This is a genomic window from Pseudoalteromonas sp. SR43-5, from assembly GCF_014163835.1.
Taxonomy (GTDB): domain Bacteria; phylum Pseudomonadota; class Gammaproteobacteria; order Enterobacterales; family Alteromonadaceae; genus Pseudoalteromonas; species Pseudoalteromonas distincta.
Map to the genome: position 1 here is coordinate 115,344 of NZ_JACJEA010000002.1, position 57,671 is coordinate 173,014.

At 38.0% G+C, this 57,671-nt stretch carries 49 protein-coding genes and 1 pseudogene (2 of these 50 cut by a window edge); 24 read left to right on the forward strand and 26 right to left on the reverse strand.

Annotated features, from left to right (window positions below):
• Both H5090_RS01960 and H5090_RS01965 read right to left on the reverse strand, forming a co-directional pair.
• Positions 1-1,461: the 5' portion of a M28 family metallopeptidase gene (locus H5090_RS01960; protein WP_182694889.1), read on the reverse strand. Its footprint begins 402 nt before the window's first position; the window shows 1,461 of its 1,863 coding nt (coding positions 1-1,461); its start codon is at positions 1,459-1,461; the stop codon falls past the left edge of the window.
• Positions 1,462-1,525: 64 nt separating this feature from the next.
• The gene (locus H5090_RS01965) at positions 1,526-3,712 is read right to left on the reverse strand and encodes a M4 family metallopeptidase (protein WP_182694890.1); all 2,187 of its coding nucleotides are present in this window, start codon (positions 3,710-3,712) and stop codon (positions 1,526-1,528) included.
• A 649-nt stretch (positions 3,713-4,361) separates the two neighbouring features.
• On the opposite strand from H5090_RS01965, the gene H5090_RS01970 reads away from it, so the two are divergent.
• On the forward strand, positions 4,362-5,645 hold the full coding sequence (locus tag H5090_RS01970) for a sodium:proton antiporter (protein ID WP_182672379.1): 1,284 nt from the start codon (positions 4,362-4,364) through the stop codon (positions 5,643-5,645).
• Between the two features lie 283 nt (positions 5,646-5,928).
• Positions 5,929-7,782 carry a cytochrome c/FTR1 family iron permease gene (locus tag H5090_RS01975; RefSeq protein ID WP_182694935.1) on the forward strand — a complete coding sequence of 618 codons (1,854 nt, stop codon included), beginning with the start codon at positions 5,929-5,931 and terminating at the stop codon, positions 7,780-7,782.
• A gap of 114 nt (positions 7,783-7,896) precedes the next feature.
• Here H5090_RS01975 and H5090_RS01980 read toward each other — a convergent pair whose 3' ends face one another.
• Positions 7,897-8,133, reverse strand: a complete 237-nt coding sequence (locus tag H5090_RS01980) for a hypothetical protein (protein WP_002960256.1) — start codon at positions 8,131-8,133, stop codon at positions 7,897-7,899.
• A gap of 419 nt (positions 8,134-8,552) precedes the next feature.
• Between H5090_RS01980 and hisG the strand changes: the two genes are divergently transcribed.
• The 10 genes from hisG (at position 8,553) to H5090_RS02030 (ending at position 16,491) form a co-directional block, all read left to right on the forward strand.
• A complete protein-coding gene (gene hisG, locus H5090_RS01985) occupies positions 8,553-9,452 on the forward strand; it encodes an ATP phosphoribosyltransferase (protein ID WP_002960257.1) in 900 nt (299 codons plus the stop codon).
• A 5-nt stretch (positions 9,453-9,457) separates the two neighbouring features.
• Positions 9,458-10,759: a histidinol dehydrogenase gene (gene hisD / locus H5090_RS01990; RefSeq protein ID WP_182694891.1), complete on the forward strand. Its 1,302-nt coding sequence runs from the start codon at positions 9,458-9,460 to the stop codon at positions 10,757-10,759.
• Positions 10,749-11,858 (forward strand): histidinol-phosphate transaminase, encoded by a 1,110-nt coding sequence (gene hisC, locus H5090_RS01995; RefSeq protein ID WP_182694892.1) that lies wholly within the window; start codon positions 10,749-10,751, stop codon positions 11,856-11,858. Before hisD ends, hisC begins: the two co-directional genes overlap by 11 nt.
• Positions 11,855-12,916: a bifunctional histidinol-phosphatase/imidazoleglycerol-phosphate dehydratase HisB gene (gene hisB, locus H5090_RS02000; protein ID WP_008138596.1), complete on the forward strand. Its 1,062-nt coding sequence runs from the start codon at positions 11,855-11,857 to the stop codon at positions 12,914-12,916. Before hisC ends, hisB begins: the two co-directional genes overlap by 4 nt.
• Positions 12,913-13,503, forward strand: a complete 591-nt coding sequence (hisH, locus tag H5090_RS02005) for an imidazole glycerol phosphate synthase subunit HisH (protein ID WP_002960265.1) — start codon at positions 12,913-12,915, stop codon at positions 13,501-13,503. Before hisB ends, hisH begins: the two co-directional genes overlap by 4 nt.
• 33 nt (positions 13,504-13,536) lie before the next feature.
• Positions 13,537-14,271 carry a 1-(5-phosphoribosyl)-5-[(5-phosphoribosylamino)methylideneamino] imidazole-4-carboxamide isomerase gene (locus tag H5090_RS02010; RefSeq protein WP_002960267.1) on the forward strand — a complete coding sequence of 245 codons (735 nt, stop codon included), beginning with the start codon at positions 13,537-13,539 and terminating at the stop codon, positions 14,269-14,271.
• Complete coding sequence (gene hisF / locus H5090_RS02015) at positions 14,253-15,032, forward strand: imidazole glycerol phosphate synthase subunit HisF (protein WP_002960269.1); 780 nt, start codon at positions 14,253-14,255, stop codon at positions 15,030-15,032. The genes H5090_RS02010 and hisF overlap by 19 nt, the downstream gene beginning before the upstream one ends.
• Positions 15,023-15,637 (forward strand): bifunctional phosphoribosyl-AMP cyclohydrolase/phosphoribosyl-ATP diphosphatase HisIE, encoded by a 615-nt coding sequence (hisIE, locus tag H5090_RS02020; RefSeq protein ID WP_007376299.1) that lies wholly within the window; start codon positions 15,023-15,025, stop codon positions 15,635-15,637. Before hisF ends, hisIE begins: the two co-directional genes overlap by 10 nt.
• Before the next feature lie 108 nt (positions 15,638-15,745).
• Positions 15,746-16,300: a hypothetical protein gene (locus H5090_RS02025; protein WP_024597354.1), complete on the forward strand. Its 555-nt coding sequence runs from the start codon at positions 15,746-15,748 to the stop codon at positions 16,298-16,300.
• A 2-nt stretch (positions 16,301-16,302) separates the two neighbouring features.
• Entirely contained in the window at positions 16,303-16,491 is a 189-nt protein-coding gene (locus H5090_RS02030; RefSeq protein ID WP_002960277.1) for a DUF1289 domain-containing protein, read from the forward strand.
• Between the two features lie 40 nt (positions 16,492-16,531).
• On the opposite strand, the gene H5090_RS02035 is transcribed toward H5090_RS02030, so the two are convergent.
• Complete coding sequence (locus H5090_RS02035) at positions 16,532-17,080, reverse strand: gluconokinase (RefSeq protein WP_182694893.1); 549 nt, start codon at positions 17,078-17,080, stop codon at positions 16,532-16,534.
• Between the two features lie 150 nt (positions 17,081-17,230).
• Here H5090_RS02035 and gntU point away from each other — a divergent pair, with 150 nt between their 5' ends.
• A complete protein-coding gene (gene gntU, locus H5090_RS02040) occupies positions 17,231-18,574 on the forward strand; it encodes a gluconate transporter (RefSeq protein ID WP_004586388.1) in 1,344 nt (447 codons plus the stop codon).
• Positions 18,575-18,669: 95 nt separating this feature from the next.
• On the opposite strand, the gene gntR is transcribed toward gntU, so the two are convergent.
• The 3 genes from gntR to H5090_RS02055 form a co-directional block, all read right to left on the reverse strand.
• The gene (gntR, locus tag H5090_RS02045; RefSeq protein ID WP_182694894.1) at positions 18,670-19,680 is read right to left on the reverse strand and encodes a gluconate operon transcriptional repressor GntR; all 1,011 of its coding nucleotides are present in this window, start codon (positions 19,678-19,680) and stop codon (positions 18,670-18,672) included.
• Between the two features lie 225 nt (positions 19,681-19,905).
• Positions 19,906-21,177 (reverse strand): O-acetylhomoserine aminocarboxypropyltransferase/cysteine synthase family protein, encoded by a 1,272-nt coding sequence (locus H5090_RS02050; RefSeq protein WP_182694895.1) that lies wholly within the window; start codon positions 21,175-21,177, stop codon positions 19,906-19,908.
• 309 nt (positions 21,178-21,486) lie between these two features.
• Positions 21,487-24,006, reverse strand: a complete 2,520-nt coding sequence (locus H5090_RS02055; RefSeq protein ID WP_220490678.1) for a bifunctional diguanylate cyclase/phosphodiesterase — start codon at positions 24,004-24,006, stop codon at positions 21,487-21,489.
• Between the two features lie 204 nt (positions 24,007-24,210).
• Here H5090_RS02055 and H5090_RS02060 point away from each other — a divergent pair, with 204 nt between their 5' ends.
• Both H5090_RS02060 and map read left to right on the forward strand, forming a co-directional pair.
• Positions 24,211-24,417 carry a ParD-like family protein gene (locus H5090_RS02060; RefSeq protein WP_024596935.1) on the forward strand — a complete coding sequence of 69 codons (207 nt, stop codon included), beginning with the start codon at positions 24,211-24,213 and terminating at the stop codon, positions 24,415-24,417.
• On the forward strand, positions 24,410-25,186 hold the full coding sequence (gene map, locus H5090_RS02065) for a type I methionyl aminopeptidase (RefSeq protein ID WP_182694896.1): 777 nt from the start codon (positions 24,410-24,412) through the stop codon (positions 25,184-25,186). Before H5090_RS02060 ends, map begins: the two co-directional genes overlap by 8 nt.
• 105 nt (positions 25,187-25,291) lie before the next feature.
• Here map and H5090_RS02070 read toward each other — a convergent pair whose 3' ends face one another.
• From H5090_RS02070 to H5090_RS02080, 3 genes and pseudogenes are all read right to left on the reverse strand, one after another.
• Positions 25,292-27,463 carry a S46 family peptidase gene (locus H5090_RS02070; protein ID WP_182694897.1) on the reverse strand — a complete coding sequence of 724 codons (2,172 nt, stop codon included), beginning with the start codon at positions 27,461-27,463 and terminating at the stop codon, positions 25,292-25,294.
• Between the two features lie 98 nt (positions 27,464-27,561).
• Positions 27,562-29,606, reverse strand: a pseudogene (locus H5090_RS02075) (EAL domain-containing protein).
• Between the two features lie 219 nt (positions 29,607-29,825).
• Positions 29,826-31,613 carry a M61 family metallopeptidase gene (locus tag H5090_RS02080; RefSeq protein ID WP_182694898.1) on the reverse strand — a complete coding sequence of 596 codons (1,788 nt, stop codon included), beginning with the start codon at positions 31,611-31,613 and terminating at the stop codon, positions 29,826-29,828.
• A 204-nt stretch (positions 31,614-31,817) separates the two neighbouring features.
• Here H5090_RS02080 and H5090_RS02085 point away from each other — a divergent pair, with 204 nt between their 5' ends.
• The 6 genes from H5090_RS02085 (at position 31,818) to H5090_RS02110 (ending at position 38,910) form a co-directional block, all read left to right on the forward strand.
• Positions 31,818-33,353 (forward strand): GGDEF domain-containing protein, encoded by a 1,536-nt coding sequence (locus H5090_RS02085; RefSeq protein ID WP_182694899.1) that lies wholly within the window; start codon positions 31,818-31,820, stop codon positions 33,351-33,353.
• Between the two features lie 62 nt (positions 33,354-33,415).
• Entirely contained in the window at positions 33,416-34,759 is a 1,344-nt protein-coding gene (gene ppnN / locus H5090_RS02090; protein WP_024596931.1) for a nucleotide 5'-monophosphate nucleosidase PpnN, read from the forward strand.
• 10 nt (positions 34,760-34,769) lie between these two features.
• A complete protein-coding gene (xni, locus tag H5090_RS02095) occupies positions 34,770-35,543 on the forward strand; it encodes a flap endonuclease Xni (protein WP_182694900.1) in 774 nt (257 codons plus the stop codon).
• Between the two features lie 69 nt (positions 35,544-35,612).
• Positions 35,613-35,996 carry a DUF3192 domain-containing protein gene (locus H5090_RS02100; protein WP_024596929.1) on the forward strand — a complete coding sequence of 128 codons (384 nt, stop codon included), beginning with the start codon at positions 35,613-35,615 and terminating at the stop codon, positions 35,994-35,996.
• Positions 35,997-36,007: 11 nt separating this feature from the next.
• On the forward strand, positions 36,008-37,696 hold the full coding sequence (locus H5090_RS02105; RefSeq protein ID WP_182694901.1) for a hypothetical protein: 1,689 nt from the start codon (positions 36,008-36,010) through the stop codon (positions 37,694-37,696).
• 206 nt (positions 37,697-37,902) lie between these two features.
• A complete protein-coding gene (locus H5090_RS02110) occupies positions 37,903-38,910 on the forward strand; it encodes an isocitrate dehydrogenase (protein WP_002960311.1) in 1,008 nt (335 codons plus the stop codon).
• A gap of 35 nt (positions 38,911-38,945) precedes the next feature.
• Here H5090_RS02110 and H5090_RS02115 read toward each other — a convergent pair whose 3' ends face one another.
• The gene (locus H5090_RS02115; RefSeq protein ID WP_024596927.1) at positions 38,946-41,996 is read right to left on the reverse strand and encodes an immune inhibitor A domain-containing protein; all 3,051 of its coding nucleotides are present in this window, start codon (positions 41,994-41,996) and stop codon (positions 38,946-38,948) included.
• 489 nt (positions 41,997-42,485) lie between these two features.
• On the opposite strand from H5090_RS02115, the gene H5090_RS02120 reads away from it, so the two are divergent.
• Complete coding sequence (locus H5090_RS02120) at positions 42,486-44,210, forward strand: acetolactate synthase 3 large subunit (RefSeq protein WP_024596926.1); 1,725 nt, start codon at positions 42,486-42,488, stop codon at positions 44,208-44,210.
• Entirely contained in the window at positions 44,210-44,707 is a 498-nt protein-coding gene (gene ilvN, locus H5090_RS02125; protein WP_002960314.1) for an acetolactate synthase small subunit, read from the forward strand. The genes H5090_RS02120 and ilvN overlap by 1 nt, the downstream gene beginning before the upstream one ends.
• Before the next feature lie 92 nt (positions 44,708-44,799).
• Here ilvN and H5090_RS02130 read toward each other — a convergent pair whose 3' ends face one another.
• The 15 genes from H5090_RS02130 to H5090_RS02200 form a co-directional block, all read right to left on the reverse strand.
• Entirely contained in the window at positions 44,800-45,075 is a 276-nt protein-coding gene (locus tag H5090_RS02130) for an HU family DNA-binding protein (protein WP_002962474.1), read from the reverse strand.
• A gap of 210 nt (positions 45,076-45,285) precedes the next feature.
• Positions 45,286-45,825, reverse strand: coding sequence for a DUF3833 domain-containing protein (locus H5090_RS02135; RefSeq protein ID WP_024596925.1), 540 nt, complete (start codon positions 45,823-45,825; stop codon positions 45,286-45,288).
• A gap of 1 nt (position 45,826) precedes the next feature.
• Positions 45,827-46,315 carry a chalcone isomerase family protein gene (locus H5090_RS02140; protein ID WP_002962471.1) on the reverse strand — a complete coding sequence of 163 codons (489 nt, stop codon included), beginning with the start codon at positions 46,313-46,315 and terminating at the stop codon, positions 45,827-45,829.
• Positions 46,316-46,368: 53 nt separating this feature from the next.
• Positions 46,369-46,869, reverse strand: a complete 501-nt coding sequence (locus tag H5090_RS02145; RefSeq protein WP_024596924.1) for a DUF2878 domain-containing protein — start codon at positions 46,867-46,869, stop codon at positions 46,369-46,371.
• Positions 46,847-48,109: a cyclopropane-fatty-acyl-phospholipid synthase family protein gene (locus H5090_RS02150; RefSeq protein WP_182694902.1), complete on the reverse strand. Its 1,263-nt coding sequence runs from the start codon at positions 48,107-48,109 to the stop codon at positions 46,847-46,849. The genes H5090_RS02145 and H5090_RS02150 overlap by 23 nt, the downstream gene beginning before the upstream one ends.
• A gap of 37 nt (positions 48,110-48,146) precedes the next feature.
• Positions 48,147-48,884, reverse strand: a complete 738-nt coding sequence (locus H5090_RS02155; protein WP_024596922.1) for a DUF1365 domain-containing protein — start codon at positions 48,882-48,884, stop codon at positions 48,147-48,149.
• The gene (locus tag H5090_RS02160) at positions 48,877-50,133 is read right to left on the reverse strand and encodes an NAD(P)/FAD-dependent oxidoreductase (protein ID WP_182694903.1); all 1,257 of its coding nucleotides are present in this window, start codon (positions 50,131-50,133) and stop codon (positions 48,877-48,879) included. Before H5090_RS02160 ends, H5090_RS02155 begins: the two co-directional genes overlap by 8 nt.
• Entirely contained in the window at positions 50,130-50,840 is a 711-nt protein-coding gene (locus H5090_RS02165; protein ID WP_182694904.1) for an SDR family NAD(P)-dependent oxidoreductase, read from the reverse strand. The genes H5090_RS02160 and H5090_RS02165 overlap by 4 nt, the downstream gene beginning before the upstream one ends.
• Before the next feature lie 2 nt (positions 50,841-50,842).
• Positions 50,843-51,271, reverse strand: a complete 429-nt coding sequence (locus H5090_RS02170; RefSeq protein WP_182694905.1) for a nuclear transport factor 2 family protein — start codon at positions 51,269-51,271, stop codon at positions 50,843-50,845.
• 1 nt (position 51,272) lies between these two features.
• Positions 51,273-52,667, reverse strand: a complete 1,395-nt coding sequence (gene phrB, locus H5090_RS02175; protein ID WP_024606011.1) for a deoxyribodipyrimidine photo-lyase — start codon at positions 52,665-52,667, stop codon at positions 51,273-51,275.
• Complete coding sequence (locus H5090_RS02180; protein ID WP_138490055.1) at positions 52,667-53,620, reverse strand: DUF523 and DUF1722 domain-containing protein; 954 nt, start codon at positions 53,618-53,620, stop codon at positions 52,667-52,669. The genes phrB and H5090_RS02180 overlap by 1 nt, the downstream gene beginning before the upstream one ends.
• 8 nt (positions 53,621-53,628) lie before the next feature.
• Positions 53,629-54,309, reverse strand: a complete 681-nt coding sequence (locus tag H5090_RS02185) for a ChrR family anti-sigma-E factor (RefSeq protein ID WP_182694906.1) — start codon at positions 54,307-54,309, stop codon at positions 53,629-53,631.
• Positions 54,302-54,925 carry a sigma-70 family RNA polymerase sigma factor gene (locus H5090_RS02190; RefSeq protein ID WP_002962457.1) on the reverse strand — a complete coding sequence of 208 codons (624 nt, stop codon included), beginning with the start codon at positions 54,923-54,925 and terminating at the stop codon, positions 54,302-54,304. The genes H5090_RS02185 and H5090_RS02190 overlap by 8 nt, the downstream gene beginning before the upstream one ends.
• A gap of 68 nt (positions 54,926-54,993) precedes the next feature.
• On the reverse strand, positions 54,994-55,572 hold the full coding sequence (locus tag H5090_RS02195) for an LON peptidase substrate-binding domain-containing protein (RefSeq protein ID WP_182694907.1): 579 nt from the start codon (positions 55,570-55,572) through the stop codon (positions 54,994-54,996).
• Between the two features lie 235 nt (positions 55,573-55,807).
• On the reverse strand, positions 55,808-56,080 hold the full coding sequence (locus H5090_RS02200) for a hypothetical protein (protein WP_002962453.1): 273 nt from the start codon (positions 56,078-56,080) through the stop codon (positions 55,808-55,810).
• Between the two features lie 298 nt (positions 56,081-56,378).
• Here H5090_RS02200 and H5090_RS02205 point away from each other — a divergent pair, with 298 nt between their 5' ends.
• On the forward strand, positions 56,379-57,671 hold the 5' portion of the coding sequence (locus H5090_RS02205; RefSeq protein ID WP_182694908.1) for an alkaline phosphatase. Its footprint extends 399 nt past the window's final position; only the first 1,293 of its 1,692 coding nucleotides appear in the window; it begins with the start codon at positions 56,379-56,381; its stop codon lies beyond the right edge, outside the window.

Sequence of the window (57,671 nt, forward strand, 5' to 3'; positions counted from 1 at the left end):
AATATCACAACGTTCATTGCTCGATGATGTTGTACTTTTACAATCAAAATTTTCTAATGTAGGCGCTGTATTAAATTTAACATATAGGTCTGCATCACCACTGCCCCCTGAGGTAGTAAAGTTTAAGTTACTTGCATTATTAGGTACCTGTAGCGTATAGATAAGCTGCGCTTTAGCATCACCTGCAAGGCCAGAAACTGCAACACCATTTTGTAACTCATTATTAGCTGGTGGCACTATATCACCAGCATTTTTTGCCATTTCAGCTAAATAACTCACAGCAAGTTTTGCAAATTTACTAGCGTGGTCAGCATCAAAATTAGCGTCATTCTGTGTATGAATTAACGGATTAATATCAGCCATCCTAGATTCAAATGGCATTGATGCTGCAAAGCCTTGTTGATACCATGATGCATGATCAGAACACCCATACCCACATTGGTCAAAACCATAGGTAATGCTAGGTAAGTAGGTATCAATTAACTGACCTAAAAATTGGTTTTGAGCATTTGTAGTGTAATCAGTCATCATTACAATATCTTCGCTACTGCCATTGTTTCCAGTCATATCAAATTGCACCATGCCGATCACATTTTTTCCTTGTGATTTATAAGATGAAGCAATATCTTTTGAACCTCTTAAACCAACTTCCTCTGCAGCAAAAGCCATTATATGAATTGTTTTTTGCGGTTTATAATCATTTTCAACAATCGATCTTAACACTTCAGATAATACAGCAATCCCCGATGCATTATCATCAGCCCCTGGTGAGCGACCGTTGCTTGGATTTGATTGATTAATTGAGTCTAAATGCCCACCAATAATGACAATTTCATCAGCCTCTTCATCTCCTGCAATAGTAACAATGACCGACGACTGCGCCCAGCTATGAGTAAAGTAATCAACATTTATATCATTACGTGTAGCTGCTAACTGTTGCCAGTAATCTTTTAGCCATTGTGAGGCATCTACCCCAGTTTGAGCCGTGTAATAGCGATTATAAAAGCTACTCATCGAATTAACTGTGTTCGTCAAATTATTTGGACTAATACTATTTATTAATTGCTGAGTTGTTTGCGGATTGTTAATGCTATATGTAGCAGCTAACGCACTTAGATTTTGATTTTGAACGGCAGCTAACTGCTGAGTGTATTCATTAGCCTCGATTAACGAATCATGAGCAACAAACCCTCCACAGCGATGATAATTATCATGCATAAACTCACTTAATTGAATGATATTTCCCTGATCGATTCTCATTAAGTTTACCGAATCCATATTTGTATTCTGTACACTTAATAATTGATCGTTTTGTGTAAATGTTTTTTGAACTTGCTGATAATGTTTTGCAGCAACCGGGTCAATACTAACCCAAATGCTTTCATTATTTTGAGCATATAATGACGACGATGTTAAAAAAGTAAATGCGCATAATAGGGAAGTATAAATAGAAGTTTTCATCAGTATTCCTTGTTATTAAATACAACTTTAAAAGAAAGGGAGCTATTGCTCCCTAAAAGTAGGTTTAATTTGCTGAAATACTAAGCGTTACACCACTTGCAGAGCTATAACCACGTAAGTCTATATACCAAGTGCCCGCTTGAGGAGCATCAAAGGTACAGCTTTCACTATTACCATTTTTATATGGGCGACAAAGGTATGTCCCCGTACTTGATGCTGCTCCATAATTTACATACAAATCAGCATCACCACTTCCACCAGATATAGAAACATCAAGTGATGAATAACCCTCATTTAATGTTTGTGTAAACCGCGTCCACGAACCCGCACCAACACTCACATTAGTTTCAGTTACATTGATAGGAGTAACATCGCCCCCATTACTGCCATCAAAGCTACCCGTTAGAGAAACCCCAGAAATTGCATTCCATGCCTCTACCATCACGTAGTAAGTTCCGCTTTGAACATTACTAATTAAACAGCTCTCAGTACTTGATGAAGTGGTACTTTTACAATCAAAGTTATTTAACGTTGGTTTTGATCCAAATTGTACATAAAGATCAGCATCGCCTGATCCACCATTTGTATTAAACACTAAATTACTTGCTCCAGCAGGAACCTCTAGCGTAAAAAACAATTGCTCTTTAGCTGAGCCACTTATACCAGTACGAGTTACGCCATTAGTTAAAGCTTCATCGTTAGTTGGAGGAGGTGTTGAGCTACACGTGCTACCTGAACTTAAATTAGAGTTTACTCCCACAGCACTTAGCGCTGCTTGTACATCACTTGGGTCATAGTTTAAATCACAAGCTGCATCCATTACGCCATTACCGGCTAAATCCCAATTTGTACTTGCGCTCCAATAAAGCTGATTAGCTCTAGTCATTACAATAAATGCTTTTTTTGTATCCCAACCGGGTGTGGTAGCCAAATTATAAAAAGCTTTATTAAATACACCAGAGCTATGGTGCACATCCATCCCAGAATAATAACTTGATTGGTTATCTATTGAATTACCATCTTGCGTTGGATTATTCATGTAGCGAAGCGCACCATTGCCTTTAAATATGTCTTGGCCGACTAGCCAATCATTAGTGCCTTTCATATAAAATTCGGCCGCTTCACCCGCCATATCAGAAAAGGCTTCATTTAAACCGCCTGATTTTCCGCTGTACACTAAGCCAGAGTTTTGTTCAGTAAATCCATGGCTTACCTCATGAGCAGACACGTCTAGACTAACAAGCGGATAAAACGTATTTTGGCCATCACCAAAGGTCATGGCGCTGCCATCCCAAAATGCATTTTCATAGTTACTACTGTAGTGAACTCGCATTTTTAATTGAAACGTAAGTGGTGGCGTACCGATCCAATCGTTATACATATTAAAAATTACATTTCCAAAATAATGCGCATCATTGAGAGGAGAATAAGCACCATTTATTTCTTTAAATGTATTTTCAGGACAAGTAAAAGAATATGCAGACGTACCACTAGTACCACCGTTGAGGTTTATGGTGCGCACGTTTGTATTGTTCATCGTACAGTTATTGCCTGACTGGGTAACATCTAAACTATCAAAGTCAGTACCATATATGTATTTTCCTGTTTTTAAATTTCCGCCTGGACCTGTAGCATCTGCATGCTGAAGATTGTCAAAGCTAAGTAGCACTTCGCCAGAGTTAGCATCAATAATCTGATAGGGTCTAGAAGGCGATTTACCATAGGTGACATACGACACCTCATAAACCAAGTGCGCTTTGCTTTGCTGATCGACCCAAATAGCCAATCTTGATTTTTCATTATGTTTTTTTAAGCCAATTGTTTTTGCTGCAATACCTACATTTTGGCTTTGGAGCATCGCCTGTTTAGCTGATAATTTAGCACTAACATCGCTTATATCACCTTCAATGTCATACACTGCCGCGCCGTGCGCTTTTTTTAGCATGCCGTTTTTAAATGTTAGGCTTAGTGTATCCCCTATCACGGGTAACCCCTGGTAGGTTTGTTGATACCGGCGAGTCACCTCCCCGTTATTGCTTGTAAACTCTTTTAATACAACTAATTCGTTCCTTACACTCAACCCAATCAATTCTTGAGGACTTGTAGATAATATTGATGCAGAGTTTGATTGCACCATAGTATTTATATCCGGTTGCTGATTTAGGTATTTCTTATTCGCAGCTACTGCATCTGTTGCTTGAACAAAAGTTAAAGCAGCAAAAGTTGCTAATGTGATTTTTGATAAATTCACGTTTACGCTCCGTTAAAATATTTAGTTTGTAGTGGAATTGTATTAACCGGAACCACCTGTACCCGATTAAGGATCAAGCATATGTTACAAATTGAAGATTTAAAAATTAAACATTTAATTTACACGTAAAGTATTAGTTTAAAATTTAAACTAATAAATTACAGTTAGTTACTGATTTAGTGACAAGTAATCAAAATCTCCACTTTACACTTTGTAAACATATATTTACTTAAAATTACATTATCCAGTATTTAAAAAAGGATTAGAAAAAATTGAAGAAGTTTAAAAAATGGCTGGTGAAAACAAAAAATAGAGTTTTATTTTTTGATTAACTGAGAGTGGTAATTAACGCAGTTAAAAACATTTAAGTACGTATTAGAAGGCGCGCTTTCAACAATAGAAAAGGACTATTTAGAGCAATGTTTTATATTGGTTTAGTCAACTACCTGCACCAAGTAACCTAGTATTAAAAAGTGCATTACAAAACGTAACAATAGAAATTATAAATTAACTAAATGTCCTGCAGGACATAATAAATATAGCTAATCAAACCATAAAGACTGTGACACAGATAAAGCACAGGAGTACCATATGCCGCGTTTATACTCCCCTTTTTCGTTTGTCGTTAAAAAAATAGTAAGGTTAGCCAATGAATGCTTGGTATCTCATTTGTTTTCTCTCTGCCATTGCAATTTTTATTGCTTTTGCAAACCAATATATCCTCAAAATGCAAACTACAATTGCCATTACTACAGGCTCAGTTGTTATTTCTTTATTATTGATTATTGCCGTTAAATTATTAGGCGATCAAAATGCGTTAGCCATGACCCAAATTGTTTCCAGTATTAACTTTAACGAGTTATTACTCAAAGGTATGCTCGGATTTTTACTTTATGCTGGCGCATTGGAAATTAACCTTATGGCGCTTCGTAAACAGCGCTGGGAAATAACCGCACTAGTGCTATTTTCTACTATTGCTTCCACTTTTATAGTCGGTTATTTAAGTTTTTATCTATTTGCCTTATTTGGCTTTGATGTACCGTTTATATACTGTTTATTATTTGGCGCGCTTATTAGCCCAACCGACCCTATTGCTGTACTTGCTATTATTAAACAAATGCGAGCGCCAGAAGGAATCTCAGTTCAAGTAGAAGGTGAGTCACTATTTAACGACGGTATTGGTTTAGTAATATTTACGACCATTTTTTCGGTTGCTTTTTATGGCACCGATGCACAATTTGGCGATATAGCAGAACTCTTTTTTGTAGACGCCCTAGGCGGTATTGCGTTTGGTTTGGTTATCGCTTTGGTTGGCCACTTTTTAATTATTAACAGCCGCGATGTAAATATTCGCTTATTGATAACCTTAACTATTCCTACCGCAGGTTTTGCTGCTGCAAATATTTGGGAAATATCAGGCGCACTTGCCATGGTAACGAGCGGCATATTAATGGGTAACATTACTCGTACTAAAGCAACTGAGCGCACGGGGCCTGAAGACACTCGTTACGTAAAAGATTTTTGGCATGCAACCGATAGCTTTTTAAATGCCCTATTGTTTTTAATAATAGGTATGCTAATAGTGACGATGCCAATCACGCTTGGTGAAATTGGCTTAGGCCTACTAATGGTACCTGCAGTATTACTAGCACGCTTTATTAGCGTAGGCGCACCCTTTGTTATCTTTAAACGCTTTAGAAGTTACGATAAACACAGTGTTAAAATTTTAACCTGGGGTGGGCTACGCGGTGGTCTTGCACTGGCAATGGCGGCAGCAATTCCACGCGAGCAAGTTTTTATAGGTGGCTCTGACCTACATAACCTAATCGTGATTGTTACCTACGTTGTGGTTATATTTTCTATTATTGTACAAGGCTTAACTATTTCGCCGCTAATTCAAAGCAGCATTAAATCAGCTGAGCAAGCAAAGTAATAAATGCTTTGTGAGCAATCAACTCAGTAACCAAGTTATTATATAAATCACTTGGTTACTGTTACTCACGTGTTACAAAAACACTTTAAAGTTCTATAAATTGTTATCCTTTTTATTTATCTTCTTTGTTTAAATTAATCCGCTTGAAATGCAAATGAAAACAATTATAATTTTGGCTTTTCCTCTGTAGGGCTTTTCAATGTCCAAAAATAATTCTCACGTGTTTTTAAATTTGGTATCTCTGGGCAAACGACAATTTCATTGTTTTTTTGTGCTTTTTATAATGGCTATGGCAAGCTTTAATGTGTCGGCCTCACCTAATGAGCAAACAAAAATAAAACAAATTGCACAGCTTGCAGAGTATGTAGGTGTAGATTACGTGGCAGCTGTTGGAAATGGTGAAATACTAGACCCCGACGAATATCAAGAAATGACTGAATTTTCGCACGTTATTATTGAGCAAGCTGGACAGCTATCAAGCCAAACCAATGAGTTTGATACAGTAAAGGCACAAGCTAAAGCACTGCATACAGCGATTGCCAATAAAGCGAGTGTTGCCGATGTACGTGCAGCAAGCTCAGCGCTTCGTGAGTCGCTGCTTACCTTTATGCCACAACTATCGTTACCTACATCACTGCTTCCGGTTGAGCAAACTAAAGCGCTTTTTGCTACTAACTGCTCAATGTGTCACGGCCAAAGCGGTCAAGGCGACGGTCCGCTTGCAAAAAATTTATCGCCAGAACCTACCAACTTTACCGATGAAGAACGCGCAACAAACCGCTCATTAATGGGGTTATTTGACGCTGTAAGTAACGGCATTGACGACACGCCTATGGTTGCTTTTACCCAATTTAATGAACAACAACGATGGTCTTTAGCTTTTTATGTAGGTAGCTTGGCATTTAAAGATGTTCAAAAACCACAAAATGTAGAACAAAACATTACCGCTTCGCAGATTGTAAACCTAAACCCTGCACAATTATCGGCAGGTCAAAGTGAAGCACAAGCACATTACGTTAAATGGCTTCGTGGTAATCCAGAGCAATTATTTAGCGCTAACAAAAATCCGATAACAGTTACTCGCACGCAGTTACTTGCAGCGCAAGCTGCGCATGCTAAAGGCAATTACTCACAAGCAAGTGATTTAGCAATTAGCGCATACTTAGATGGCTTTGAGCTTGTTGAAAACAACTTAAATGCCTACGACGAAACACTGCGTAAAAACATCGAAGTACAACTGATGAACCTACGCCAAACATTCAAAAACGAAAAAGATACAGCCGTTGTTGCCGAAAAAGTAAATGCCGCACTAACGCAACTCGCTAAAGCAGATAGCATGCTAAACGAAACCAAGCTAACTGATGGCGCCCTACTTTCAGCGAGTTTAATAATATTACTGCGAGAAGGCTTAGAGGCACTCTTAGTTATAATTGCCCTTATGACTGTGCTTATTAAAACGAAACGTCAAGATGCGCTTAAATACGTACATGTTGGCTGGGTAACCGCACTTATTGCCGGTGGCTTAACATGGGCTGCTGCGCAAACATTAATAGAAATAAGTGGTGCAAGTCGCGAAGTTATGGAAGGTGCAGGTGCATTGTTTGCCGCTGTAATCTTACTGTATGTTGGCGTATGGATGCACAGTAAAACAAGTGCGCAACAATGGCAAAAATATATAAAAGACAATATAGATAAGCGTCTTGAGTCGGGAACACTTTGGGGATTAGCGGGGCTTTCTTTTATTGCCGTGTACCGAGAAGTATTCGAAACCGTATTGTTTTATCAGTCTTTATTAACGCAAAGCTCGCCTGCTCAATATTCATCTATTGCGTCGGGTTTCGCGATAGCTGTAGCAATACTGGCTATTATTACGTGGGTATTAATTAAGTACTCAATTAAATTACCGGTTGCTAAGTTTTTTGCAATTACCACTTACCTATTATTTGCACTCTCGTTTGTGCTTATGGGCAAAGCCGTTATTGCATTACAAGAGGCCGATATAATAGGTATTGCGTCGCTACCAATGAGCTTTGAAATAGCATGGCTTGGTATTAAGTCAACATGGCAAGGTATTGTAGCTCAGGTATGTGTGTTCGCTATATTTAGCTTTTATATATTTAAAAGCAAAAACCAATAGTAATGCCTATCTGCTTAAGAGTTTAAGCTAATTGGCATAAGCAAAATACATAGTAAAAAGGCCCGCAAGGGCCTTTTTAGTTAATTGCTTATGTATTTAGTAAAATTGGTATTATCAAGCCCACGTATCTAAATGGGGGTTTTCGTCATCATCTACGTTAGACTTTTTTTTACTATTTTGATCATCAAGCATATTGAGCTTTTTCTTTTTTTGTAACTCACGCCTTTTTTTATTCTCTAGCTCAACTTTTTCAGCGGCCGATCCACTTTGCACACCCGCAATATGAAAAGCACTTTTTGACTCAACTTCTAGTCTGGTTATTCTTCCTAAATAAGGAATCATGATATCCATCCACACTTCCTTAGTTTACTGTTAAATTATCTAAACGCTTGGTTTGGCTAATAAACAAACAAATATATGCAAAAAATGTACTTCCCTTCTTAATATTATCGACAGTTATAAGATATGCTTTAATTAAGCTAAAAAAAACTTGCCATAATATGGCTGTTTATGTTTTTATGAATGCGAAATTTATTTAAACAGATAACAACTGAACGTTACTATAACAACGAGCAGTTACATAGGATAAAAAATGCGCTTAAACCTGACAACAGTACATCATCACCACCATTCACCGGAATAACCTGTCAGGTCTTTCGCTGAGAGGTTATTCCTAAAAGGAACCTCTGGCGATTCAAAAAACATTGATTCATTTTCGCCCTGAGGTTCCCCTCGGGGTTTTTAGTTTTTAAATTAAAGGAAAATGAATAATGAGTAACACAAATCGTCTACGTATCGCCATCCAAAAAGGCGGCCGCCTATCTAAAGATTGTCAAGATCTATTAAAACAGTTAGGTGTTAAACTTAACCTTCGTGAACAACGCTTAATTGCACACTCAACTAATATGCCAATTGACGTACTACGTGTGCGTGATGACGATATTCCTGGTTTAGTAATGGACGGTGTATGTGATTTAGGTATTGTTGGCGAAAACGTACTAGTAGAAGTTCAAGCAGAACGTGAACGCCAAGGTGTTCCAAGCGAAGTAAACAAACTTTCAAAACTAGATTTTGGTTACTGTCGTCTTGCACTTGCATGGCCACAAGAGCTAGGCGCTCGCGATAAGAGTTGGTTTGAAGGCAAACGTATTGCAACTACCTACCCAGAAATTTTAACTCAGTGGTTAAAGCGCGAAGGCATCAACGCAAGTACAGTAATGCTTACAGGCTCTGTTGAAGTAGCACCACGTGCAGGTTTATCTGATGCAATTTGTGATTTAGTATCTACTGGCGCAACACTTGAAGCTAACGGCTTAATTCAAGGTGATACAATTTTAGAATCAAACGCATGTTTAATTCAAAATAAAGATCTGCAAGACGCTGACAAACTAGCACTAATCAATAAGCTTATGCCGCGCCTACGTGGTGTTAGACAAGCTAAAGAAAGCAAATACATCATGCTACACGCACCAAAAAACAAACTTGATGAAATTTGTGAAATTTTACCTGGTTCTGGTCAACCGACTCTACTTGCCCTTGCGGGTAATGAAGAATACGTAGCACTGCACATGGTAAGCAGCGAAACATTATTTTGGGAAACAATGGAGCAGTTAAAAGCCCTAGGTGCTAACTCTATTTTAGTTATGCCAATTGAAAAAATGATGGAGTAAGTACCATGCTTCGTTGGAATGAGGAATCTTCACAAGTACAAGCAGCGGCGCTAATGCGCCCTGCAGTTTCTGTAAGCGCAAAGGTTGAAGCAATATGCAAAACTATTTTAGCTAATGTAAAAGAGCAAGGCGATGAGGCCTTACTTAGTATGGCCAAAGAGTTTGATAATAGAGCTAACCCACGTTTGCGCGTACCGCTAGATGAAATTAACGCATCTGAGCAAGCACTGAGTGCTGAGCTTAAATACGCAATTGACACCGCTTATGCAAATGTTAAACGTTTTCACGAAGCGCAGTTGCCAAAAGATATTAAATTATCAACCCAACCAGGCGTTGTATGTGAACTGAAATATCAAGCCATCGAAGCAGTCGGTATTTATGTACCCGGTGGCAGTGCTCCGCTGCCATCGTCAGTTATTATGCAAGGTGTATTAGCACAGTTAAGCGGCGCTAAAACCGTTGTACTAGCTACGCCGGTACAAGGTGATAAAGCAATTAACCCTGCTATTTTATATGCAGCTAAGTTATGTGGCATTACTACTTTGATAGAAAGTGGTGGCGCAGGCGCAATTGCAGCAATGGCTTATGGCACCGAATCAATTCCTAAAGTAAACAAAATTTTTGGCCCAGGTAATAGCTTCGTAACAATGGCTAAACAGCTCGTTGCGCAAACTATCCCAGGTATGGCAATTGATATGCCAGCAGGTCCGTCTGAAGTATTAGTTATAGCAGATGAACGTGCAAACCCAGAATTTATAGCCGCCGATTTACTCTCACAAGCAGAGCACGGCGCAGACTCGCAGGTTATTTTATTATGTAACAGCGAAAGTATTATAGAACAAACTCAGCAGGCACTTACACGCCAATTAGCTAATTTGAGCCGCAAAGAAACAGCCGAGCAAGCGCTCGCTAATTCTTCACTTATTTTGGTTGATTCTGTTGAGCAAGCATTTGACGTATCGGCGCAATACGGCCCAGAGCACTTAATTTTACAACTAGGCGATGCAACACCTTACCTAGATAAAGTTAAAAATGCAGGCTCAGTATTTGTAGGTGACTACACACCAGAATCTGCAGGCGATTACGCATCGGGTACTAACCACGTGTTACCAACATATGGTTACAGTGCAACTTACTCGAGTTTAAACTTGCTTGATTTTTTCCGTACATACACAGTGCAAACAATTACTAAAAGTGGTTTAACGCAGCTTTCAAAAGCAATTTTACCACTTGCAGATGCAGAAGGCCTTGATGCCCACGCTAATGCGGTTTCAATTCGTTTAGAGGCAATTAAAAATGAGCAATGAGAGCGCACAAGCGTCTAGCTTATTACCTAAGAATATTGCAGCCCTTGCTGCATACAGCTCTGCAAAAAGTGAAAAGCTAACCGGTACTACGTGGCTAAATGCTAACGAAAGCCCGTATGCTAAAAATCTTGAACTGAGTATTGAGGATTTAAATCGCTACCCCGACCCACAACCGCAACTGGTTATTGACAGGTACGCAGCTTATACAGATCTTGAAAGCGAAAACGTATTAATGACGCGCGGCGCAGATGAAGGCATTGAGCTTTTAGTGCGCACTTACTGTGAGCCAGCTAAAGATAGTATTGCGCTATTTTTACCAACCTACGGTATGTACAAAGTTACCGCCGATACACACAACGTTGGTATTAACGCGCTTACCCAAGAATTATTATTAAGTGGCAGTGCTGACGAAATAGTTGCAGCTGTTGGCAGCTCAAAACTGGTATTTATTTGTAACCCAAATAATCCAACGGGCAGCCTAACACCACTTGATAAAGTAAAAGCGATTGCAACAGCACTTATGGGTAAAGCACTGGTTATTGTTGACGAAGCCTATATAGAGTTTTGCCCAGAGCAAAGCGCCACAAAACTTATTAATGAGTTTAGTAATGTAGTGGTTCTGCGCACGCTTTCTAAAGCCTTTGCGCTTGCAGGGCTCAGAACGGGCTTTACGCTTGCACAAGCAAGCGTTCTTGCGCCAATTCGTAAAGTCATTGCGCCGTATCCGGTATCAGGTGTTGTAGCAAGTATTGCAGCACAAGCAATTGCACCCGATGCAATTACATCAATGCGCCGCCAAGTTACTATTTTAAATAGCTTAAAAGCTAAGTTGGTAGATTGGCTAAACGCCTCCCCTGCTGCATTAAAAATTCTCACTGGTGAAGGTAACTTTGTTACTTTAAAATTAGCCGATAAAAACTACTTTAAAATTGCACTTGAGCAAGGTTTGGTTATGCGCGCTTTTACACTATACGGTGAAGACGACTGGCTACGAATTTCAATTGGTAGTGAACAAGAACTTGAACAAGTAAAAATTTGGTTAGATGGCTTACAAACGCCGGCTACCGCAGCATCTTTAGCAGGAAACGAAGTATCATGAGTAACCCCTATTTATTTATAGACCGCGACGGCACTATTATTGAAGAGCCAATTACCGACAAACAGGTAGATAGCCTTGAAAAGCTAGCATTTTTACCTGGTGTTATTCCTGCGTTATTACAATTACAAGCCGCAGGTTACCGTTTAGTAATGGTGTCTAACCAAGATGGTTTAGGCACAGATAGCTTTCCTACTGCTGATTTTGACATAGCACAAGACAAAATGATGGACATAATGCAAAGCCAAGGCATTAGCTTTGACGAAGTATTAATTTGCCCACACTTTGACGAGCAAAACTGTGATTGCCGTAAACCTAAAACGGGCTTACTTACCGAGCTTATGCGCTCAGGCAAAGTAGACTTAGCGCGCTCTTTTGTTATTGGCGATCGCCAGACCGATATTGGCCTTGCTCAAAACTTATGTTGTGAAGGTATTTTATACGACGGCGATTGGAGTGCGATAGTAACTAAATTGACCACCGCAAACCGCGAAGGTCGTGTTACACGCAACACTAAAGAAACCCAAATTGATGTAGCCATAAACTTAGATCAAACTAAAAATGGCAGTATAGACACCGGACTTGGCTTTTTTGATCACATGCTTGATCAAATTCGCACCCACGCAAACATTGGTTTAAACATTAAAGCTAAAGGCGATTTACACATAGACGAGCACCACCTTGTTGAAGACATTGGTATTGCTCTTGGTGTCGCACTTAAACAAGCGCTTGGCACTAAATCGCAAATTGCACGCTATGGTTTTGCCCTTCCTATGGACGAGTGTAAAGCTGAAGCACAAATTGATTTATCGGGCCGTGCATCATTTGTATTAAACGCTAACTTTAGCCGCGAAAAAGCAGGCGACTTAGACGTACAAATGGTTGAGCACTTTTTCAAAAGCTTGAGTGATAACGCCGCTATTAGCCTTATTTTATCGGTAAGCGACGGTAACTGTCATCACCAAGTAGAAGGTTTATTTAAAGCGTTTTCACGTGCTCTTCGTATGGCCGTAGCACAAGACACGACCCAACAAACAGCCAGCTCTAAGGGATGTTTATGATTGCCATAATTAATACCGGTTGTGCCAATATAAATTCAGTACGCTTTGCGTTTGAACGCTTAGGGCAAACACCAACAGTAATTACTTCACCAGAGCAATTAGCGGGTTTTGAGCGCGCTATATTGCCAGGTGTAGGCCACGCGTCGGTTGCTATGAAACGCCTAGTAGATAACGGCTGGCAACAAGCTATAAATGAATACCAGCGCCCGCTTATGGGCATTTGTTTAGGTATGCAGTTACTGTGCGAAAGCACCGAAGAAGGTAACGTACAGTGCCTAGGTAAAATACCAGGGCAAGTAAAAGCGCTTGATGTAGGCAATTTAACGTCGCCGCATATGGGTTGGAATAACTTAAGCGTTAACAAAGAGCATGCATTAACTAAAGGGCTAACGCTTGATGAGCAAGTGTATTTTGTTCACAGCTTTGCGCACACCGTAAACGACGCCACACTAGTGAGCGGCGAATATGGTCAAACCTTTTCAGCCATTGTTGCTAAAGACAATTACGCAGGCATGCAATTTCACCCAGAGCGCAGCGCAAAAGTTGGCGCACGTTTATTACAAAATTTTGTTGATTGGCAGTTATAAGCTGCCCATTAACTAACAAAAAAGAGATTATTTGTGATTATTCCAGCATTAGACGTATTACAAAATCAAATTGTGCGCTTGTACCAAGGTAAATACGACACAGCACAGTTTTACCCTTTCGAACTTGGCGCGCGTTTAAAAGAATACGCCGACAGCGGCGCAGGTAAACTTCACCTTGTTGATTTAGAAGGTGCACGCGATCCAAGTAAAAAACAGTGGAAACATATTCAAGCTGCGACCAAAGCACTTAACGTACCGTATCAAGTAGGCGGCGGTATTCGCTCAGAGCAAGATGTAAGTGATTGGCTAAAAGCCGGTGCAAACCAAGTTGTTATTGGTTCAATGGCAGTAGAAAAACGCGAACAAGTAAAAGCCTGGATTGAGCAATTTGGCGCAGAGCATTTTGTAATTGCTCTTGATGTAAATAAAACAGCCACGGGCTGGGCACCAGCAACGCACGGTTGGTTAAGTGAATCTGAATTTGGTTTACTTGAGCTGGTAGATTTTTATGTGAGCTTAGGTGTTATCGATTTTTTATGTACGGACATCAGTAAAGATGGCACCATGACGGGCCCATCATTTGAGCTTTACGAAGACCTAACTCGCCACAACAGCACAATTAAAGTGCAAGCCTCAGGGGGCGTAAGCTCACTAGATGACATTAAAAAGCTTAAAGAGCTTGGTGTGGGCGGCGTTATTTTAGGTAAATCATTGCTTGATGGCGCATTTAGCGTTGAGGAGGCACTGGCATGTTATCAAAACGCATAATCCCGTGTTTAGACGTTAAAGACGGCCAAGTAGTTAAAGGCGTTAAGTTTAAAGGCCATGAAATAGTTGGCGATATTTTAACAATGGCTAAAGCCTATAGCGAAGCTGGCGCCGATGAACTGGTTTTTTACGAAATCAGTGCAAGCGTTGAAAAACGCCTACTTGATGTAAACTGGGTAGAGAGCATTGCACGTAATATCGATATTCCATTTTGTGTAGCCGGCGGTATTAAATCAGTGGCTGATGCAGCGCGTGTACTTGAGCGCGGCGCAGACAAAATAAGTATTAACAGCCCTGCTATTGCGCGTCCTGAACTTATTAAAGAATTACACGATGAGTTTGGTAAGCAATGTGTTGTAGTCGGCATTGACAGCTTTTTTGATGAAATTACCGGCGAGTATTTAGTTTACCAATTAACCGGCGATCCTAATGCATCAAGCCGTACGCGCTATAAAACACAAGAATGGGTTAAACGCGTACAAGACCTAGGCGCAGGCGAAATTGTATTAAACTGTATGAACCAAGATGGCGTTCGTAACGGTTACGACAACGAGCAACTAAGTAAAATTCGCGAGCTGTGTGACATTCCTTTAATCGCCTCTGGTGGTGCGGGTAGTATGCAAGATTTTGTAGATGTATTTAAACAAAGCAAAGTAGATGGTGCATTAGCCGCCAGCGTTTTTCATAAAAATGTGATTAACATTGGCGAACTAAAACAATTTTTAACAGATAACCAAGTGGCAGCAAGATTATGCAAGTAACACAACAAAACCAAGCTCAGGTCGATTTCGCTAAAAGTGACATGATCCCTGCTATTATTCAAGATGCCCGCTCTGGTGTTATTTTAATGCAAGGCTTTATGAACAGCGAAGCACTCGCTGTTACGCTTGATACCAATAAGGTAACGTTTTACTCGCGTTCAAAATCGCGTTTATGGACTAAAGGCGAGTCATCAGAAAACTACTTAAACGTAGTATCTGTGCATACAGATTGTGACTACGATTCAATTTTAGTACTTGCCAACCCAGAAGGCCCAACGTGTCACTTAGGCACACAAAGCTGTTTTGGTGATGAAGCAAAACCAAGTTTAAGCTTTTTAGCACAGTTAGAAGATGTGATTGTTGCGCGTAAAAATGACGACCCTGAAAAAAGCTACACAGCGTCATTATTTGCAAAAGACTTAAGCCGTAGTTGTCAAAAAGTAGGTGAAGAAGGCGTAGAAGTTGCCCTTGCCGCTATGAAACACGATAACGATGAGCTAACAAACGAGTCTGCTGATTTAATTTATCACCTGACTGTATTACTACAACGCCAAGGCTTAGCCCTTGAAGATGTAGTTAAATGCTTGCAAGGTCGCCATAAATAGCATTAGTTGTGTCTAACAAAGAGGCTCATATTTATATGGGCTTTTTTATTTTTACAGTAAATCACGTGTGATATAGTGCGTGGCTAAATTAATCGGTTACTGTGAACTATGAAAAACTATATTACCCCTTCTATTGTCGCATTTATTTTAGTCGTCGCGTTTATTTTAGCGGGCTGTACCAGCAAAACTAATCAGACTACAACTACAGCAACCACTACTACAACGAATCAGTCTGTAAAAACCACAGTAACACCCGATGAATGCAGCACCATAAATAACCTAATAAATGGTTATGAGTCTGGTTTTAATTCAATCAAAACAGATAAAGTAAATAACCAGTTTACTAATCAATGGCGTACTAATACTCATATAATTGGAGCAAACTGTACAGTAACTTTAAATAAGTCAGAGCAAGCAAGCTACCAATGCCAAACACCTGTTAAAACACAAACGCAAACAATAAAGTCTCATCAAAAACTGGCTAAGCAATTGCGCCAATGCTTAACCAAAACAGGTTGGTTGGAAAGCCAAAAAGAAACAGCAAGTTCAATTTACAGCACCTTTGTACTTGATACTAAAACCCCTGTCATTACACTTGCTACCAATCAAGAAGGTAATGGGTTTTCTACTCGCTTTGAAATTGCTCCACCGTTAGGACTTTAATAATGCGCCAATTAAATCAAAACAAAAAACCATCTAAATTTAAAACTGATTGCCTAGGAATATGCGAAAGGCGCAGCGGTTACTGCACCGGGTGTGGGCGTACCAACGAAGAAATTTTTGATTGGATAATATTATCTGAAGATGAAAAAAAAGCGATTTTAGAAACACCACGAGCAGACGCTAACTCATAACAAATAAAGCCCCTAAATGTTAAAAGTAACAGTTAATTGATTAACTAAAAACTTTTAACTTGTTGTGGCTATTCATTTTAGTTGCGCTAATACAGCTTTCGACTACTTGCTCAAATGAGTTATTAATATCTATATTTATAACATTGGGCTCATCTTCTTTTGGAACTTCTAGCGCTTCAAATTGGCTTTTGAGTAAATCAACAGGCATAAAATGCCCTTTTCTGTCCTGCATACGGCTTTTAACCAGCTCAAAATCACCAAAAAGATGTAAAAAGGTAATGCCTCTATTTCCATCACATATTTGTTCTCGGTATTTCTTTTTTAATGCTGAGCAGACTATTACCGCGACTTCATTTTTCTTTTCAATGCTAAATGCAGCATCACGTATTCTTTCGAGCCAAGGCACACGATCAGCATCATTTAAAGGCTGCCCAGATGACATCTTTAATATATTAGCCTTGGGATGTAAGTCGTCTCCGTCGATAAATTTAGCGCCAATGCGCTTTGCTAATGCATCACCCACACTTGACTTTCCTGTGCTTGAAACCCCCATTACAATATAAATACGACCTACATTTGTGTTACTCATGTATTTACCCTCGCCTTAATTTAATAATTAATTATCTTCAATGTATATATTATATTGAGTTACGGGTAACATGTTACCCGTAACAAATACGAAAGTGAAGTTAAACACACACTAAACATCATAATTCACACTGAATATAAGTAGGGAAAAATGTCAGATTTATCATTAATACTAACAGCGGTAGGCTCCATATTTTTATTGCTTTTTTTAGTAATGAAAGTACGACTACATGCTGTCGTCTCTTTGATCCTTGTTTCTATGATTGCAGGATTATTCTCAGGAATGAGCCCAGAAATAATTGCCGCTACAATTCAAAAAGGAATGGCCGGAACACTAGGCTTTGTAGCGGTGGTGGTCGCTTTAGGCGCCATGTTTGGCAAAGTAATGGAAGAAACCGGCGCGCTGGATCGCATTGCCCACACACTTTTACACCGTTTTGGAGAAAAAAACGCTAATTGGGCGCTTACCTTTACGGGCTTTATTTGTGCCCTCCCCCTCTTTTTTGATGTAGCCGTTGTACTTTTAATCGGTATTGTTTTTGCTGTGGTACGAAAAGGCGGTGGCAGCGTTGTTAAAATTGGTATTGGGCTACTTGCTGGGATAGCGTCTTGTCAGGCGTTTCTTATTCCTGCGCCAGGGCCGATTTTGGTTGCCTCTCAATTAGGCGCTGACTATGGTTATATGATTTTATTTGGCCTTATTGCTGCCATACCGGCAATGATTATAGGAGGTCCAATTTGGGGCTCTATTATTTCTAAATCTATTCATGTAGAACTCCCACAGCACGAACAAATCGACGATAACCAAAGAGTTGGTAAAGGGACGCCTAGTTTTGGATTAGCATTAGGTTTAATTGCTCTGCCGTTAATTATGATTAGTTTAAATACTATTGGTAGCCGCTTTGTTGAAAAAGACTCTGATTTATATAATTGGTTAGCCTTTATAGGTCATCCATTTACAGCAATTTTAGTTGCCTGCCTAATGGCATTTTATTTGCTCGGTGCAAGGCGCGGTGTCCCTAATGCTAGAATCATGGAAATTTGTGGTAGTGCCTTACAACCTGCAGGAATTATTATTCTTGTCACTGGTGCCGGTGGGGTATTTAAACAAGTATTAGTTGATTCAGGAGTAGGTACTGCACTAGGTAATTACTTAGCTGGCTCAGGATTACCGATTGTAATACTCGCTTTTGTATTATCAGCCGCTGTGCGGGTTATTCAAGGCTCTGCGACAGTAGCTATGCTTACAGCGTGTGGCTTAATTATTCCAATGCTTCAGCCTTTAGGCCTTGATGGAGCGCAGCTTGCCGCTGTCACTATCGCTATTGGTGGGGGCTCTATTGTGCTCTCCCATGTAAACGACTCAGGATTTTGGTTAGCGAGTCGCTATCTCGGTTTGAGCGAAATGCAAACTCTTAAAACGTGGACGGTAATGGAAACTATTATTGGTACTGTTGGCGCACTTGTCGCTATGATTATTTCTCTGTTTTTGTAAAATTACAGTATGTAGAGTTATCATCACACATATAAAAATTACCTGAGCCTTTTGTTATTTAGGCTCAGGTAATTAGGCTCATATAATTAGAGTATTTAAACACTTTCACCTAGATGAACTATATAACCAGTATCAATTACTTGCTTATAATTAATCCTAGCATCCAAATCTGAATTAATCCGGCTCAACAACTCTCTTCCCGCAACATTACCTATCTGATAACGAGGGGTGATCACACTTGCTAATTGAGGCACCATTGCTTGGCCAATATCATGGCCATGAAAACCCACAACCCCCATTTGGCTAGGCACTAAAATGTTGTTTCGCTGGCATTCAAAAATAGCCCCAATTGCTAAATCATCATTAGTACAAAACAAACAGTCAGTATTTGGGTAGTCAGTACGCGCTTTTTGTAAAAGTTCAGCACCTAAACTATAAGATGAAGCTTGATCAGTCATCACACTTTTAGGCGTAAAACCTTTAGCTAACATAGCATCTGAATAACCTTGAAATTTTAGGCGTGTTCGTACATCGAGCCTTGCACCTATATAAACAATATTGCGATAGCCTTTATTTAAAAGTGCCGTCGTCATATCAAAAGCAGCTTTAACATTATCAAAACCAACCGCTTGCTGCATAGGAGAGTGATGAGTATCCATTATTTCAATCACAGGTACGCCTGACGTTTCAATCATTTTTAGCGTTCTGTCTGTGTGTGTGGTTTCTGATAAAATTAAACCATCAACGTGGTACGACAATAAATACTCAACCCGTTTTTCTTCAATTTCAGGGTTGTAACCATAATGGGCCAACATTGTTTGGTATCCTGCAGGCCCTGTCACATCTTCAATCCCTCTTATAACTTGAGCAAACACGTGATTCGTTAACGATGGGACTAGTACACCAATAGAATAGCTTTTAGCATTAGAGAGTAAATCAGGGGCTTTATTTGCAATATAACCTAGCGTATCAATAGCTGCACTAATTTTAGTGCGAGTTGACTCTGATACTTTTTCGGGATTACGTAAATAACGACTCACCGTCATTTTGGTTACACCAACCGCATCGGCAATATCTTGAAGAGAAGAACGTTTGTTTTTTTTCATCACACACAATTAAATAAAATATTACTTGTAACATACCAACTATTGTGAAAAATCACTACTTTTAGCCATTTTTATTTAAGTTAAAATAATAAATATTTAGCCTACCGCCTGTATTTAAACTGTTGCTAAATGATTGGTTAAAAAGGTTTAGAAAACCTAAACCTTTTTAACCAACGATACTGTATTTACAGTAAAGTTGAACAAGCATTTCTAAATAATTTAATTTTAAGCCTTATCGAGCGCTTGGCTTACATCGGCAATTATGTCAGCAATGTTTTCAATACCGACTGACAAACGGATTAAATCGCGACTTACACCCGCATTAGCAAGCTCTTCATCATTTAATTGGCGGTGTGTAGTTGACGCAGGATGGCACGCAAGCGACTTGGCATCGCCAATATTAACTAAGCGTAAAATCATGTTTAGCGCATCAATAAAACGAGTACCCGCTTCTAGGCCACCAGCAATACCAAAGCTTAAAATACCCGATGCTTTACCACTGGTAATTTTTTGGCTCATTTCGTTATACGGGCTTGATTTAAGCCCTGCGTAATTAACCCAAAGCACTTTTGGATGATTTTCTAAATACTCAGCCAAGTGCTGTGCATTCTCGCAGTGGCGATCCATTCTTAAGCCTAAGGTTTCAAGGCCAATTAAAATGTCAGATGCGTTTTTAGGCGCAAGCGCTGCGCCAGTATTTCTAAGTGGCACTACTCTACAACGTCCAATAAATGCAGCTTCAGCAAAAGCTTCGGTATAAACCACATTGTGATACGACGGATCGGGCTCGTTCATCATTGCAAAGCGCGTGGCATTCGCTTTCCAATCAAATTTACCTGAGTCGACAATCATGCCGCCAATAGCAGTACCGTGCCCGTTTATATACTTTGTAAGTGAGTGAACCACTATATCGGCGCCCAGCTCAAATGGGCGGCATAAATACGGCGTAGCCACGGTATTATCAACAATAAGCGGCACACCTTTGCTGTGTGCAATACGTGCTAAACGTTCAATATCAACAATATTACCTGCAGGATTACCAATAGATTCACAAAAAACAGCGCGGGTGTTGTCGTCAATAGCATTCTCGAACGCGGTAAAGTCATCGGCTTTAATCATGCGTGCTTCAATACCTTGCCTAGGTAGTGTATGAGCAAATAAGTTATACGTCCCACCATATACTTGGCTGGTGCTGACAATGTTAGTACCGACTTCACACAAACATTGAATAGCATACGTAGTAGCAGCCATCCCAGAGGCCACGGCTAGCCCGCCAATACCCCCTTCCATTGCAGCAATACGTTGTTCAAGTACGGCATTGGTTGGGTTCATTATGCGGGTGTAAATATTTCCAGGTACTTTTAAATCGAATAAATCAGCGCCATGCTGCGTGTTGTCAAATGTATAAGAAGAAGTGTGATAAATAGGCACGGCTGCCGATTTGGTCGTAGGCTCAGATTCGTAACCATGGTGCAGTGCTAATGACTCTAATTTCATAATTATTTCCTTCAATTAATTTACCACTAACCTAGCACTTCTTGGTTATAAAATGTACATGAAATATATTTAAGGGTGTTAAGGTGATTTGATTTAAGTTAAGGCGGTTAATAGCTATGAGTTCAAGGATTATGTTCTTTTGAACTTTTTAGAAAAACCATATAAAAAAACTTTATATGGCTGTGTTCTTCCATTAGGTAGTAAGTTATTTTAAGGTTATATTTAATGAATTAGTATTAAGCACTAAATAAAACAAGCTTAATCGAAATATGTATTAGAAACTTTAGAGGACAACATAAATTACTAATATTATTTGTATTGTATGGCTCGAATATATTCAATAAGTTGGTCAACAGGAAGCGGCTTTGAGAAAAAGTAACCTTGAATCCTAATACCTTTATATCTAGATAAGTGTGTAATTAGCTTTTCATCTTCTACCCCCTCTACTACCACTTTTTTGCCTAAGTCATAACAAACTTTGATAATGGTATCTAAAAGCTTTCGTTCTTTCGTATCTTTATCCGCTCCAAGAGTAAACTCTCGATCAATTTTAATAATGTTCGCGGGCTGATTAGCAAGATGTGACAAACTTGAAAAACCAGTCCCAAAATCGTCTATAGCAACATTCAAACCTGAATTAATTAATTCAAGTAATGTTTTCTCTATAGATGTCTTTTCTTGAAAGGAGGACTCAGTGACTTCAACAGTGAAATTTTTATATGTGATGTTATTTTGAGTAAGTAAATGGAGTAAGTCGATAGAAAAATTGTCTTTAATAATCTGCTTGGTTGAAAAATTAACTGCTACGGTTATATTTTGCAGTTGCGAATGTTTTTTTATATCGTGAAGGACTTGATTTAAAACTTGTTTACCTACTTGAACTATTTGACCCGTAGTTTCTGCTACAGGGATAAATTTTGCCGGAGAGATCCATTCACCGTTACAACACCACCTAACTAGCGCTTCAACACCTACAATTTGGTTCCCATTCAAGTTATGTATAGGTTGGTAGAACACTTCTAATTCGTTGTTCTTTAGAGCCGTGTGTAAATTATTTCGGATAATAATTTTTTCGCTGTGTTTATCATCCATTATTTGTTGATAAAAGTGTATTTGATTCCCTCCAAGCTCTGTAGATTTTTCAAGGGCTATATTTGCTTGCTGAAGGTTAAGCTTAAAATTAAATAATTCGGGGGTTTGATAAAATACCACTCCAGCACTTGCAGTAAGATTGAAGTCAAATGTGTCTATACAGTACGCTTTAGATAAATCGAGTATTAGAGCCTCAATTTTTTGCTCAAGGATAGCTGGTGTAGTATCTGTAAAATATAAAACAAAGCTATCGTTAATTCCCTTAGAAATTAATACTCGGTTGTCAACATTTATACTTATTCTTTCAGAAGCTTTTTTCAGAATTTTATCACTGATTTCATAACCTAAAGAGTTATGTATCTCTTCATAAAAATCTAGTTTAACTATTACAGTTGCAAAATTACTATATCCTCTAACCGAGCTAAGCTGCAGAAACTCTTCTTCCAAAGCTTTCAATCTCAGTAAACCAGTTAATTCATCATGCTTTGTACTAAACTCTAAGGCTCTTGATGAATCAGCTACCAGTACAAAAATAAATATAAATAGAAACGTAAACCATAATATTAATTGATCAATTATGGTATCAATGTGTATTGCTTCATAGTCATTGATAAAGGTATAGACATTATGTTCAACTAAACCCATCACATTTATTTTTTCAGTGATAAAATGGTTATAACGGCTAGTTAGCTTGTTTAAATCAGACTGAGTTTTATTTTTATAGTCTACTGAAAAGTATACATTTGGAGTTAATTCTAAATATGTATCATACCGACTAAGATATTTTAAATAACTTTTCTCTAATAATAAGTTCATATCTAGTAAATTTAATATATAAAAACGACTTTGATTCGCAAGTTTAACAGGGGCTAAAAACATTAAAATTGGTATATCGGAGTCTAGAGTTAATGAGTTAGCTGCAAATTGGACTTCCTCTATATCTCTTTTAAGCCATAATTTTATTGTAGGTTTTTCTAGCATTCCATTTAAGTAAAAACTGCTAGAAAAATTATCGCCTGAAATATAATTTAATTCATTATCAAGAACTAAAACACCTTTGATTATATTATAATCACTAATGTAATTTTTTGAGTCTATATTAATTAGACGCATAAAATCTTCAAAACTAACTTTTTCTACTCTAGTCTTTATTCTAGCTAAAGCTTTTTTCTGTGAAGCCAAAGAGCGGTTTATCATTGTTTCTAATAAGTGTATTTTTTCTCTTGCATTAGCATCTTGGGTTCTGACTAGATTCAAAGATGACTGATGCCACACAGTTGAACCGATTAATACAACTATAAATACGACTAATTTTATTTTTTTCATTTCATTTATTTTTATATTTTTATGAAAAGCTTTGATAGTAATTGCTGAAAAACAAGTAAACATAAAAATGGCGTACAATGATAAAGTAAATGGCTTGTTATCAAAGCTTCCCAGATCGAAATTACCCTGCATATGAAATAAAAAAGAAAACTGAATAAATAGAAAACACAATGCAGCAACTGTAGCTATTGCGATGCAATACTTCTTTGTATATAGACTTACTTTTTTTATGGTTGCTAAAACGCCTGCAATTAACAGTGAAATTATTGCCGTCGTGGGGCTTATCACCTTCATTAATTCATACCCAGAAAAAGTAGATTCAACCATTCCTAGTGCAAAAATAATACAGTGAAAATACAAAATAGCGCTATATAAAATACTAGTCGCACTTCTTGTCACATTCAATCTCATATCATAACCCATTAAATTTATCAGCTGCCCCAATGCAGTTTAAAAGGATTGCTTATACAATTCAATGCAAACATAAAGCATTACTTATTAATTATTTTTCTTGTGAAGTGGCCGAGAAATACACTTTTGATTGTAAGACCTCCAAGTTGACATCCATGTTTTCATTATATACGATACATGCATAAATCATATACGGTATATATAATGGGAATAGTGAAAATATCAGATGGGCTGCATGAAGAAATTAGAAAATCGAGTAATATCATGTCCAGATCTATCAATTCACAAGCAGAGTTTTGGATTAAAATAGGCATGCTTGCTGAGTTAAATCCGACACTTACCTACCATGAAATAATTAAAAAACAACTCATAAAAGAAAAGCTTACTATTCAGGATCTTTTGCATGAGTAAAGCAACAATAAAGACTGATGCAGAAATTGAGCTCATGAGAGAATCAGGAAAGCTTTTAGCTCAGGTATTTAAAATGCTTGATGATTTTATTTGCGAGGGCATAACTACGTTAGATATAGACACTAAAGTAGAAAGCTATATTACCAATGTGTTACATGCTCGTCCTGCCAGTAAAGGCCAATATGGCTATCGGTATTCATTGAACTCATCTGTTAATGACGTAGTGTGCCATGGTATACCCAATAATATTTATAAATTAAAAAACAAAGATATTTTAAATATTGATATTACCTTAGAGAAAAATGGTTATATCAGTGATTCAAGTAAAATGTATACTTTTGCAGCGACAAGCTCAGAAGCCAAACGATTGGTTAAAACGACTTATGATGCTATGTGGGAAGGTATTAAGGTGGTAAAGCCAAAAGCAACGCTTGGTGATATTGGCTATGCTATTCAAAAGCACGCTGAATCTTCTGGTTATAGTGTAGTACGTGAATATTGCGGTCATGGTATTGGTAAAGAAATGCATGAAGAGCCGCAAGTTTTGCATTATGGTAAACCTCATACAGGGTTAGTGCTTGAAGCAGGTATGACCTTTACTATAGAGCCTATGATCAACCAAGGTTCCAAGAAGGTAAAAACTAAAAAAGATGGATGGACAGTCGTAACAAAAGACAAGAAACTTTCTGCTCAGTGGGAACATACCGTTCTAGTAACAGAAACGGGCTTCGAAGTTTTAACACTTCGCGATGAAGAGAAGCGTGCTTAGCAAAACTAAGTTATGCTACTGACGTATACAAACCGTAACCCATTATGATTAACAAAAAAGGCGCTTCCTTTACGGTAAGCGCCCTTCTCTTATCTCACTAATTACTTATTTTACGATTGTCATTTCGTCTAATAAGTTTTGTGCATTATCTACTTTATCCATTACCCACAGCATGTAGCGTGAATCAACGTGGATTGAGCGATTAAGCTCAGGGTTGTAATCCCAGTCACCAATAATACTTTCGTAAACACCGTCAAACAGTAAACCAACAAGCTCTGCTTTGCCGTTAAGTGTTGGCGAACCTGAGTTACCACCGGTAGTGTCTACATTTGATAAAAAGTTAACGGGTACTGTATTCATGCCACCCGTGTAATCACCGTAAAGCTTGGCTTTAATTTGCTCTTGTAACTTTTTGGGTGCATTAAATGGTTCAACATCGGTGTTTTTAGCTAGTAAACCTTCAAGCGAGGTAAAAGGTGTTGCTACCAAGCCATCTTGAGGTGAGTAGCCACCTACGGTGCCATAGGTTACTCGTAATGTGCTATTGGCATCGGCGTATACAGGTTTGTTTTTAGCTTTGTTAAACGCAATGATTGCGCTCATTAGCTCTGGGCGAGCTGCTTGTAATTTACCTGCAAGTGCTTTTGATTTATCTTCCTCTGCTTTCATTACTTTAAAGATTGCTTTAGCGTACTGCACAAATGGGTCTTGGCTTTGATTTAGCTGGCTAAACGATTGTTCAAATAATGAATTGCGAACAGTGGCATTATCAAGTCTTGACTGTTCATACATGCTATCAAGTAACGCGCTTTGGGTTGCTTTATCAAACCCATTTTGTACTTTAAATACGTTATCAACCTCGCTAAAACGCTCTTCTTTTGGAAGTGCTGCATACAGCTCTAAAAAGTGCAGTAAAATAGCTTTGTCTACTTTGCTATCATAACGGCGCGTCATGCGCTCAAGCCCTGCTTTAATGCGAGGTAAGTCACGTTCTTGATAACCAGATTCACGTTCGCTATTTGGCTTTTGTTTTTCGTAAGCTAGGCGGTATAAACGTCGTGCTGTGCTGATCATTTGTGAGCGATGTACATAACCTAACATTCGGTCGCGTTCACTGTGCTCTTGTGATTGTGCAATTAGCTCAGATAGCTCACCTAATACGCTTCCGTATTGCTCTTTACGCTCACTATCGCTATTGATCCATTGTGTTAACTCTTGCTCAAACTGTTTTTTGCGCTCAAGCATAGTGCCTTTTTTGAAGCTTTCGATCATCGAACCATAGTTTTTAATATAGTTGTTATAACCTGCAATGGTGCTTTCGTAAGCAATACGCGCTTTACTGCCGTCTTCTGAGTTTTCTTCAATAAGCGACACGTATTTTGAGTTATGAACGCGTGCTTTAGGGTAGCTGTCGTTAAATACGTTATCTACCTCTGTTGCTATACGGTAGCGATTAGTACGCCCGGGGTAGCCTGTAACCATTACAAAGTCGCCTTCTTGCACGCCTTTGGCACTTACCTTTAGGTAAGAGTCAGGTACGTAAGGTACGTTGTCTTCGCTGTACTCTGCTGGTTTTCCATCTTTGCCTACATAAGCACGGTAAAAACCAAAGTCGCCTGTGTGGCGCGGCCACATCCAGTTATCTATATCCCCACCGTATTTACCTACGCCCATAGCTGGTGCGTAAGATAAACGTACGTCTTTAATTTCAAGTGACTTAATTAGGTAAAACTCTAAACCACCATGAAACGAATACACGTTACAACGGTAGCTTTCGTCGGCTTCACACTGGGCTACTAGCGCTTTTTCGTTTTTTACTATTGCGTCGTAGCGTGCTTTACCGCTTAGTTCTTCAATACCTTTACTAACTTTGTCAGTCACATTAGTAACTGTTTCTGTGACGTATACGCGTGAACCCGGCGCTGCTGGTAAGTCCTCAGCAGGGCTTTTAGCTAAAAAGCCATTTTCTAATATGTTGTTTTCAGGTGTTGAATTGTATTGCACCGAGCCATAAACACAGTGATGGTTTGACACAACTAAACCCTTAGGTGATACAAACGATGCTGTACAGCCACCCAAGCTAATTACCGCATTCATTGGGAATTCGGTTAATTTAGAAATAGATTCAACATCAATTTCAAGCCCTTTGGCTTTTAAAATTGATTCTAACTCTGGAAGTTGGTGTGGTTGCCACATGCCTTCGTCGGCTATGGCACTACTTGAAAGTGATAAAGAAAATGTGGCTGCTAATGTAGCTACAAGAGGTTTTAAACGCATTATAGAATCCTTTTTATTTGTTTCTATAACAGGTTACTCGTCAGTAGCTAATGAGGTCAATAGCCGTGCAATGAATTGTTACAATCGAGTGTTTGATCTTACTTTTTATCAAAATTCATCGAAAAATCAAGAAACTGTTTTGCTGGTATGGGTCTACTAAAATAGAAGCCTTGCATAAAATCACAGTCTAATTTGTTCAACAAAGTATGCTGCTCTTTTGTTTCTACGCCTCGGCTACCACTGTCAGCCCTAAACTGTGCGACATGGCAATAATTGCCTTTACGAGATTACAATCTTCATTGTTTAGTACAATACCGTCAATAAAACTTCTATCTATTTTAAGTACATTAAACGGATACTCCCTCAAATAACTTAATGATGAATAACCTGTACCAAAGTCATCCATTGATAAGTTAATGCCTAATGCTGTTATTTCAGTCAATATATCAACAACATTAGTGTGGCAACTCATCAATACTCCCTCAGTTATTTCAAGCTCTAAACTTTCGGGATTTACGTTTGCTTCACTCAATGAGTTTTGAATAAAACTGAGCAGCCCTACGTCCCTAAATTGGCGAGGCGATAAATTAACAGCCATGGTGTATTGCTGTGTGCGTTTACAAGTACTTTGCCATGTGTTTAAAAAATCTAATGCTTGGCTAATTACAAACTTGCCAATGGGTACAATTAATCCTGTATTTTCGGCAATAGGTATAAACTCATCGGGTGTTACATTACCTAGCACAGGGTTATGCCAGCGTAATAACGCTTCTGCGCCAATTATGTGTTTATTTTTGGCGTCAAATTGGGGCTGGTAGAATAACTCGAACTCATTACGTTCAAGGGCGCCACGCATCTGCTCTTCTATTACTAGTCGGCGCTGAATAATTACATTCATTTTTTTAGTAAAAAATGAATAAGTATTACGGCCATATGATTTTGCTTGATACATTGCAGTGTCAGCGTTTCGTAATAAATCAGCTACTGTATTACCATTTTCTGGGTATATGGCTACACCAATACTCGCTGTAAGTATGTGTTCTCGGCCCTCAATTTTAAAAGGGGCTCTAAAGTTATTGACCAGTTTTTCAGTAATTTTTAAAGCAGAATGGTGATCAGTTATACCTCGTAGTAATACGATAAACTCATCCCCACCTAGGCGCCCTACCGTGTCGTCTTTTCGCAGTGCCTCTTGTAGCCTTTGCGCTGATTCAATTAAAAGTTTGTCTCCTGTTTCATGACCTAAGGAATCATTTATTTTTTTAAAGTCATCTAAATCCAAAAACAGTACCGCAGCTTTCTCGTTATTTCTTTGTACTTCAATAAGCGATTGCGACAAACGATCAAGTGCTAAAAAACGATTAGGGAGTAAAGTTAGACTATAGTAATACGCTTGATGTCTAATTAGTTCATCTGATTTATGCTGTTCTGTAATATCTCGAATAATAACCATTAACTGGTTATATTCTGTTATTTTATTTATTCTTGCTTCAAAAAAAACGAGCCCATGGGGTAAAGCTAGCTCATATTTAAAGCTCATCATCTGCTCTTTTTCTAATACGAGGCTGATATAGGTTTCAAATTTTTTGGCTACAGCGCGCGGGAGTACATCACCCATTTTTTTACCAATAAATTGCTATGGCTTGGTGTAGAGATCGGTCTCATTACTGGCATGATACTCAATAATAGTTCCATCATTTTCCATCAAGAAAAATAGGTCAGGAATTGCCTCAAAAATAGTTTTTAGCATATCCTCATTAAATGATGCATCTGCTTGTGCCTTTTTAACCTCAGATAAGTCAATATCAATGCAATACATTTGTTTTGTATTATATTGATTTGTAAACATAACATGGCTAGAAAAAACAGATACACTTTCGCCATTTTTACCTTTTAGGGTAATTTCGGATGCTGGAATTTCTATGTCTTTTTCTACCCAATCACGGTGTGCCTCAATTACAAATTCACACATTGATTCTGGAATTATAAGGTCTTCTATTTTTTGCCCTATGGCCTCTTCTTTGGTGTATCCGTAAAGTCGCACACTGCCTTCATTCCAATAAATAACACGACGCTCATTGTCATAACATTGAACAGAAATTACATTTACCGCATCAAATAACTGGTGCAAATAGTCGTTAATTACAAATTAGTTGGTTAAGTCTGAAGCAACGTCGTCTAATTTCATTTTGAGGCTATATCCATAAGTAATTTTATTTAGTAATAAAAAACACCAAATAATAATTTAATTTTAATATTAAATTTCCATGTACATTATATACGCCATTATACAAAACAAAAAAAGAGCCGAAGCTCTTTTTTAATAATTGTTAACTGTATTTAAACTCTATAAAAACTGAATTTATTTTTTTGTCACATCATTTGGATGTTCCACGCCAATCCATGCTTTGAATAGTGCTTTTTGCTGTGGCGTTGCCTCTTTATCAGCAACTACTTTTTTAGGCTTATCGAAATCTTCTGATAATACTAATGTTAAGCTTTCAAGTGCATCGCGACGAAGATAGTCAACGGTTACTTTGTCGCCTGCCTTAAACGTTTCTAGGCTAGTTTTTAAATCTTTACCTACGTGATGTTTGTTTATAGCGACAATTTTATCATCGGTAGTTAAACCCGCTTTCCACGCACTGCCACCACGGCGTACATAACTTAACGTCAGTAATTCACCTGTATTTTTGGCGGTAGCATCAATACTTGCAAGTGCTTTTGCTTTTTCAGGACGCTCAAACTTTAAACCTACTTTAGTAAGTAAATCGTCAAAGTTAATACTTGCAGGCGACTCTACATTTTCTTGCCACCAGCTTGAATAATCACGTCCTGTTAAATCTTTTAAGATATTAAGTACATCTGTATCTGTAAATCCAGCGGGCATTTTATGATTGTTATAAAGTGCTTTGTGCACGTCGCGATAGCTTATTTTACCTTGGCTTTTTTCTAGTAAGTCAATATCTAAAGCAAGTGAAAGTAACGAACCTTCTGAATAAATATTGGTGCTGTAGTTACGTGCGTGATCGCCACCTTGATTAATCCATTTATCAAAGCTTGTTTCGCTTGCGCTTTGCACTTCACGGCCCGGTGTTTGCAAATGACGGTTAATGGTTTTACTCATTACTTTAAAAAATTCATCTGTTGTTTGAATGCCTGAGCGCACTAATAAATGATCTTCAAAGTAACTTGTTGAACCTTCTGCAATCCACAGCAGTTTTGAATAGTTCATATTAGTGTAATCGTATGGCACTAAACCTTGAGGGCGATATGCTTTAACATTCCATGTATGAACAAACTCATGCGCAGCGGTGCTAATAAAACCTAAGTAATCTTCGCGGCTACCAAATCGGTCACGTGGTCGTTGAATAATTGTTGAGTTTAAATGCTCTGTTGCACCACCAGCTCCTGATGTTGCATGCACCATAAATACATAACGCTCATACGGATAGCCATCCCAAATTACATTACCCGTGGCAACTAATTTTTTAAGATCGGTAAGCATTAGCTCTACATCGTAGTTACCATCGCCCCATATAACTAAATCATATTCACGCCCTTCTACTTCAAATGTGTGTAGTTGGTTAATACCCGTTTCGATTGGTGAATCAACAAGTACATCGTAATCGGCTGCTTTAAATGAATTTTTGCCTTTTAAATTATTCATACCCGATACAGAACGCCACTTTTTAGGCACGTCTAAATTAACGGTTACAGGCTCTTGGCGAAATGATTCACTAAACATAAAAAAGCCTGACGCATCTATAAATGCATGGCTGTCGTCAATGTGGCGAGCACGTTTACCAAGCTCATTTGCATACACCTGGTAGTCAACATTTACTTCTGTAGGTTCATTAAGATGTACACGCCATGTACTGTGATCTATTTTTTCCCATTTTAGTTCTTTGCCATCTTCATCTTTGGCTTTGAAGTAGCGAATGCCATTTGCAAGATTTAACATTTCGTAGCGACCCGTGCGCCACGCAGGAAGTTTTATATCAAGGTGTGCTTGCGCTGTTTTTGGAAACTCAACACTTACATCACCTAAATGATGCTGTGGTTGCGAGATTTCTAAAGAATAATTTACATCGGCAAATACAGGCGCTGAACATGCAGCTAAAATTGAAAGGGCTAATAACTTTTTCATAGAGACTCTTAGTGGAAACTTAATTGCTTACAAGACTAACAAGCCCCTATTTAAAAGTGAATTAAATACGATAAATGACCCTATATACGAGTTTATAAGTAGTAGCTTATTAAAATTTCTAAGTTTTTTACTAGATAACTACACATAATAAAAATTTGTTGTAAACTGAAGATAATGAAATTAATTTGATGGCGGTATGCTTAGGTGTCACAAAGATCTAACGCAACAGATAAAAAGCTAAAACAAGCAATTGATGCGCGTATGGCTGTTGAGAGCGCTCGTAAACATCAAGTAGATGTTCTATGTGACTTTACAGCTAAACTATCGTTGAGCTGTAAAGGACTAGATATCGAGTTAGATAATCGCCTCGCCAAATTTAGAAGTGCGCTTAATAAAGGCATGAGTTTTGAAAACCTTGCTCCCCTTATTAGTGAAACTTTAATCCTACTTAAAAACCAAGAATCGATTCAACAAGCTCAGCAACGTAATTTATACAACAGTGTGCAAAGTGCCGGTAAACAATTACAAAAAACCAAAGGTTTACCTGACGATACTCGTAGGACTCTAAGAAATTTACTCGATCACGAGATTAATAACGTTCATTCAACTCATGGTTACATTCCGCTACTTGATCAACTTATTAGCTTTTATCATGAAGCGTTGCTTACCAAGCAAAACCCTCAAGTTGATCAGCAGCGCCCAGTAAAACAGGCGCGTGCAAAAAAACTACTTGAGCTCGCAAATGAACTTATACTTGAAGAAGAAGCTACGCTACAAATTAATAAGATAAAAAATAATATTACAGAAAGTGACTCAATCGATACATTACTTGATGTTGCAATTAGTATTATTGATGTAGTGGTAAAAAATATAAGTAAAGAGCGTAAATCCGCGCAAAGCTTTTTAGTTTCATTAAATCAAACCCTCGAAGATCTTCATAACTCTATCGTCTCAACTAGCAAGCACTCTGAGTCTATGGAAGTTGAGTTTGACTCACTTAATAAAAGCATTGAACTAAAAATAAAAAATCTTAATGAGCAAACGCAAAAAGCTACATCAATCTCATCTTTAAAAGAACTCGTAGATAACGAATTAAAATCAATAAGCGAAGATTTTATAGCAAAAGAAAAGTTAGAACGAAAAGACAGAGAAATGCTTAGCGCTAGCTTTAATGAAATAAATACTCGAATTGTTACTTTAGAAGATAAGTTAACAACGTATAAAAAACGCTTAAACGAACAGCGCTTTAAAAGCTTACTAGATGGGCTTACAAAACTGCCTAACCGGGCTGCATTTGACGAACGTTACAATCACGAAATGCATTTGTTTAATGTGCAGCCATCAGATGTTACGCTTGCAGTTATTGATGTTGACCACTTTAAATCTATCAATGATAGATTTGGCCACACCGCAGGTGATATTACCTTACAAGTTATATCGAAAGCGTTGCAAAAATCGGTAAGAAAGTCTGATTTTATAGCGCGTTATGGCGGTGAAGAATTTGTACTATTAATGCCAGGTGTGTCGCTAGAAAACGCAACATTACCCCTGGATAAAGTAAGAAAGGTAATTAAAAATATACCTTTTAAATTTAGAGAAAAACAAATTGAGATCACTATTTCGGTAGGTGCAACTCAATTTAAAAAAGGCGATACCCTATTAAAGGCATTTGATAGAGCTGATGATGCACTTTACGAAGCCAAAAATTCAGGGCGAGATAGACTTTGTACCAGTAAATAATGTCATAGCTATTATAACTTTTATGACAAGTAGTTTTACGATTTAGTAGTAGGAGCACGTCTATGTTAATACAGTTAAACCCAACTGGGGTTTTAGATTTACTGTCGCAATTAGAAGTTGATTTATTAGAGCAATCGTCTGCTAGTGAGCGTTATAAATTATTTAGAAACTGCGTACTTGCAGTCCTCAATGTAGGTAGTCATACCGACGACAGTAACGATATATACAACAAATACAAAGATTTTGATATTCGTTTAGTAAGCCGCGAACGAGGTATTAAAATTGAACTTGAAAACCCACCCGAAACCGCATTTGTTGATGGCGAAATAATTACCGGTATTCACGAACATATATTTTCTGTTATTCGTGATATTTTGTTTATTTGTCAAAAATACGAAAAAGATTTAAAAGAGCAAAAAGCCATAACCCATATGGTGTTCGATATGCTCAGAAATGCAGGTGCACTGCGTGTTAAAAGCGAGCCTAACATGGTTGTTTGCTGGGGCGGACATTCAATAAACGAGGTTGAATATAAGTACACAAAACAAGTAGGTTACGAACTTGGTTTACGTGGATTAAATATTTGTACCGGTTGTGGTCCTGGTGCCATGAAAGGCCCAATGAAAGGCGCAACTATTGGCCACGCAAAGCAACGTAACACCGATAATCGCTACTTAGGTTTAACAGAGCCAAGCATTATTGCTGCCGAGCCACCAAATCCTATTGTAAACGAACTCGTTATTTTACCTGATATTGAAAAACGCCTTGAAGCTTTTATTAGAACAGCTCACGCAATTATCATTTTTCCTGGTGGCGCAGGTACTGCTGAAGAGTTGTTATATTTATTAGGCATATTGTTGCACCCAGATAATACTAAACAATGTTTACCTGTTATTTTAACTGGCCCCAAACAAAGCGAGGCGTACTTTAAAGAGCTATGCGAGTTCGTTGAAATGACACTTGGTAAGGAAGCGTTGGATAAGTTTGAAGTAATTATTGATAATCCTGAATTAGTCGGTCAAAAACTAAAGTCATCGATGGCTAATGTTCGTGATTACCGTAAAAGTGAAGGTGATGCTTATTACTTTAACTGGACATTAAAAATAGATAACGACTTTCAACAACCTTTTGCACCAACACATGAAAATATGGCAAGTTTAGATTTACACCTTGATCAGCCTAAACAGCTACTCGCGGCTAATTTGCGTAGAGCTTTCTCTGGTATTGTTGCTGGTAATGTAAAAGACGAAGGCGTTAGAGCCATTAAACAAAACGGTCCATACATTTTAAGTGGCGAACCTGCCCTTATGACAAATATGGATAAATTATTACAGGCATTTGTTCTTCAAGGTCGCATGAAGCTCCCTGGTAGTAAATATGTTCCATGTTACAAAATAAAAGCATGAGTTTTATAGTTTGAAACCCCATTTACTTCTTATAGATGCGCTTAATTTAATTAGGCGCATTTACGCCGTTGACGCGAATCAAAAACATCATAGCGACGAGCAAATGATACAAACGTGCTGTGCACGTGTAGCCCACGCCTGTAAAAAGCTTTTAGATACGAGTAATGCAACCCATGCCATTGCTGTGTTCGATGGTGACAAAAGCTGGCGTTATCATTTTTATAAAGACTACAAACATTCACGCGCGCCAATGCCCCAAGTATTAAAAGATGCTCTATTGCATTTTAAAGCCGCAATTGAAGAAACAGGTATTGTAGTATTTGAGCCTATTAACGATGAAGCTGATGATATTATTGCAACGCTTGCCTTTAAGGCATCAAATAATCAAATAACGAGCACTGTTGTTTCTACTGATAAAGGCTTTTTACCTTATATTGGCCCTTACATTACAGTTTACGATTACTTTAAAAAGCTCTATCTAGATAAGACAAGTATAAAAGAGCGTTTTGGTGTTGAGCAAAATAAACTCGTTGATTTTTGGGCATTAGCGGGCGATAAAACAAATGATATTCCGGGAGTTAAAGGAATAGGTACTAAGTCTGCGCAGCAAATAGTTAATAACTATAATTCAATTGAACAAGCAGCCGAAGATGAGTCTTTAAGCCCGAGTATTAAAACAAAGTTAGCCGCTAATATGGATATGTACGTAATTTCAAAGCACTTGGTTAGTTTACGCACCGATATAAATTTAGGTTTTAGTTTAAAGCAGTTAAGACTTAATTAGTCGCAAGTTAATAGCCTCTAAACATTACAAAACGTATACTGATATTAGTTACCGGAGTCAGAGTAAGCCATATTGAAAAAATTTATCCGATATTTAATTTTAGGTTTAGGGCTATATGCACTGATAGCTGCATTGGTGATTACCTTTTATAAAGACGATCCTCAAGCTATGATTTGGCAAGACCGAGAGGCTTTCAATAAACGTTACATCGAAAAACTATCACTTGAGCAGCCAACAACACTAAATAGTGTTCTTGATTACTTAGGCAGCCCCGATCTTACTTATGCCAAACGAGATGGTGAACAAGTATTTCAGATAGTTTTTTATCGTACACAACATAAAACATCTGACGGTATTACCACTATGGATGAATGTACTGGCCTATTATTTAAAAATGGGCAGCTGTTTTTATGGGGCCCGAGTGCATACAATAAATACCAAGAACAAAATTAGGTGAAGATTTAATGGATGAAGCTGTTTCAACTACCTTAGAGCAGCTGCTTAATAATACGCAGCTGTTTTTAAGTTATTATAACAATAAACAAAAATGGACAGCTCTATATCCAATGGCAAGTAAACTAGCTGAGCAATATAGAGTGCTCTACAGCAAACAGCCATTCGCATTACAATCCCGATTAACGCTTTATAATCCAAGTTATTCTTATGCAACAAATTTAGTTGTTAGTCAGAGCGTCATAACTGCTGCCCTGTGTAAATCTCAAAATTATAATAGTGCCTTAAGTGAGCTATACATAGCCGCTACACTCATTGAACATTTATGTGTTGGAGCGCAATTAAACAAGCTTTGCGAGCAAACACCTTTTCAAGATTCTGATAAAAAAATTTGGAAAATGCGTCATCAGTTAGCAGCAAAAGTAATGTTAGCTAGTGGCGATTCAGCAAAACCTGTTACGCAGTTACTAGCTAAATTAAATAAGTATAAACAAGCATTGGTAAGTGCTCCTAAAATAATGCTTTACGATGGGGGCATAACGCTGATTGCTCTAGCAAATATTATTAGCATGAACATTACGAGCAACACGGCTAATAAACATATAAGCTTATATAAAGCACTTACCGATTTGTACATTCGCACACCTAACTTGTTCGCACTGCAATTAATTAAATCACTAATAGCGCATTTAGGGCCATTATTACCGGGAAGCCGCGTTTTATACGCTGAGCAAACCATGATTTATTTAGCAACTGATGCACAACAACGGCATGTTTTAATTAGTACAGCAAATCCAAATAAATTAACCTGGTACAGAGTAAAAGCAACGCTTAACGATAATCCAAAACAATGGCATTGCACTGATAAAACCATTAGCTTTAAAGTATTTAACAGTGAGCATGTAAAACCACAAAGTGAGCTTGAGATTGATAAGGCACAATCTTTACTTGAGCTAATAAGTAATATTAAGTTACAGCACGAATACAGCTATAAAGGATTAAGCCTGCTGATGGCGCCTCACCCTCTCGTAATTGCTAATTTATGCGAGGCAGTAAAACCATATAATAAAGAACATCAGCCCGCAAAAGACTTAAAACATAGTTTATCTATGGTCGGTTATTATAATGCACCTGCAATAATTCAACGGGTTGTTTTTGAACAATTAGTTAATGTTACCCCACATCCATTGCAAGCCTACGTGACTAACAGATTAAATGGATTAGTAAAAATAATGGCTTTATTGGTTAGTAAAAATGACAATGACCAGTTTGAGCACATTACTTTACCTTTATACGCTTACGCCCATTTTTTATTAACGCAGTGCGGTACACAGCTTTCTCGTAAAACGCTGATTGACGACACACCAAATAAAACATTGAGTGCCCCTATCTGCTCCTTTTTTGGGGTAAATGCAATTAACACCGAACAACTAACACAACAGCTTACTCTTTTATTGAGTGATAACCCATGGACAGCAGCACTCTTAGAAGCAGAGCAAACACCTAAAAAGCACTTAACTGAGGCCCATAAACTTTGGATCACACTTAAGGTTGTTGCTCAAAATGTGTTTAAACCAGAACTTTCGCTAACTCCGTGGCAGCAGCAAACGTTAAATGAACAGCTAAAAATACTCAAGTGGCATAACCAAGCTGATTTTTATCAACAATTAGAATCTCTTGAGTTGTTTAATAGTATTTAGTTTATTAGAAGCTATTTTATGTCTTTATACCCATTATAACTTTCGTGTATACCCAGTATTTTTTGTATAAACTAGCAAAATGGGTGATAAATTGGTATAAATGCGCCCTTAAATTTTCAAGCACGTTCACATAAATGTTCTAACAAGCGGTTACTCTCTCAGAGTAATAATTTATGTGCAAATCAAACTCTTTAAAGGAAAAGTCAATGGCCAAACAAACCATCACAGTGATCAAAGGCGACGGCATCGGTCCGAGCATTATCGACTCAGCACTTGAAATATTAAAAGCCGCAGGTTGCGACTTTGATTATGAATTTGTTGATGCTGGCCTAGCTGCACTTGAAAAAACAGGTGAGTTATTACCGCAAGAAACAGTTGATACAATTGCTAAAAACAAAATCACTCTTAAAGGCCCATTAACTACGCCTGTAGGTGAAGGTTTTACATCTATTAACGTAACACTTCGTAAGCAATTTGGTTTATACGCTAACGTACGTCCAGTTAAATCATTTGTTGGTACTAAAGCGCGTTACGACGATATTGATATCATCACTATTCGTGAAAACACTCAAGGTATGTACTCAGGTGCTGGCCAAGTAGTAAGTGAAGACGGTAATGAAGCACAAGCAAAATCGATAATTACGCGTGAAGGCGCAGAAAAAATCGTAACTTTTGCATACGAGCTAGCGGTACGCGAAGGTCGTAAAAAAGTAACTGCAGTTCATAAAGCTAACATTTTAAAATCAACATCTGGTTTGTTTTTAAAAGTAGCACGTGAAGTAGCTGAGCGTTACCCACAAATTGAATCAAATGAAATGATTGTTGATGCAACATGTATGAAGCTAGTAATGACACCTGAAGAGTTTGACGTAATTGTTACGACTAACTTATTTGGTGATATTTTATCTGACCTTTGTGCTGGTTTAGTTGGCGGTTTAGGTATGGCTCCAGGTGCTAACATTGGTGAAGACGCTGCAATTTTTGAAGCTGTACACGGTAGTGCACCAGATATTGCTGGCAAAAACCTAGCTAACCCAACATCTGTAATTTTAGCGTCTATTCAAATGCTTGAGCATTTAAATATGGGCGATACTGCAGAGCGTATTCGTAGTGCTGTTGCTGATGTAATTAAATCAGGCGACCGTACAACTCGCGATTTAGGTGGCAGCCACGGTACAACTGATTTCACTCAATCAGTAATTGACCGTTTATAATTAATATTTGTTATTAATTTAAATAGCCCGCTAATTTAGCGGGCTTTTTTGTGTTTGCTAACTGCGTTTACTAACCTAGTGTATTTATGCAGGTTAGTATTAAACCTAAATAAACTTAACAGTAATAATCCTAATAAACCCGTCAGTGATCCGCCACTTGAACCCGAACTACTTTGTTGTTTTTGTACAGTAGCAGATAACTCTTGAGTAAAAGTATCATTGGTTTGAGTATCAGTAACATTCAACGTTACGTTATAAGTCCCGTCAGCTTGATAAGTATGCCTTGGGTTTTGTAAATTTGATAACGCACTGCCATCACCAAAATCCCAACTGTAAGTATAACTATTAAAGCCGCCGGTTACTTGGGCATTAAATTGTGCGCTTAAATCACTAACTGTAACGTTTGCGTTTATGCTAAGCGGAACATTAGCAGTTACATCAATCGCTTTTGATTGTTCAGTGCCTTCGTCATCTGTCACTGTAAGCGTTACTTGGTAATCGCCAGAGTACAAATAATTATACGTAAGCGATTGAGTCGCTAAAGTACTTCCATCTCCTAGCTGCCAATTATAAGTATACGGTGCGATTCCACCTGTAAGCGATGCCTCAGCTGTTAAAGCTCCTTGGTTTATTACATATTCAATTTCATTTACAGTTAATGGTTCAACTAATGTAACTTGTGCTACAGCGACTTGCTGTGAAGTACCATTATCTGCCATAAACTCAACGTTATAAGTGCCATAGTCTTGGTATTCATAAGTAGGCGTTAACTCTGTGCTGGAGCTTCCATCGTCAAAACTCCACGTAAATTTGTCCGCAGGAGTAAGTGCAAAACCTTCTACACTAAAATTAACGGTTAAACCGTTTTTAGTAAAATTAATTCCCTTAGTAACATCGTAAGTAAGCTCTACTTCTATATCTTCACTGTCTGCTGACTGGCTTATAATATTAAAGCCAAAACCAACCTGTGGAAGCACAACACCCGATGGTTTTTGCGCTTCAAAGCTATAATCGGTTTTATCAGTAAACCCGGTGATAGCTGATAAATCATCATCACCTAACCCTGCCCTTTGTTGATATAGGCTAAAAGCAGCATCACGTATTTGAATTGCTGAAGCAGCCGGAGTTTGCGTACTGCCCTTATTTATTGAACGCTGATCGGCATCTACCACTAATGCAAAACCACTACCTGGATGCTCGGTAGTGTTATTATCTGCTTGAGATTCATTGCTGTACCACAATAATAAGCCTGGTGAGTACTGCTCAGCTTGTAAGCTACTGTCAACGCCTGTGTATGAACGCAGTTGTAGATAGTAATGTGATGGCGATGCATATGTGTAACTACCTACTTTTTCAAAGCCATTAAACTCAGTGTGAACTTGATCTTGTGCATTATTTTGCCAAATTAAAGTATCACTTTGCTCAATGCGCATATCATCAACAACAAAACCATAATAATGTGTGTTCGCATCTGTTATGTATTCAATTTTTAAATCAATTGTTTGCCCAGAATAAGCTGATAAATCAAACTTATGGGTCAAATAGCCGTTAGGTTGCTTAGCATCACTATTAAGAAATGAATCACCTGAGATATACGGACCAATATCACCGTAGTATGGATTAAGCGCTTGCGTATAATTACTCGCGATTGGCTCGCCATTTACTTTTACTTGAACTAAATCGTAATCGCGCTCAATACTGTAATATGCAATAAAGCTTAAAGTAAGTGTCTCAGTTGTGCTTGGTAGCGCTATTGTATTAACTAAGCTATTGCTAATATTGTCGCCCGTATTTGAATAGTATTGAAAATCACCTTCAACTGGATCCCTAAATTTTTCGAGCCTTGGTGGTAGTGTTATTTTTATTTGATTTTGCTGTTGTGAAGTACTCGCAGTATTAATTAATGTTTGCTGTGAGTTAGCCTCTATCTCATCCATATCAAGCGTAAGCTGGTTAACCCAGTTACCCTGGTACCGCTTTTGTAAATATTCAAGCGCATAAGGGCTAAACATAACTGGCTCTGAGCCTCTTGGCGAACCAGCCCAACTTCCTGTCGACATAACTGACCAAGATGCGACAGGCTCACCTACCGTGTTAGATTGTAAGTCGTATTCATCTAATAATCCTAAATCATGCCCAAACTCATGCACAACCACACCAATCCCGGCATCAATAGGGTTAATGGTATAACCAAAGAGCTTAATGTTGCTGCCTGCAATCTCGCTCGGCCCGCTATTTTCATCAAATACATAGTAGCGGTGCGACCAAATAGCATCGGTGCTTAGGTAACCGCCACCCGCTTCTTCGCCAATACTTGAATGAAATACCATTACATGGTCAATAATGCCATTAGGTTCATTAAGGATACCGTCACCATCAATATCATCTAAATCAGTTAAGTCATAATCCGCTAAATTAATATTAAACTTTGCAACTGCTTTCTCCACAGCCTCTTTAATTAAAGCGGGCGCATTTATATCCCGTGTACTGCCTTGGCGCTCACCATATATTTTTGCATTGCTATTAGCGGTTACCCAACCATATACCTGCCCGCTAAAGTTTAAGCTATTTCCCGAAGCCGCTTTATAATAATCAGCAGCCGTTTTTAAGCTTTGTCCATCAGGGCCTGTATAACCTTGAGTATTAAAAAGCATTTGCTGATAGTGCTCAGTTGAATAATCAGCGTAAAACATGTCGGTGTCTTGCTCTACAAGTTGATTGTCGTCATGTTTAAGATCAGGAAAATCAATTAAGATACCTAACACTTTTACATCATTAACGCTTTGATCTGGCACTAGCGACGTTGAAAAAGCGACCTGTTGTTTATTTGTGTTTGAAAAAAAGTTGGAAGAGGATTTAAATTGCCTAAAGCCATTTTTAATTGAGTGATTGGCAACGTCTTTGTTACTCATATATGACTTAAATGAACTATCTAACTCACTTGAAGATATTTGGTCTCTTTTTTTAAGCCAATATGAAATACGCTCTTCGTTAGTTATACCAACATCATGCGGACTTAAGTTATTAGCCGCCACCATAGGGCTTAATAGCGTAGTTAAAAGCGCAATTAACGTCACTTTTTTCACTGTGTTTTCCTCAAACATAATTATGTAGCAATCATACCTAATAATAGAAATTTAAACATGCGATAAAAACATATAGTTAACATATGCAATTAAAGCTAATGGTCTCTCACACTCTTTTATATCTAAAATCGAACTTACAACCTAAAATGCATAATTTCTGCCAGTAAACTCAATTAAACATAGGCTTTCTGCAGGTTTAAATTAAAAAAAGCCACAAAACGAATTTAAAATGCAAAAAACAGCTTTCAAGGTTGACATGAAGGCTTAAAACCCTTAAAAATAAACCTATACAAAATCTTTAATTTAAAAGCAGTGTTTTGCTAAGTAGAGTAAAAACTATGAACACACACATTAATCTTTTAGTCGTACTCGTACTGGTCTTAGTTATAAGCCCAGCGGGGATGTATTAAAAGGTGATACTGCTTTTTAAAAACCCTCGCACTACGCGGGGGTTTTTTTATGCATAAAAAAGCGCACAGAGGAATGAGGATGAGCAAACAAGAATATAATGGTTCTGAACTAGTAGTTCAGGCATTAAAAGAGTTAAAGGTAAAATACATATTTGGCTATCCCGGTGGTTCGGTTTTAGACTTATATGATGCACTTTTTCAGCAAGATGACATTGAACATATATTAGTACGTCACGAACAAGCTGCAACACATATGGCTGACGGCTATGCCCGCGCTACTGGAGACGTTGGTGTTGTACTTGCAACCTCAGGCCCTGGCGCTACAAACTGTATTACAGGTATTGCAACGGCCTACATGGATTCAATTCCTATGGTTGTGTTATCAGGCCAAGTGCCTACAAATTTGATTGGCGACGATGCATTCCAAGAAACCGATATTGTGGGTTGTTCTCGCCCTGTAGTTAAACACAGTTTTAACTGTAGAAGTGCTAAAGACATCCCTACAATCTTAGCTAAAGCTTTTTATATTGCTAGCACTGGCCGCCCAGGTCCTGTCGTTGTTGAGCTTCCAAAAGATATGCTTAACCCTGCTATTAAGTTTGAATACGAATTTCCTAAAACCACCGAGCTGAGAACTTACAGCCCTAATACTAAAGGGCACTCAAAACAAATTCGCAAAGCCGTAACAGCTATTTTAGAGGCCAAAAAACTGGTTATCTACTCTGGTGGTGGTATTGTCATTTCAAATACATCAGAGCAATTAACGCATTTAGTTGAATCATTAAATGCCCCCATTACAAATACACTAATGGGATTGGGTGGTATTTCAGGTGTGCATCCAAACTTTGTAGGTATGTTAGGCATGCACGGCACGCTTGAGGCAAACAAAGCAATGGCTAACGCCGATGTGATTTTAGCGCTTGGTGCCCGATTTGATGACAGGGTAACTAATAATGTTCAAAAGTTTTGCCCTAATGCCACAATTGTTCATGTTGATGTTGACCCAACTTCAATTTCTAAAACAATTAAAGCACACATACCAGTTGTAGGTTGTTTAGCAACCGTACTTGAACAACTACAAGCGGGTATTGATAAAAGCCCAATTAAAATAGACCGCAGCGCGCAAGAAGATTGGTGGCGACAAATTATCAGCTGGCGCGAACAAAAGTGCTTAAGCTACAACACTGATGGCGACAAAATTAAGCCACAAGCTGTAATTGAAGCGGTTTATAAAGCTACTAATGGCGACGCTTACGTAAGTTCTGACGTTGGTCAGCATCAAATGTTTGCAGCGCAATATTATCCATTTAAGCATCCTCGTCAATGGATCAACTCAGGCGGCTTAGGCACCATGGGCTTTGGTTTACCTGCTGCAATGGGCGTAAAGCTAGCCTTTCCTGATAAAGAGTCTGTGTGCATTACGGGTGATGGTTCTATTCAAATGAATATTCAAGAACTATCAACCTGTTTACAGTACAACCTAGCGGTAAAAGTTGTATCACTTAATAACCGCTCTTTAGGTATGGTACGCCAATGGCAAGACATGGTTTACGGTGGACGTCATTCATCATCTTACATGGATTCACTACCTGATTTTGTTAAGTTAGTTGAAAGCTACGGCCATGTAGGCATACAAGTAAACACACTAGATGAGTTACAACCTGCTATCGATAAAGCAATGTCAATTAACGACCGATTAGTCTTTTTAGATATAAACGTTGATGAAAAAGAACATGTATACCCAATGCAAATTAAGTTAGGCGGCATTGATGAGATGTGGTTACGTAAAGGAGTAAAAGCATAATGCGTCGTATTTTATCTATTTTATTAGAAAACGAACCAGGTGCCCTATCACGTATTGTTGGGCTTTTTTCACAACGTGCATATAACATCGACAGCCTAACTGTTGGCACAACTGACGATCAATCACTATCACGTATTACCATTACCACTATGGGTGATGACAGAGTTGTAGAGCAAATTACAAAGCAGGTTAACAAATTAGTCGACGTGCTTAAAATTATCGATTTAACAGAAATGAGTCACATTGAACGTGAGCTATTGCTTGTTAAGGTATTTGCTCAAGACGAGACGACTCGTGCAGCGGTTACGCGAGTAGTTGATGTGTTCCAAGGTGCTATTTTAGATATGGGCCGACAAAGCTATAGTCTACAACTAGTGAGCAGTACAGACAAAATAGAGTCATTTTTAGACACTCTTCGTCATGAAACCGATATTATTGAAGTTGTACGTTCTGGCGCTGTTGGCATTGGTCGAGGCGATAAAGCCTTAAAAGCATAAATTTATAATATAAAGGCATCAATTGATGTCTTTATTAAACATAAAAAAAAAGAGCTAATTAGCTCTTTTTTTAATTTAATTCGTTAAACCTATTAAGGGTTTACTTGGTCTTTAAGACCTTTACCTGCTTTAAAGCTTGGGATAGTTGCCGCTGCGATTTGGATCTCAGCACCCGTTTGTGGGTTACGGCCAGTGCGAGCTGCACGTTCTTTTACTGAGAAAGTACCAAAACCAACTAATGCTACTGAATCACCTTCTTTTAAAGAAGAAGTTACAGCACCTGTAAACGCGTCAAGAGCACGAGTAGCAGCGGCTTTAGAGATTTCTGCATCAGTAGCAATTTTTTCAACTAATTGAGCTTTATTCATTGTTAGATTCCTATTCGTTATTATTTTGCCTTCGCAAAACCTATCTTTATGCATTTTTAAAGAGTTAGCAACAGCAAATTGCATTTTTTGCTTAAATTCTTAAAAAATGAGTAAAATTTAAATAATTCTCTGTAAAATACAGCGTGTTGGGTTAACAAAGACTTAATTTGAGTACAATTTTGGCGCAAGTTAAGCAACTGGGTAAATAAGCTATATTTTTTCGATCACTAAGGTCACTTCCCCGACCTCGACTCCAAACTTAACAATAGATGTGCGGTTTATCAAGCGCGATTGTGTAACCAGGTACATCCAATCATCAAAATTCACTTTTAAAGTACTGCCATCGTATGGAAGCTCTACATCGTAATTCCAATGAAATACGCTGCCATCACTTCTACCTTTTGCAGTACCTATAACATCATCTGCCACACCCGTTAAACTATTGTCTTCGTTTAACGTTATTTTCCAAATACGCTTTTGAGTTTCGCCATCGTCATAAACAAAGTCTTCTTCAATAACGCCCTGGTTACCATCCCAGTTCGCATTCATATCTACGACAAGCTTGCGGGTCAATTCACCCTTAAAGTCTTGTACAACACCGTAGGCTTTCAAATTTCCACTAAAAAATGTTTTAAAGTCAAAGTTTGGCGATGTATTTTTATAATGCTCTACATTTGGTGCCGAACAGCTTATCAGCAACAAAGCAGATAAGCATACAAGAGCTGTTTTAAACGCGTTAAATACATTCATATTAATTCCCTAATAGTTGCTTTCGTAGTTTCGGCTCAGAGGTTTTTTCATCCAGCCAAATGGCTAAAAAATCACTCGAAAATTGAGGTTCATTTATTTCGCCAATTTTTTCATCATTATGATAAAAAGTACTCATACCCTGCTCATTTGTGACTAACGTTAGCGAATCACCTTGTCTAATATCAGGCCAAATAGACAATAATTTACTGTCGTATTTGTCTGCTAGCTCTTTTTTTCCAATATGCTCCCACTGCTCATTTGTTGCTTTTACGATTTCTTTAGCTTCAAAGTCACGTAAATAGGTAAGTTTAAATTTAATAGGATGCGTTCCTGCGCTGTAATTACCTGAAGGGGTAAATAAAACCGCGTCATATACATCCCAAAATAAATACTCCATACGTGCTTCGCCTACTTTATTAAACTGTGTGTCAGCTAAAACAATTGAAGTTGTAAGCAAATAAAAAGTAACTGCCTTTAGTAAAAATTTCAAAATAAGCTCCCTCGAGTCAATGTGTAATGTTACGAAATGGGAATTGTGGGCGATCAGCGATTGATGAATAACTTGATTTTTTGGTTTATAAAAAGAATAACAGTAAACACTGTAGACCAAAGCGCACCGTAAACGAGCCAAAACTGCCATAAAGGTAAGCCTAAGCTTATTACTTCAAAGCGCGCCCCAGCCCAATAACTTGCTGGCGCAAAAGCCATGCATACTAAAAAGGCCTGCCAAAGCTTTAATTTACTCAAAAAAACCATTGAGGTATTTAAAGAAAGTAATAACGCAGCCCATAAAAAGACGAGCCATAGAGGGAAGGGATAAACTTTAAATTCTAACAAGCCTAACTTTACCGCTATAAATTCTAACAATAGTGCTAAAGGTAGGGCTTTAATTAGAAGTAAGGTGTCTTGTTTTTTTTGTTTTGACAACCAAAACATTAAAACAATAATCAATCCGCTAAAAAGTAGCGAGCCAGCTTCAAGCAGCAAGGATAAAAACCACACTGCTTGAAATAAAACAAAATTAGTAACCGAGCGCAATATCATCGTTATCGCTAACAAAACGTGGTTTACGCGCCATTAAATGCACCGTACTTGTTGCTCTGGCTCTAAACGCGCCTTCGCAATAAGCAAAATAAAACAACCATAAACGATAAAAACGTTCATCAAATTTTGAGCGGTCCAAATCAGGCCAGCTTTTTATAAAACGGCTTCGCCAATCAGCTAATGTTCTTGCGTAGTGTGCACCAATATCATTAACAGTATGAATTACCATGTCGGTATTATTTTTAATCTGCTCACTCATTTCGTTAAGTGATGGCAAACACCCGCCTGGAAAAATATACTGCTGAATAAAATCAGAGTTTTTTAAGTAATGCTTATAACGCTGATCGCCAATAGTTATAGCTTGTATGAGCATGGCACCGTCATCTTTTAACAATTCACCACATTGGGTAAAAAAGCTAGGTAAGTACTCATGGCCCACCGCTTCTATCATTTCGATAGAAACAAGCTTGTCGTACTTTCCTTTCAATTGCCTGTAATCAAGCTTAAGTAATGTAATTTTACTTTCAAGACCAAGCTCTGAAATTTTATTAGCGACATAATCATGTTGCTCATCAGATATGGTTGTTGTTGTTACATGGCAATCGTAATGTGTGGCTGCATATATAGCAAAAGCCCCCCACCCTGTACCAATTTCAATTACTGAATCATTTTTTTGAAGCTCAACTTGCTGACAAATGCGTTTAAGCTTGTATTGTTGAGCCTCTTCAAGTGTCGCTTCTTTTGTAGGATATACAGCACTTGAATAAAGCATTTCTTTACTCAAAAATGATTCGTACAAATCATTACCTAAGTCGTAATGAGCAACGATGTTTTTCTTAGAGCCCGATTCAGAATTTTTATTTTTTATGTGATTAAACCGGTGTGCAATATTACTAAAAAATGCGAATTTCTTCTCAAACTCATCAAGTTGCTTCTCATTTATAGCAAATATCTCAATGAAAGAGGTTAGGTTGTCACAAGACCAATGCCCCAAAATATACGCTTCACCAGCGCCAACGCTCCCAGATAATGCAAATGCCTTATACATAGCTTTATCGTTTACTATAATCGTTGCTTTTAGCGCTGAGGATGGGTCACCAAAAACTGTACGCTCGTTTGCATCTACTAAAATAACTTGGCCTGTTTCAATTGACGAAAAGGCTTTAGTCACTAATTTTTTATATATGTTAGTTAACCAGTTTGTGCTTTGTTCGCAATTTAAGCTCGACACTTTATCCATTGAAATACCTATTAATTGTCCTGACTATCTACGTGCTTTATGGCTTGCCTGAGTGACCTAAAAAAGGAACTCGTTTTATAAACAACTTTAACGCTTGATAATAAATACCTTTGAAAATAGACCATGTCATGGCCGGAAAACGTTTAAATAACTTATTAACTTCTTCTTTAGTAAGTTCTTTACGCTTTAAGCGAAGTGTAGCATCAAATAATAGCTCTTCATTTCGCTTATTTTCAATGTGTATCAATGTTTTATCAGGCGATTGCTTAACATGCCAATGATAGTTCATATCTAGATTCATAAAAGGTGATACGGAAAAAACCTTTTTAAAGTTCACTTTTTTTTCTAAAGGTACTAAATAATAATGACGTTCGTTCCATGGTGTATTACTTACTTCAGCAATCATGTATTTAAAACGGATGTCATTATGACCAAAAAAGTAAAAATTAACAGGACTAAAATATACACCAAAACAACGAAGTTGCCCAAGCATGTAAATATGAGTAAAGGTTTCAGTAATACCTAAATTGGCAAGTTGTTCGTGTGCACGCTCAATAAGAGGACGTTTAGCAAGCTGTGAGGTGCCTTTAAGATAATCAGCTTCATTAAACTTTAACGCCTTTAAGCCTGACGTACCTATGTGTTTATGCACACCATTTAGTTGTTGAGGATTATTTAAATCTACCCACATCATATATAAAGGGTAACTAAAGCGATGTTCTTTAACAGCAAAACGGCGATGTTTAACATCGCCTAAATACACTGCACTAGTCAAATTCGACCCCAAGTTGCTTGGCTACATCTACACCACTGTGTACGCCATCTTCATGAAAACCATTGTACCAATAAGCGCCACAAAAATAACTATTGTTGTGTCCGTCAATACTGTGTTTAAGTTTTTGAGCTGCAATAGACTCTTGGTTAAATACAGGGTGGTGATAAGTAAACTCGCGCAAAATTTTACTTTGGCTTATTCCTTCAAGATGGTTAAGCGTTACACAGAACTGTGTATCTGATTGTATACCTTGCAAAATATTCATTTGGTAAGTAACAACAGCGGCTTTATCAGTGTTGTTGTTAAGTAGGTAGTTCCAGCTTGCCCATGCCGCTTTTCTATCTGGTAAAAGGTTTGTATCGGTGTGCAGCACCACTGAGTTCTCAGTGTAAGCTATTGCACCCAATACTGACTTTTCTTGCTCAGTAGCATCACCCAGTAGTGCAAGCGCCTGATCTGAATGACAAGCAAATATTACTTTATCAAATTTACTTTGCTCACCATTGGCAAACTCTATTGTTACTTCATCATTTTGACGCGTAACTGATTTAATATTTGTATTGAGGTTAATTTTGTCGGCAAAACCTCTGATCAGCGGCTTAATGTACTGACGAGAGCCTCCTGGTACTACATACCACTGTGGTCTATTGGTTACATCTAAAAGCCCATGATTAAAGAAAAACTTAACAAAAAACTCAACGCCTACGTTTTCCATTTCTTTAATACTGGTAGACCAAATAGCTGCGCCCATAGGAAGAATATAATGGTATTTAAAAAAGTCATTAAACTGGTTATCGTTAAGCAATTGCCCTAATGATTGATCAGACTGGTAATCACCTTTTTCATGCATTGCTTTGCACAGCTTATTAAACCTAACAATGTCGTACAATAATCGCCAAAACTTAGGTCTAAAAATATTACGACGCTGTGCAAATAAGCTTGTAAACGTATGTCCATTGTATTCAAAACCAGTGGCTTCGTTGTGCACACTAAAGCTCATCTGGGTTGTTTGTTTATCAATACCAATGCGCGAAAGTAACTTTTCAAAATATGGGTAAGTTCGGTTATTAAATACAATAAAGCCAGTGTCTATTGCGTATTTGATGCCACACACATCAACATCAACCGTTGCTGTGTGGCCACCTATGTAATCATTTTTTTCAAATACGGTTACATCGTAATGTTTGTGAAGCAAATGCCCACATGTTAAACCAGATACACCAGTTCCTATTATTGCTATTTTTTTCAACGGGCTAATCCTTTTGCGATTTTAAGCCAAATCGGCAGTGGTAAAATGCGTAAAACTTTTAATATAAGTGTAAAACGATAAGGGAAATGAACGTCTTTGCGGCGTTTTTGAATACCCTTAATCATGTAGTCAGCTGCTTTTTCAGCAGTAACGGCCATAGGCATCGGGAAATCATTTTTATTAGTAAGTGGCGTTTTTACAAACCCAGGATGAACTAAAGTCACATCAACATCATTTAAATCAACCGCTAAGCTTTTTGCTAAGTAACTTACACCCGCTTTTGATGCGCCATAAGCTTCTGAACGAGGTAGCGCAAGGTAAGTAACACTTGAGCTGACCAAAACAAGTTGGCCGCCTGGATTTATTTTAGGAAGTAACGCCTCAAGGCAATACCCCATAGAAAGTAAGTTAACGTTTATTACACGCTCAAACAACGCGCTATCAAAGTTGCGCGCATCATCTATATATTCACAATTACCAGCGTTTAAAATAACACGGTCAAAATGAGGAAAGCCAACTGTCGACTCTTTTATATCTTGCAGGTTAGTTGCATCAAATTTACATGCTTGGATATTGTCGTATTTAGCAAGCTCGGCGAGCTTATCACTATTACGGCCGCAAGCTATAACAGTGTCTCCTAGCTGTGCATATTTAATTGCTAGCTGCTCGCCAATACCTGATGTAGCACCCGTTATAAGTGTGATCATAATTAACCTGCCCTTTTATCAATTAGCTTTATAACGCTACCAAGTAAAGGAATGTGTTTGTATAACAACTCGCCCACATTAAAGTAGTCTCTGTGCTTAATAATTTTGCCATCTTTAAAAATAAGCTTACTATGACCGGCTACCGAGATAGTTTTACCTGATGAAAGCTTTGGATGTGCATAATGCATAGTCCAATAAATAAAAGCATTGTTACCGCTATTAAACGAATCAGTAATATCAAACTGGCAATGCTTAACATTGCTGTATAAGTTAGCAAAGTACCTGCGCAATTCTACAATGCCGTTAATTTCATGCATCGGGTCTATAAACTGTATGTTGTCACAGTAAATATCACTCAATAAATCAAGATTAGTGCTATCAAGCTGTTGGTATATTTCAACAAATTTATCTACTGGTAACTGGTTATCCATATCACACCTTAAATGCAGCAAGTGCACGTTCTCGTGCCGCTTTATGATCAACTATTGCTGGCCAGTAACATTCCTTATCTTTGCCTGTTGCGGCTAAATAAGTGTGTGGAAAATGAATGTGTTTATCTGGCACGTTTTCAAGCTCTGGCAAATACTTACGGATAAACTTGCCCGTTGGATCAAAGCGCTCGCTTTGTCTGATAGGATTAAAAACTCTAAAATAAGGCTGAGCATCACAGCCCGTACTTGCAGCCCACTGCCAACCACCATTATTTGAGGCTAAATCGCCATCAATTAAGTGCTGCATAAAAAAGCGTTCACCTTCACGCCAGTCTATTAATAAATGTTTAGTTAGAAAGCTTGCAACAACCATTCGTAAACGATTATGCATCCAACCGGTTTGCTTAAGTTGTAGCATTGCTGCATCCACTAATGGGTAACCTGTACGCCCTTCGCACCATGCTTTAAAATCGCTTTCACTTTTACGCCACACTACAGCATTATACTTTTCGTTGAAGTTATCGCCGCGCGAAAGCTTCGGAAATTCAGCAATTAAATGTCTGTAAAATTCGCGCCAAACAAGCTCGTTAATCCACGTAAACGTTTTACTTTTTGATGTAGTTAAAATATCAGGATAACGCTGCTGAATATTAATAAGCAGTTGCTTTGTGCTTACAATACCTAGTGCTAAATACGGGCTTAAACCCGATGTGCCTTTTACACTGGGAATATCACGCTGGTCGTCGTAACTTGTAAGTTTGTCGCATATAAAATTATCAACTACGGTAGAGAGTGTTTCGTCGTCAACCGGCCACTTATCTGAGCATCCATCACTTTTTAGTAAGTCGCTTTCATCAAATTTTATTGGCTCAGAAGTTAAAGGCCATTGTGGCAAACTAAAGTGTGTATCTTGATACTGCTTTAACCATGCACGTTTAAAGGGAGTAAACACTTTATACATTTCATTACTTTGATTTTTGACAGAGCCTGCAGGCGCAATTAAATCACCTTCGTACAAAGTAAAAGTAATAGAAAGCTCATCGCATTCATGCAAAATTGCTTTATCGCGGTTTACTTCATTAAGCTCATACTCTGTATTAGCAATTACGTGTTTTACATCGTTTGCTTTACAAAAGTTAATCAGCTCGCGCGTACAATCACTAAAGCTAGGCGCTTCAATAATATGTAAAGTAATACCGTAATCAGCAAGTTGTGATTGAAGATAAGTAACTCGGCGCTTGAGTAAGTCAATCTGAATAGGCGCAGCTTGGTGTTGTTGCCACTGCTTTTCAGACACAAAAAAAATGGCGTGTTTAGCGCCATTATTTAGCGCTTGAATTAACGCTTCATTAGAAAAAAGGCGCAAATCGCGCCTAAACCAAAATAATGTATCCATTAAATACCAAATCGTAATTTTAAATCGTGAGGGTATGGGTTAAAAAACACCTGTTTTTCAAGGTACTCATTCGGATGAACTTTCAAATGATGTTTTAACAAGGTAAGTGGTACATACAATGGCACCAATCCTTCGCGGTATTCGTCTATGGCATCACGAAGTTCTTGTTTTTCAACCTTTGATAAATCATTTTTAAAGTAGCCTTGTAAATGCATTAGGGTATTGCAATTATTTCTGCGAGAAGCTGGCTTTTTCAGACCCGTCATCAAACCTAAAATATATTCATCCGCAACTGCATTTATGTCGTCACCTACGAACGTTCCAAGCAGATTACCTAAATCACGATAAGCTTGGTAATTATGAGCCATCAACAAGTACTTATACTGAGAATGAAATTGAGTAAGCTTGTGAACCGTTAGTGGTTCTTGTACCAACTTTTGCCAATTTTTAAATACGTAAATTCTCATTACAAAGTTTTCACGTAAATGCATATCGTTTAAGCGACCGTTTTCTTCACATGGCAATAATGGGTTGTGCTTCATTATTTGCTCAGCAAAAAAACCAACGCCTTCAGAAGTATTACCCGTGCCTGCTTCGTTGTATATTTTAATGCGCTCCATGCCGCAGCTTGGACTTTTTGCGCAAAATACAAACCCGCTCAACTCTTTAGCTTGTTCTGTTGCAACTTTTTTACCATACTCGGTAAGTTGTTGGCCTACGTCTCCAGTACCATCTGGGCGACATACTTTAATAGTATCGCCAACTTTAACTTGGCGAATAGTTGGTCGAGGTATTGGTAAACCTACCGCTACCTCCGGACAAAACCGTGTATATTCAACGTGTTTACCTAACTCATCCATACAGAAATTTGACTTTTTATGACCTGTGTCAAATCTAACTTTTTCGCCTGCTAAGCAGGCGCTTATACCTATTTTTATTATATCTGTGTGCATAAATTCTCTTAGTAAATCAAATTACCTATTGGATTTAGTAACTTGCTGAAGCCCTTATTAAAATGTAGCGCACTACTGACAACTGTAAAGCACAAACAACCATCTTTTGTTAAAGGAGTATGTTGGTGACTACCATCTTGCCATATAAAGTCACCTGGGACATATTTTCCTTCTTCATCACTAAACTCGCCATCTAGGAGTAAAGTAACTTCAAAGCCAGTGTGCGTGTGTTCTGGTATTTCACCACCAGCATCAATATGTAACAAGCTAGAACGTAATGGGCCATCATCAAGTGCAATACGAGATCTCGCAAGCTTACCCACTTGGGTAAATTTACTGTGAGAAATACGCGTTAGCGCACGTGGAAGCTGATAGTTATGCTCATTAACTTTAATAGAAACAGGCTCTACTTCGTAAACTTCATCGATAGAATCATCAGACATGATCATATCGAGAACATTTAGTTCAAATTCTTCAAGTAAATCAGATTTCTCAGTTTGAGGTTTCTCAAATTTAGCAGGCTCTTCACTAAATAATGCATTTGCATTACTTGCTTCAATTTTAGCTACTTTAGCTTGGCACACAGGGCACATGTCTACGTGAATAGAAACGGCTAAACTCAATGATGTAGCAAGTGATGCATCGCAATACTGTGTCAGTAAAGTTTCACTCGGGTGATGTTTAATCATGCTGATCTCCCATTTCATTACGTAATTTTTGCAAGGCCAAACGTAAACGTGATTTTACCGTGCCTACTGGAATATTAAGTTGATGTGCAAGTTGCTCTTGCGACATGTCTTGAAAATAAACGCCTCTTACCACTTCGCGTTGAGCAATAGGTAATTTGTCTAAATAACGTTTAATTTGTTTATCTTCTAAATGATCACTGTATTCGTGATGTGTATCTTGTGATTCGTTTAATAACGGCCAAATATCTTCGCTTATATTTTCTTCTTTATTACTTTTCATTTTACGAAGCATATCGAATGAAGCGTTACGCATAACGGTATAAACCCACGTAGTAGCCGCACCTTTATCACTGTGATACAAATGTGCTTTACGCCAAACAGAAGTTAACGTCTCTTGCACAAGCTCCATTGCTTGAGCTTCAACACCAAATTGCTTAATTCCAAAGCGTTTAATTTTTGGCGCAAAGTATTCAAATAAATAGGAAAATGCTTTTTTATCGCGTGACTGTGCAACATCTATAAGCGCTTGCATGAGTTCTTTACTCGGCGTTTCTGGCATGGCAGTGTACTTACCTGTATTAGGTTCACAACGTGGTGATTGTTGTTGACTTACCATAATAATTTATCCCGTTATTGCTTTTGTATTAAGTAATACGGGCAATAATTAATTTAGGATCATAAAATTTAGGCAAATTCGTTATTAATCACAGTATGGAGGAAATTCAGTAAGTTATCAAAGTTCGTTTCAAACGCAAGTTGCTGTTTTTTCTCAATAGAAATAGGTAGGAGCTCAAGCCAACGAGCTGCAATCCAAGGCAGTTTGTCAAAGTGAGTTTTTTTGTACAGCAAATTAAGTTCCGGATTACTTTTAAACACGTTTAAAAGTGCATCATGCAATAAGTCATGTTCGCCAACTGAGTTGTTAGAATCCTTATACCAATATGGCGTATTACAAGGCGATACCAAACCATGACGTAATTCGTCTTCGTCTTGATAAACATCATTAATTTGCACATTTTTAGATGCAAACACATCGATTAATAATACATCGTTGTCGTCTTGGTCAAAATCAATAATATCAACAAGGCAACCTTGCGCGCTTATATTAAATGGCGTGTCGTGCTCAAATGTACAAAGCACAAACCCTATATTGTTTTTTAATGCGGTTTTAACCATATTTAAATAGCGAGGCTCAAATATGCGTAATCGCGTATAGCCTTCAGGTAACATAAAAATGGGTAATGGAAAAATCGCACGTTTCATAAAGTCTACTTCTTTCAAACACTCTGCCTTTATTTACGTGCGCTTTTGCTAAGTCGATCAGCTTTGTATGAATCGAATTAATTACCAGCTATATAATTGGCTAAAGATTAAACCAACCTCCCATAGCTTTAAACACTTGAACCGAGTAATAAGCGCTTATCATACTGACTACGGGTGCTAACATTAATGCAAATAATCCAAGTTCACTGCTCATCGTTTTAATCCTTTAAATAATTTATTTTGCGTTTTTAATACTAGTGTCAGTATTTTTAGGCGTTGTGCTATGTGTTAAAACGGGCTCATCTAATAAACCCTCTAAAACAGTTTTAGCATCAAAATAAAGCGTTTCCTTTAGTGATTTTTCAAGCTCGATTGTGGTTTGCTTTACGTAGCTTGCTACACTTTGAGTTAATATATCAGTTACATCTAGGTCCACTTCTGTTGCATGTACTTGCGCAGAACCTAATACTAATAAACTTGCCATAGCGATTTTAATTGAATGTTTCATAATGGTATTCCTTGTTTGTGTATTGTTTAGACGTAGTTACATACTCAAGGGTTGTGCCAACATAAAAATAAATCGTAAGTAACTGTAATTAAACAATTTTAGATGCATCTCTTTAATTTAAAAAATTCATACCTTGTTAATTTAACCATTTAATTTAATTTTTTGACTACTTTTTAGTTAATAAATAAAAGGGTTTAAATGTATTAATACCGTCACACTAAATACATTTAGCGTTTATAAAAACGTCATATCTACCCGCTAAAGTGCACACCACTATAAATAATTCAAAAAGTGCAGTATGACCCTTTCATCACGTCGAAATTTCTTAAAAACCTCAGCAGCAAGCATATTTACCGTCGCAGTATCGAGTGCCATTACAGGTTGTGCTCAAATATTAACAAACAAACCACTATCGGCTATTGAATTTAAACACGGTGTAGCGAGTGGCGATCCGCTCAGTAATGCTTTAATAATTTGGACACGTGCAACTACTTCTCAATCAAATTTTGAAGTTACTGTTGCTTGGGAACTGGCAAGTGACTCTCAATTTAAAAACATCATCCGCAGCGGGCGCGAACAAACAGATAAAAGCAGAGACTTTACAATAAAAATAGATGTGCAAGAACTTGCTCCAAACACAGAGTACTTTTATCGGTTTATGGGTTTAAATACACAAAGCCCAATTGGCCGTGCTAAAACACTACCAATAAATAACATTGAACAAGTAAAAATGGCTGTTGTGTCGTGCTCAAACTATCCTGCTGGGTACTTTAATGCCTACACCGATGCCGCTAAACAAAAAGATTTAGATGTGGTACTGCATTTGGGAGATTACATTTACGAATACCCAATGGGCGGATACGCTACCGAAAATGCTGAAAAAATTGGCCGCCAATTAGCAGCCGATAACAGTGGTGAAATTATTACCCTTAGCGACTATCGTAAGCGCTATGCTATTTACAGAACAGACCAAGGCCTTCAAGCTCTTCACGCTGCAGCGCCTTTTATTGCAATATGGGATGATCACGAAGTTACCAACGATACCTATAAAAGTGGTGCTGAAAATCATACCCCTGATGAAGGTGACTTTTTTAAGCGCCGTGCAGCAGCTATTCAAGCCTATTACGAATGGCTGCCAATTAGACCGCCTATGGGCGAACAAAGCCCGCAAATATACCGCACCTTCGATTTTGGTAATTTAATAAGCTTGCACATGCTAGATACGCGCGTAATAGCACGCGATAAACAACTCGCTTACAGCGACTATAAAAACCTAGAGACCAAACAAATGGATGTTGCGCGCTTTGCCAGTGATTTAAATAATCCAAGTAGGCAGTTACTAGGTAACACACAACTAAACTGGCTCACGAGTGCAATAACTAAATCAAATGCAAAATGGCAAGTATTGGGCCAGCAAGTATTGATGACTAAAATGTGGCTACCTACTGAAATATTCTCGCAATCCGATCGCACTAAAATACCGCAGGTGTTAAAAGAGCTTGTTACCATTAAAAAAGCCGTGTTAGCTAATAAAGCGGTAACACCCGAGCAACTCGCACGTGTAAATACTTTAATGCCTTACAATTTAGAT

Coding starts and splice junctions, on each gene's coding strand:
- H5090_RS01970 (WP_182672379.1), top strand. CDS start 4,362: ATGAATGCTTGGTATCTCATTTGTTTTCTCTCTGCCATTGCAATTTTT.
- H5090_RS01975 (WP_182694935.1), top strand. CDS start 5,929: ATGGCTATGGCAAGCTTTAATGTGTCGGCCTCACCTAATGAGCAAACA.
- H5090_RS01980 (WP_002960256.1), bottom strand. CDS start 8,133: ATGGATATCATGATTCCTTATTTAGGAAGAATAACCAGACTAGAAGTT.
- hisG (WP_002960257.1), top strand. CDS start 8,553: ATGAGTAACACAAATCGTCTACGTATCGCCATCCAAAAAGGCGGCCGC.
- hisD (WP_182694891.1), top strand. CDS start 9,458: ATGCTTCGTTGGAATGAGGAATCTTCACAAGTACAAGCAGCGGCGCTA.
- hisC (WP_182694892.1), top strand. CDS start 10,749: ATGAGCAATGAGAGCGCACAAGCGTCTAGCTTATTACCTAAGAATATT.
- hisB (WP_008138596.1), top strand. CDS start 11,855: ATGAGTAACCCCTATTTATTTATAGACCGCGACGGCACTATTATTGAA.
- hisH (WP_002960265.1), top strand. CDS start 12,913: ATGATTGCCATAATTAATACCGGTTGTGCCAATATAAATTCAGTACGC.
- hisF (WP_002960269.1), top strand. CDS start 14,253: ATGTTATCAAAACGCATAATCCCGTGTTTAGACGTTAAAGACGGCCAA.
- hisIE (WP_007376299.1), top strand. CDS start 15,023: ATGCAAGTAACACAACAAAACCAAGCTCAGGTCGATTTCGCTAAAAGT.
- H5090_RS02025 (WP_024597354.1), top strand. CDS start 15,746: ATGAAAAACTATATTACCCCTTCTATTGTCGCATTTATTTTAGTCGTC.
- H5090_RS02030 (WP_002960277.1), top strand. CDS start 16,303: ATGCGCCAATTAAATCAAAACAAAAAACCATCTAAATTTAAAACTGAT.
- H5090_RS02035 (WP_182694893.1), bottom strand. CDS start 17,080: ATGAGTAACACAAATGTAGGTCGTATTTATATTGTAATGGGGGTTTCA.
- gntU (WP_004586388.1), top strand. CDS start 17,231: ATGTCAGATTTATCATTAATACTAACAGCGGTAGGCTCCATATTTTTA.
- gntR (WP_182694894.1), bottom strand. CDS start 19,680: ATGAAAAAAAACAAACGTTCTTCTCTTCAAGATATTGCCGATGCGGTT.
- H5090_RS02050 (WP_182694895.1), bottom strand. CDS start 21,177: ATGAAATTAGAGTCATTAGCACTGCACCATGGTTACGAATCTGAGCCT.
- H5090_RS02055 (WP_220490678.1), bottom strand. CDS start 24,006: ATGAGATTGAATGTGACAAGAAGTGCGACTAGTATTTTATATAGCGCT.
- H5090_RS02060 (WP_024596935.1), top strand. CDS start 24,211: ATGGGAATAGTGAAAATATCAGATGGGCTGCATGAAGAAATTAGAAAA.
- map (WP_182694896.1), top strand. CDS start 24,410: ATGAGTAAAGCAACAATAAAGACTGATGCAGAAATTGAGCTCATGAGA.
- H5090_RS02070 (WP_182694897.1), bottom strand. CDS start 27,463: ATGCGTTTAAAACCTCTTGTAGCTACATTAGCAGCCACATTTTCTTTA.
- H5090_RS02080 (WP_182694898.1), bottom strand. CDS start 31,613: ATGAAAAAGTTATTAGCCCTTTCAATTTTAGCTGCATGTTCAGCGCCT.
- ppnN (WP_024596931.1), top strand. CDS start 33,416: ATGTTAATACAGTTAAACCCAACTGGGGTTTTAGATTTACTGTCGCAA.
- H5090_RS02105 (WP_182694901.1), top strand. CDS start 36,008: ATGGATGAAGCTGTTTCAACTACCTTAGAGCAGCTGCTTAATAATACG.
- H5090_RS02110 (WP_002960311.1), top strand. CDS start 37,903: ATGGCCAAACAAACCATCACAGTGATCAAAGGCGACGGCATCGGTCCG.
- H5090_RS02120 (WP_024596926.1), top strand. CDS start 42,486: ATGAGCAAACAAGAATATAATGGTTCTGAACTAGTAGTTCAGGCATTA.
- ilvN (WP_002960314.1), top strand. CDS start 44,210: ATGCGTCGTATTTTATCTATTTTATTAGAAAACGAACCAGGTGCCCTA.
- H5090_RS02130 (WP_002962474.1), bottom strand. CDS start 45,075: ATGAATAAAGCTCAATTAGTTGAAAAAATTGCTACTGATGCAGAAATC.
- H5090_RS02135 (WP_024596925.1), bottom strand. CDS start 45,825: ATGAATGTATTTAACGCGTTTAAAACAGCTCTTGTATGCTTATCTGCT.
- H5090_RS02145 (WP_024596924.1), bottom strand. CDS start 46,869: ATGATATTGCGCTCGGTTACTAATTTTGTTTTATTTCAAGCAGTGTGG.
- H5090_RS02150 (WP_182694902.1), bottom strand. CDS start 48,109: ATGGATAAAGTGTCGAGCTTAAATTGCGAACAAAGCACAAACTGGTTA.
- H5090_RS02165 (WP_182694904.1), bottom strand. CDS start 50,840: ATGATCACACTTATAACGGGTGCTACATCAGGTATTGGCGAGCAGCTA.
- H5090_RS02170 (WP_182694905.1), bottom strand. CDS start 51,271: ATGGATAACCAGTTACCAGTAGATAAATTTGTTGAAATATACCAACAG.
- phrB (WP_024606011.1), bottom strand. CDS start 52,667: ATGGATACATTATTTTGGTTTAGGCGCGATTTGCGCCTTTTTTCTAAT.
- H5090_RS02180 (WP_138490055.1), bottom strand. CDS start 53,620: ATGCACACAGATATAATAAAAATAGGTATAAGCGCCTGCTTAGCAGGC.
- H5090_RS02185 (WP_182694906.1), bottom strand. CDS start 54,309: ATGATTAAACATCACCCGAGTGAAACTTTACTGACACAGTATTGCGAT.
- H5090_RS02190 (WP_002962457.1), bottom strand. CDS start 54,925: ATGGTAAGTCAACAACAATCACCACGTTGTGAACCTAATACAGGTAAG.
- H5090_RS02195 (WP_182694907.1), bottom strand. CDS start 55,572: ATGAAACGTGCGATTTTTCCATTACCCATTTTTATGTTACCTGAAGGC.
- H5090_RS02200 (WP_002962453.1), bottom strand. CDS start 56,080: ATGAAACATTCAATTAAAATCGCTATGGCAAGTTTATTAGTATTAGGT.